The organism is Agromyces sp. NBRC 114283, from assembly GCF_030268405.1.
Lineage (GTDB): Bacteria > Actinomycetota > Actinomycetes > Actinomycetales > Microbacteriaceae > Agromyces > Agromyces mediolanus.
Window position 1 is genome coordinate 392821 of record NZ_BSQP01000001.1, and the last position, 54964, is coordinate 447784.

Annotated in this window: 55 protein-coding genes (2 of these 55 running past the window's edge); 48 read left to right on the forward strand and 7 right to left on the reverse strand. The window is 71.7% G+C overall.

The window, feature by feature from the left end; translation table 11 throughout:
- The 17 genes from QSJ60_RS01845 to QSJ60_RS01925 form a co-directional block, all read left to right on the forward strand.
- Window positions 1-1102, forward strand: the 3' portion of a protein-coding gene (locus QSJ60_RS01845) for a CCA tRNA nucleotidyltransferase (protein ID WP_285462305.1). Its footprint begins 335 nt before the window's first position; the window shows 1102 of its 1437 coding nt (coding positions 336-1437); its start codon lies off the left edge, out of view; the stop codon is at window positions 1100-1102.
- A gap of 162 nt (window positions 1103-1264) precedes the next feature.
- Entirely contained in the window at window positions 1265-1636 is a 372-nt protein-coding gene (gene rpsF / locus QSJ60_RS01850; protein ID WP_189083986.1) for a 30S ribosomal protein S6, read from the forward strand.
- Window positions 1637-1641: 5 nt separating this feature from the next.
- Window positions 1642-2169, forward strand: a complete 528-nt coding sequence (locus tag QSJ60_RS01855; RefSeq protein WP_189083987.1) for a single-stranded DNA-binding protein — start codon at window positions 1642-1644, stop codon at window positions 2167-2169.
- Between the two features lie 97 nt (window positions 2170-2266).
- Window positions 2267-2521 (forward strand): 30S ribosomal protein S18, encoded by a 255-nt coding sequence (rpsR, locus tag QSJ60_RS01860; RefSeq protein ID WP_189083988.1) that lies wholly within the window; start codon window positions 2267-2269, stop codon window positions 2519-2521.
- A gap of 11 nt (window positions 2522-2532) precedes the next feature.
- Window positions 2533-2985 carry a 50S ribosomal protein L9 gene (gene rplI / locus QSJ60_RS01865; RefSeq protein WP_189083989.1) on the forward strand — a complete coding sequence of 151 codons (453 nt, stop codon included), beginning with the start codon at window positions 2533-2535 and terminating at the stop codon, window positions 2983-2985.
- A gap of 471 nt (window positions 2986-3456) precedes the next feature.
- Complete coding sequence (dnaB, locus tag QSJ60_RS01870; RefSeq protein WP_189085062.1) at window positions 3457-4830, forward strand: replicative DNA helicase; 1374 nt, start codon at window positions 3457-3459, stop codon at window positions 4828-4830.
- Window positions 4831-4840: 10 nt separating this feature from the next.
- Complete coding sequence (locus tag QSJ60_RS01875) at window positions 4841-5767, forward strand: methyltransferase family protein (protein WP_285462306.1); 927 nt, start codon at window positions 4841-4843, stop codon at window positions 5765-5767.
- A gap of 153 nt (window positions 5768-5920) precedes the next feature.
- Window positions 5921-7426, forward strand: coding sequence for an MATE family efflux transporter (locus QSJ60_RS01880; RefSeq protein ID WP_285462307.1), 1506 nt, complete (start codon window positions 5921-5923; stop codon window positions 7424-7426).
- Window positions 7427-7573: 147 nt separating this feature from the next.
- Entirely contained in the window at window positions 7574-8386 is an 813-nt protein-coding gene (locus tag QSJ60_RS01885) for a GntR family transcriptional regulator (RefSeq protein WP_285462308.1), read from the forward strand.
- 96 nt (window positions 8387-8482) lie between these two features.
- A complete protein-coding gene (locus QSJ60_RS01890; protein WP_285462309.1) occupies window positions 8483-9502 on the forward strand; it encodes an NAD(P)-dependent oxidoreductase in 1020 nt (339 codons plus the stop codon).
- Window positions 9499-11094 (forward strand): FGGY family carbohydrate kinase, encoded by a 1596-nt coding sequence (locus QSJ60_RS01895; protein WP_285462310.1) that lies wholly within the window; start codon window positions 9499-9501, stop codon window positions 11092-11094. Before QSJ60_RS01890 ends, QSJ60_RS01895 begins: the two co-directional genes overlap by 4 nt.
- Window positions 11087-11977 carry a 3-hydroxy-5-phosphonooxypentane-2,4-dione thiolase gene (gene lsrF, locus QSJ60_RS01900; RefSeq protein WP_189083995.1) on the forward strand — a complete coding sequence of 297 codons (891 nt, stop codon included), beginning with the start codon at window positions 11087-11089 and terminating at the stop codon, window positions 11975-11977. The genes QSJ60_RS01895 and lsrF overlap by 8 nt, the downstream gene beginning before the upstream one ends.
- A complete protein-coding gene (locus QSJ60_RS01905; protein ID WP_285462311.1) occupies window positions 11974-12363 on the forward strand; it encodes a cupin domain-containing protein in 390 nt (129 codons plus the stop codon). Before lsrF ends, QSJ60_RS01905 begins: the two co-directional genes overlap by 4 nt.
- 49 nt (window positions 12364-12412) lie before the next feature.
- Window positions 12413-13723: an ABC transporter substrate-binding protein gene (locus QSJ60_RS01910; RefSeq protein ID WP_285462312.1), complete on the forward strand. Its 1311-nt coding sequence runs from the start codon at window positions 12413-12415 to the stop codon at window positions 13721-13723.
- 94 nt (window positions 13724-13817) lie between these two features.
- Window positions 13818-14732, forward strand: a complete 915-nt coding sequence (locus QSJ60_RS01915) for a carbohydrate ABC transporter permease (protein ID WP_189083998.1) — start codon at window positions 13818-13820, stop codon at window positions 14730-14732.
- Window positions 14733-14734: 2 nt separating this feature from the next.
- A complete protein-coding gene (locus QSJ60_RS01920) occupies window positions 14735-15673 on the forward strand; it encodes a carbohydrate ABC transporter permease (RefSeq protein ID WP_285462313.1) in 939 nt (312 codons plus the stop codon).
- Window positions 15674-15875: 202 nt separating this feature from the next.
- Window positions 15876-17783 carry an FAD-binding monooxygenase gene (locus QSJ60_RS01925; RefSeq protein WP_285462314.1) on the forward strand — a complete coding sequence of 636 codons (1908 nt, stop codon included), beginning with the start codon at window positions 15876-15878 and terminating at the stop codon, window positions 17781-17783.
- Window positions 17784-17938: 155 nt separating this feature from the next.
- On the opposite strand, the gene QSJ60_RS01930 is transcribed toward QSJ60_RS01925, so the two are convergent.
- Window positions 17939-18652, reverse strand: coding sequence for an IclR family transcriptional regulator (locus tag QSJ60_RS01930; protein ID WP_230765188.1), 714 nt, complete (start codon window positions 18650-18652; stop codon window positions 17939-17941).
- Window positions 18653-19041: 389 nt separating this feature from the next.
- On the opposite strand from QSJ60_RS01930, the gene QSJ60_RS01935 reads away from it, so the two are divergent.
- From QSJ60_RS01935 to QSJ60_RS01995, 13 genes are all read left to right on the forward strand, one after another.
- Entirely contained in the window at window positions 19042-20640 is a 1599-nt protein-coding gene (locus tag QSJ60_RS01935) for a Re/Si-specific NAD(P)(+) transhydrogenase subunit alpha (RefSeq protein ID WP_285462315.1), read from the forward strand.
- A gap of 1 nt (window position 20641) precedes the next feature.
- The gene (gene pntB / locus QSJ60_RS01940; RefSeq protein WP_285462316.1) at window positions 20642-22063 is read left to right on the forward strand and encodes a Re/Si-specific NAD(P)(+) transhydrogenase subunit beta; all 1422 of its coding nucleotides are present in this window, start codon (window positions 20642-20644) and stop codon (window positions 22061-22063) included.
- Between the two features lie 146 nt (window positions 22064-22209).
- Window positions 22210-23409, forward strand: a complete 1200-nt coding sequence (locus tag QSJ60_RS01945) for a Fic family protein (RefSeq protein WP_352230678.1) — start codon at window positions 22210-22212, stop codon at window positions 23407-23409.
- Between the two features lie 132 nt (window positions 23410-23541).
- The gene (locus QSJ60_RS01950; protein WP_285462317.1) at window positions 23542-24135 is read left to right on the forward strand and encodes a hypothetical protein; all 594 of its coding nucleotides are present in this window, start codon (window positions 23542-23544) and stop codon (window positions 24133-24135) included.
- The gene (locus QSJ60_RS01955) at window positions 24132-24524 is read left to right on the forward strand and encodes a hypothetical protein (protein WP_285462318.1); all 393 of its coding nucleotides are present in this window, start codon (window positions 24132-24134) and stop codon (window positions 24522-24524) included. Before QSJ60_RS01950 ends, QSJ60_RS01955 begins: the two co-directional genes overlap by 4 nt.
- A gap of 198 nt (window positions 24525-24722) precedes the next feature.
- Window positions 24723-25625 carry an ABC transporter permease gene (locus QSJ60_RS01960; RefSeq protein ID WP_229781517.1) on the forward strand — a complete coding sequence of 301 codons (903 nt, stop codon included), beginning with the start codon at window positions 24723-24725 and terminating at the stop codon, window positions 25623-25625.
- 2 nt (window positions 25626-25627) lie between these two features.
- On the forward strand, window positions 25628-26410 hold the full coding sequence (locus QSJ60_RS01965) for an ABC transporter permease (protein ID WP_189084005.1): 783 nt from the start codon (window positions 25628-25630) through the stop codon (window positions 26408-26410).
- A 105-nt stretch (window positions 26411-26515) separates the two neighbouring features.
- The gene (locus QSJ60_RS01970; protein WP_189084006.1) at window positions 26516-27574 is read left to right on the forward strand and encodes an ABC transporter substrate-binding protein; all 1059 of its coding nucleotides are present in this window, start codon (window positions 26516-26518) and stop codon (window positions 27572-27574) included.
- 43 nt (window positions 27575-27617) lie between these two features.
- Entirely contained in the window at window positions 27618-28745 is a 1128-nt protein-coding gene (locus QSJ60_RS01975) for an ABC transporter ATP-binding protein (RefSeq protein WP_285462319.1), read from the forward strand.
- A gap of 52 nt (window positions 28746-28797) precedes the next feature.
- The gene (locus QSJ60_RS01980; RefSeq protein ID WP_189084008.1) at window positions 28798-29598 is read left to right on the forward strand and encodes a carbon-nitrogen hydrolase family protein; all 801 of its coding nucleotides are present in this window, start codon (window positions 28798-28800) and stop codon (window positions 29596-29598) included.
- Between the two features lie 46 nt (window positions 29599-29644).
- Window positions 29645-30331, forward strand: coding sequence for an RraA family protein (locus tag QSJ60_RS01985; RefSeq protein WP_285462320.1), 687 nt, complete (start codon window positions 29645-29647; stop codon window positions 30329-30331).
- Window positions 30332-30416: 85 nt separating this feature from the next.
- Complete coding sequence (locus tag QSJ60_RS01990) at window positions 30417-31157, forward strand: 3-keto-5-aminohexanoate cleavage protein (protein ID WP_285462322.1); 741 nt, start codon at window positions 30417-30419, stop codon at window positions 31155-31157.
- A 58-nt stretch (window positions 31158-31215) separates the two neighbouring features.
- Complete coding sequence (locus QSJ60_RS01995) at window positions 31216-31692, forward strand: Lrp/AsnC family transcriptional regulator (RefSeq protein WP_189084011.1); 477 nt, start codon at window positions 31216-31218, stop codon at window positions 31690-31692.
- A gap of 27 nt (window positions 31693-31719) precedes the next feature.
- On the opposite strand, the gene QSJ60_RS02000 is transcribed toward QSJ60_RS01995, so the two are convergent.
- The gene (locus tag QSJ60_RS02000; RefSeq protein ID WP_229781518.1) at window positions 31720-32226 is read right to left on the reverse strand and encodes an Lrp/AsnC family transcriptional regulator; all 507 of its coding nucleotides are present in this window, start codon (window positions 32224-32226) and stop codon (window positions 31720-31722) included.
- 151 nt (window positions 32227-32377) lie between these two features.
- Between QSJ60_RS02000 and QSJ60_RS02005 the strand changes: the two genes are divergently transcribed.
- A complete protein-coding gene (locus tag QSJ60_RS02005) occupies window positions 32378-32986 on the forward strand; it encodes a DUF2165 domain-containing protein (RefSeq protein WP_189084012.1) in 609 nt (202 codons plus the stop codon).
- Between the two features lie 42 nt (window positions 32987-33028).
- Here QSJ60_RS02005 and purB read toward each other — a convergent pair whose 3' ends face one another.
- A complete protein-coding gene (purB, locus tag QSJ60_RS02010) occupies window positions 33029-34408 on the reverse strand; it encodes an adenylosuccinate lyase (protein ID WP_285462323.1) in 1380 nt (459 codons plus the stop codon).
- Window positions 34405-34932 (reverse strand): low molecular weight protein-tyrosine-phosphatase, encoded by a 528-nt coding sequence (locus tag QSJ60_RS02015; RefSeq protein WP_285462324.1) that lies wholly within the window; start codon window positions 34930-34932, stop codon window positions 34405-34407. The genes purB and QSJ60_RS02015 overlap by 4 nt, the downstream gene beginning before the upstream one ends.
- Window positions 34933-35059: 127 nt before the next feature.
- Between QSJ60_RS02015 and QSJ60_RS02020 the strand changes: the two genes are divergently transcribed.
- The 3 genes from QSJ60_RS02020 (at window position 35060) to QSJ60_RS02030 (ending at window position 37957) form a co-directional block, all read left to right on the forward strand.
- A complete protein-coding gene (locus QSJ60_RS02020; protein WP_285462325.1) occupies window positions 35060-35944 on the forward strand; it encodes an aminoglycoside phosphotransferase family protein in 885 nt (294 codons plus the stop codon).
- 103 nt (window positions 35945-36047) lie between these two features.
- Window positions 36048-36461, forward strand: coding sequence for a hypothetical protein (locus QSJ60_RS02025; RefSeq protein ID WP_285462326.1), 414 nt, complete (start codon window positions 36048-36050; stop codon window positions 36459-36461).
- A complete protein-coding gene (locus QSJ60_RS02030; RefSeq protein WP_285462327.1) occupies window positions 36458-37957 on the forward strand; it encodes a hypothetical protein in 1500 nt (499 codons plus the stop codon). Before QSJ60_RS02025 ends, QSJ60_RS02030 begins: the two co-directional genes overlap by 4 nt.
- On the opposite strand, the gene QSJ60_RS02035 is transcribed toward QSJ60_RS02030, so the two are convergent.
- A complete protein-coding gene (locus QSJ60_RS02035) occupies window positions 37932-38315 on the reverse strand; it encodes a phage holin family protein (protein WP_230765204.1) in 384 nt (127 codons plus the stop codon). The genes QSJ60_RS02030 and QSJ60_RS02035 overlap by 26 nt on opposite strands.
- 138 nt (window positions 38316-38453) lie before the next feature.
- Between QSJ60_RS02035 and QSJ60_RS02040 the strand changes: the two genes are divergently transcribed.
- The 4 genes from QSJ60_RS02040 (at window position 38454) to QSJ60_RS02055 (ending at window position 43350) form a co-directional block, all read left to right on the forward strand.
- Window positions 38454-39557, forward strand: a complete 1104-nt coding sequence (locus tag QSJ60_RS02040) for a histidinol-phosphate transaminase (protein WP_285462328.1) — start codon at window positions 38454-38456, stop codon at window positions 39555-39557.
- Window positions 39558-39594: 37 nt separating this feature from the next.
- Window positions 39595-40728 (forward strand): thiamine pyrophosphate-dependent dehydrogenase E1 component subunit alpha, encoded by a 1134-nt coding sequence (locus tag QSJ60_RS02045; RefSeq protein WP_230765206.1) that lies wholly within the window; start codon window positions 39595-39597, stop codon window positions 40726-40728.
- 158 nt (window positions 40729-40886) lie between these two features.
- The gene (locus QSJ60_RS02050; protein ID WP_230765377.1) at window positions 40887-41846 is read left to right on the forward strand and encodes an alpha-ketoacid dehydrogenase subunit beta; all 960 of its coding nucleotides are present in this window, start codon (window positions 40887-40889) and stop codon (window positions 41844-41846) included.
- A 91-nt stretch (window positions 41847-41937) separates the two neighbouring features.
- Window positions 41938-43350: a dihydrolipoamide acetyltransferase family protein gene (locus QSJ60_RS02055; RefSeq protein WP_230765207.1), complete on the forward strand. Its 1413-nt coding sequence runs from the start codon at window positions 41938-41940 to the stop codon at window positions 43348-43350.
- A 21-nt stretch (window positions 43351-43371) separates the two neighbouring features.
- Here QSJ60_RS02055 and QSJ60_RS02060 read toward each other — a convergent pair whose 3' ends face one another.
- Together QSJ60_RS02060 and QSJ60_RS02065 are read right to left on the reverse strand one after the other, a co-directional pair.
- A complete protein-coding gene (locus QSJ60_RS02060; protein WP_285462329.1) occupies window positions 43372-44229 on the reverse strand; it encodes a hypothetical protein in 858 nt (285 codons plus the stop codon).
- Between the two features lie 26 nt (window positions 44230-44255).
- Entirely contained in the window at window positions 44256-44744 is a 489-nt protein-coding gene (locus QSJ60_RS02065; RefSeq protein WP_189084024.1) for a GNAT family N-acetyltransferase, read from the reverse strand.
- Window positions 44745-44915: 171 nt separating this feature from the next.
- Here QSJ60_RS02065 and QSJ60_RS02070 point away from each other — a divergent pair, with 171 nt between their 5' ends.
- The 10 genes from QSJ60_RS02070 to gadC all read left to right on the forward strand — a co-directional run.
- Entirely contained in the window at window positions 44916-45998 is a 1083-nt protein-coding gene (locus QSJ60_RS02070) for a metal ABC transporter substrate-binding protein (protein WP_285462330.1), read from the forward strand.
- 5 nt (window positions 45999-46003) lie between these two features.
- The gene (locus tag QSJ60_RS02075; RefSeq protein WP_230765215.1) at window positions 46004-46765 is read left to right on the forward strand and encodes a metal ABC transporter ATP-binding protein; all 762 of its coding nucleotides are present in this window, start codon (window positions 46004-46006) and stop codon (window positions 46763-46765) included.
- Between the two features lie 70 nt (window positions 46766-46835).
- Complete coding sequence (locus tag QSJ60_RS02080; RefSeq protein ID WP_285462331.1) at window positions 46836-47768, forward strand: metal ABC transporter permease; 933 nt, start codon at window positions 46836-46838, stop codon at window positions 47766-47768.
- Window positions 47768-48607: a metal ABC transporter permease gene (locus tag QSJ60_RS02085; protein ID WP_285462332.1), complete on the forward strand. Its 840-nt coding sequence runs from the start codon at window positions 47768-47770 to the stop codon at window positions 48605-48607. Before QSJ60_RS02080 ends, QSJ60_RS02085 begins: the two co-directional genes overlap by 1 nt.
- Entirely contained in the window at window positions 48604-49002 is a 399-nt protein-coding gene (locus tag QSJ60_RS02090; RefSeq protein WP_189084029.1) for a Fur family transcriptional regulator, read from the forward strand. The genes QSJ60_RS02085 and QSJ60_RS02090 overlap by 4 nt, the downstream gene beginning before the upstream one ends.
- A gap of 310 nt (window positions 49003-49312) precedes the next feature.
- Window positions 49313-50803 carry a quaternary amine ABC transporter ATP-binding protein gene (locus QSJ60_RS02095; RefSeq protein WP_285462333.1) on the forward strand — a complete coding sequence of 497 codons (1491 nt, stop codon included), beginning with the start codon at window positions 49313-49315 and terminating at the stop codon, window positions 50801-50803.
- A complete protein-coding gene (locus QSJ60_RS02100) occupies window positions 50800-51756 on the forward strand; it encodes an ABC transporter permease (protein WP_230765223.1) in 957 nt (318 codons plus the stop codon). Before QSJ60_RS02095 ends, QSJ60_RS02100 begins: the two co-directional genes overlap by 4 nt.
- A gap of 121 nt (window positions 51757-51877) precedes the next feature.
- Window positions 51878-52768, forward strand: coding sequence for a glycine betaine ABC transporter substrate-binding protein (locus QSJ60_RS02105; protein ID WP_230765225.1), 891 nt, complete (start codon window positions 51878-51880; stop codon window positions 52766-52768).
- Window positions 52769-52985: 217 nt separating this feature from the next.
- On the forward strand, window positions 52986-54359 hold the full coding sequence (gene gad / locus QSJ60_RS02110; protein ID WP_230765227.1) for a glutamate decarboxylase: 1374 nt from the start codon (window positions 52986-52988) through the stop codon (window positions 54357-54359).
- A gap of 10 nt (window positions 54360-54369) precedes the next feature.
- Window positions 54370-54964, forward strand: the 5' end (the start) of a protein-coding gene (gadC, locus tag QSJ60_RS02115) for a glutamate/gamma-aminobutyrate antiporter GadC (protein WP_285462334.1). The gene runs 887 nt beyond the window's last position; only the first 595 of its 1482 coding nucleotides appear in the window; its start codon is at window positions 54370-54372; its stop codon lies beyond the right edge, outside the window.

The following is a 54964-nucleotide window of genomic DNA, read 5'->3' on the forward strand; positions in this document are numbered from 1 at the left end:
GGTGGTCTTCGGCGATTCGCTCGAGGGCGACCTCGTGCGACGCGACTTCACGGTGAACTCCCTGGCCCTGCGGCTGCCGAGGATCGAGCTCGTCGACCCCTCGGGCGGCGTGGAGGACCTGCTCGCGCGGGTGCTGCGCACGCCCTCCGCCCCGCAGACCTCGTTCGGCGACGACCCGCTGCGGATGATGCGTGCGGCCCGCTTCGCCGCCCAGCTCGGCTTCGAGGTGGAGGAGGCGACGCTCGCCGCGCTCGAGGAGCTCGCGCCGGAGATCGACCGCATCTCCGCCGAGCGGGTGCGCGAGGAGCTCTCGAAACTCCTGCTCGCCGATCACCCGGTGCCGGGACTGCGCATCCTCGTCGACACGGGCCTCGCGCAGCGCGTGCTGCCCGAGCTGCCCGCGCTGCGCCTCGAACGCGACGAGCACCACCGGCACAAGGACGTCTACGAGCACAGCCTGAAGGTGCTCGACCAGGCCATCGACTACGAGCGCGCCCGGGGGCGGCTCGACTCCCCCGACCTCGTGGTGCGCCTCGCGGCGCTCCTGCACGACATCGGCAAGCCCGCCACGCGGCGGCTCGAGCCTGGCGGTGCGGTCAGCTTCTACCACCACGATGTCGTCGGCGCGAAGCTCGCGAAGAAGCGGCTGCGGGAGCTGCGCTACGACAACGACACGATCACGGCGGTCGCGCGACTGATCGAGCTGCACCTGCGCTTCTTCGGGTACAGCGACGGGGCGTGGAGCGACTCCGCGGTGCGGCGCTACGTGCGCGACGCCGGGACGCCCGAGCAGCTCGAACGCCTGCACATCCTCTCCCGGGCGGACGTGACGACGCGGAACAAGCGCAAGGCCGACATGCTCGCCTTCGCCTACGACGACCTCGAGCAGCGCATCGCCGAGCTCGCCGAGCAGGAGGAGCTCGCCGCGGTGCGCCCCGAGCTCGACGGCGAGCAGATCATGGCGGTGCTCGGCATCCGCCCCGGCCGCGAGGTCGGCGAGGCGTACCGCTTCCTGCTGGAGCTGCGGCTCGACGAGGGGCCGATCGGCGAGGATGCCGCGCGCGAGCGCCTGCTCGAGTGGTGGGCGGCCCGCGAGGGCTGAGGCCGGCGGGCCCGGGGCAAATGGCGCGGGGGCGAGGCATCCGTTACACTGTGAAGGTTGCCCGTGCGCCGCATTCGCGGCCTCCACGACGCACAGTATGAACACCCTCCTGCTCCCGAGACACGCTCGGGAGCCGCTGAGTCCGAAGGAGGTGGGTACGTCATGCACCAGTACGAGCTGATGGTCATCCTCGATCCCGAGATCGACGAGCGCACCGTTGCTCCCAGCCTCGACAAGTTCCTCAACGTCATCCGCAACGATGGCGGCACCGTCGACAAGGTCGACATCTGGGGACGTCGCAAGCTGGCCTACGAGATCAAGAAGAAGGCCGAGGGCATCTATGCCGTCGTCGACTTCACCGCTGAGCCCGCGACCACCAAGGAGCTCGACCGCCAGCTGAACCTCAGCGAGGCCGTCATGCGCACCAAGGTGCTCCGCGCCGAAGAGGCCATCGCCCAGGTCGCCGCGTACGCGAAGGCCCAGGAGGCCAAGGCCGCCAAGAAGGCCGCCGCTGCCGCCAAGAAGGACGCCTAGTCCTCATGGCCGGCGAGACCGTCATCACCGTGGTGGGCAACCTCACTGCAGACCCCGAGCTGCGTTACACGCAGAACGGACTCGCGGTTGCCAACTTCACCATCGCGTCCACCCCCCGCACGTACGACCGTCAGTCGAACGAGTGGAAGGACGGTGAAGCACTGTTCCTGCGTGCGAGCTGCTGGCGTGAATTCGCCGAGCACGTCGCCGGTTCACTCACCAAGGGTTCCCGGGTCATCGCATCCGGGCGTCTCAAGCAGCGTTCCTACGAGACCAAGGAAGGCGAGAAGCGCACCACCATCGAGCTGGAGGTCGACGAGATCGGCCCCTCGCTCCGGTACGCGACCGCCCAGGTCACCCGCGCGCAGTCCAACCGCGGCGTCGGCGGAGGCGGCTCCTTCGGGGGCGGCCAGTCCGACGACGCGTGGGCCCCGTCCGCTCCGGCTCAGTCGGGCAACAGCGGCGGCGGCGCGGGCGGCGGCGACGTCTGGAACACGCCGGGCACGAGCTACGGCGACGAGACGCCCTTCTAAGCCCGAGCGCTCCGCACCGGAGCAGGGCCCGCGATCGGATGCCTCGAGCTGAGGCATCCGGCGCAACAGAACGTATTCACTCAGACAGGAAAGATCCATGGCTGGAAAGAGCAGCGGCGACCGCCGCAAGCCGCGGAAGGGCGCGAAGAACGCCGCCCCCGCGAAGTCCGTCAAGGTCGGCGTCATCGACTACAAGGATGTCGCGACCCTTCGCAAGTTCATCTCGGAGCGCGGCAAGATCCGTGCCCGTCGCATCACCGGTGTCTCCGTGCAGGAGCAGCGCCTCATCGCCCGCGCCGTCAAGAACGCGCGCGAGATGGCGCTCCTGCCCTACTCGGGCTCCGGCCGCTAAGGAGCACGAAAATGGCAAAGGTAATCCTCACGCACGAGGTCTCGGGGCTCGGTGCCGCCGGCGACGTCGTCGAGGTCAAGAACGGCTACGCCCGCAACTACCTCGTCCCGCAGGGTTTCGCGACCCCGTGGACCCGTGGTGGCCAGAAGCAGGTCGACCAGATCAAGGCGGCCCGTGCCGCTCGCGCGCTGCACTCCCTCGAGGACGCGCAGGCCCTCAAGGCGAAGCTCGAGGACGGCAAGGTCAAGCTGACCGTCAAGGCCGGCCTCGGCGGCCGCCTGTTCGGTTCGGTCAAGACCTCGGCCGTCGCCGACGCCGTGGCCGCTGCCGGCCTGGGCGAGATCGACAAGCGCAAGGTCGAGTTCCCGACCGCGATCAAGACCGTCGGCGACCACGAGGTCTCCGTCCGTCTGCACGACGACGTGACCGCGACGATCACCCTGCAGGTGATCGCGGCCAAGTAGTCGCACCCGTACGAAGCGGCGGCACCCGATGGGTGCCGCCGCTTCGTCGTTTCCGGACGGTTCACCTCAGATACACCTGAGGAGGGCTCGACACAAGTCCCCCATTCCGGAGATTTCAACATGTTTGTGCACAGGTGAGTGAGACTCATCCGTGCAATCTCAAGAAAGTTTTCCCCCACAGGTGTGAATTGTGAAAATGCCAGGTCAGGCTGGAATTCAACTGGTGTAATTCACACGATTTCCACAGTTGTCCACAGGCGGAGTGCACATGTTGGTCGGCGTTTCGCCCAGATTGTCCCCAGAGTTATCCACAGGCTGGCTTGTATGTGGATGAGTGCTTCCTTATGGTGAAGCAATCGTCTCGCGCGCGTGGGCCGGGGAACCCAGCGCGATCATGTCGGCGGTCCCGAGTAGAACGGAACCGTGGTCGTGCTGCGCCCGCCCGCCGTCCCCGAATCGGAGGTCATCACCGTGTCGATCGCTCACATCGGACTCGCCGAGCCGGTCGACGACGGCGGAGCCCCGCGGGGCGAGCGCACGCCGCCGCACGACCTGCTCGCCGAGCAGAGCGTGCTCGGCGGCATGATGCTCTCGAAGGACGCGGTCGCCGACGTCATCGAGACGATCCGCGGCGTCGACTTCTACGTGCCGAAGCACGAGGTCGTCTTCAACGCCGTGCTCACCCTCTACTCGCACGGCGAGCCCACCGACGTCATCGCGGTCACCGACGAGCTCACCAAGTCGGGTGAGCTGCAGCGCGCCGGCGGCGTCGAGTACCTGCACACCCTCACGAGCCTCGTGCCGACCGCCGCGAACGCCGGCTTCTACGCCGAGATCGTCGCCGAGCGCGCGCTGCTCCGCCGGCTCGTCGAGGCCGGCACCCGCATCGTGCAGATGGGCTACGCCGGCGAGGGCGAGGTCGTCGACCTCGTCAACAACGCGCAGGCCGAGATCTACTCCGTGACGGGCTCGGTCGAGACCGAGGACTACGTGCCGCTCTCCGACGCGGTGACCGTCGCGATCGACGAGATCGAGGCGGCCAAGCACACCGACGGCAAGATGACCGGCGTGCCCACCGGCTTCACCGACCTCGACGACCTCACGAACGGCTTCCACCCCGGCCAGATGATCGTCGTCGCCGCCCGTCCCGCCATGGGAAAGTCGACGCTCGCGCTCGACTTCGCGCGCGCGGCGTCGATCACGAACGGCCTGCCCTCCGTCTTCTTCTCCCTCGAGATGGGCAAGAGCGAGATCGCGATGCGCCTGCTCTCCGCCGAGTCGAACGTGCCGCTGCAGAACATGCGCAAGGGCAGCGTCGACTCGCGCGACTGGACGACCATCGCCTCGACGCGCGGCCGCATCAACGACTCGCCCCTCTACATCGACGACTCCCCCAACATGACGCTCGTCGAGATCCGTGCGAAGTGCCGCCGGCTCAAGCAGCGCGTCGGGCTCAAGCTCGTGGTCATCGACTACCTGCAGCTCATGACGAGCGGCAAGCGCGTCGAGAGCCGCCAGCAGGAGGTCTCGGAGTTCTCGCGTGCGCTGAAGCTGCTCGCGAAGGAGCTGCAGGTGCCCGTCATCGCGCTCTCGCAGCTGAACCGTGGCCCCGAGCAACGTGCCGACAAGATGCCCGCGATCAGCGACCTGCGCGAGTCGGGATCGATCGAGCAGGACGCCGACATGGTCATCCTGCTGCACCGCGAGTCGGCCTACGAGCGCGACAGTCCCCGAGCCGGCGAGGCCGACCTCATCGTGGCGAAGCACCGTAACGGTCCCACCCGCACGGTGACCGTGGCCTTCCAGGGCCACTTCTCCAAGTTCGCCGACATGGCGCCGATGTAGGGGTTCCGCGATGAACGCCGTCTGGGGGCGGAGCTACTTCGCCCTGCAGGCGATCGCGGGAGCCGCCTGGTGGGTGGGCGTCTTCACCCTGCCACTCGTGCGCGAGGCGACTCTGGGCGAGCTCGACCCGCCGCTCGTCGCGTTCTTCGACCTCCCGCTCTTCGTCGTCGCCTCCGGGCTCGCGGCCCTCGGCGTGCGCTGGGCGGCGGTCCTCGCCACGGTGTGGACGGTGCTCGTCGCGCTCGCGCTGACCGGGTACGCGACGATCACCGGGCTCGCCGGCTGGGGAGTGCTCGCGATGATCGCGGCGGCCGCCGGCTCGATGGCGGCCCTCTCGCTCGTGCTGCGCGGGCGACTGCCGAGCGAGCTGCTGCTGCGCGGCCCCTTCGCCTTCCGTCCTGCGGCATCGCGGGCGAGCCCCGCCCGGCATCTCGGGGCGACGGCGGTGCAGGCGGGGCTGTTCTGGGGGCTGCTGCTCGGCGTCGTCCCGCTCGCCATCGCGGCGCTCGAGGAGCGCTGGGGTCTCGCGGTCGCGCTGCCCGAAAGCCTCTCGACGTGGATGCGCGGCGCGGGGCTCGCGCTGCTCGTCCTCGCCACGGCGCTCGGCATCGCCTCGGCCGCCGCGCTCGCGACGAGGGGTGACGGCACCCCGCTCCCATCGGCGATGCCGAACCGGCTGGTCGTCGCCGGGCCGTACCGGGTCGTCCGCAACCCGATGGCGGTCGCCGGGATCGCGCAGGGGGTCGCGGTCGGCCTGCTGCTGAACTCGTGGCTGGTGGCCGTGTACGCGGTGGTCGGTGCGCTCATCTGGCACCTCCTCGTCCGCCCGCCGGAGGAGGCCGACCTCGAGGCCAGGTTCGGGGAGCCGTACCGGCGGTACCGCGGTGCCGTGCGGTGCTGGGTGCCCCGCCTGCGGCCGGTGCCCGCCGTGCGCTGAATGGGTGCGCGCATCCCGTTCCCGCCGATCGAATCGATTCGATAGGATGGCGCGCAGCACCGCCGCGGCCCGGCTCGATCAGCCCGCGCGCCGCATCCGCCCGACCCTTCCTGCTCGACCCTTCCCGTCCGCCCTCCCACCGTCGAGAGCCCCATGGCCAGAACCCTCACGACCGGCGCCCCCTGGCGCGTCATCCTGCTGTTCGCCGTCCCCCTGCTCCTCGGCAACGTGGTGCAGCAGCTCTACCAGGTGGCCGACGCGATCGTCGTCGGCCGGCACCTCGGCATCGCCTCCCTCGCCGCGGTCGGCGCGACGGGGCCGCTGCTCTTCCTGCTGCTCGGCTTCGCGTGGGGCGTGACGAGCGGCTTCGCCATCCCCACCGCTCAGGCCTTCGGCGCCCGCGACCACGAACAGGTGCGCCGCTCGGTCGCGACGGGCACGCTGCTCACCGGCGCGATGAGCGTGCTGCTCACCGCGGGCGCTCCGCTCATCGCGGGGCCGGCCCTGCAGCTGCTGCAGACGCCGCCCGAGCTCTTGCCGGAGGCGACCGCGTTCACGCAGATCAGCTTCCTCGGGGCATCCGCCGTGATGTTCTTCAACTACCTCTCGGCGATCATCCGGGCCATCGGCGACTCGCGCACGCCGCTCGTGTTCCTCACCCTCTCGTGCCTGCTGAACGTGGGACTCGTCGTGCTCATGGTCGGCGTGCTCGGCTGGGGCGTCGGCGGCGCCGCGTTCGCGACGGTGGTGGCGCAGGCCGTGTCGGTCGGGCTCTGCCTCGAGTTCGTGCGTCGCCGGGTGCCGGCGCTGCATGTGCGCCGGGCGGACTGGCGGGTCTCGCGTGCCGAAGTGCTGGAGCACCTGCGCGTCGGCCTGCCGATGGGGTTCCAGGCCTCGATCATCGCGATCGGCACGCTCACCGTGCAGGTCGCGCTGAACGAGCTCGGCGCCGACGCGGTCGCCGCGTACACGACGGCGTCACGGGTCGACTCGCTCGCGGTCGCCTTCCTCGCCTCACTCGGCCTCGCGGCCTCGATGTACACGGCGCAGAACCTCGGCGGGCACCGGCCCGACCGGATCCGCCGCGGCGTCGTGCAGGCCACCTGGCTCGCGGTCGGCACGGCCGTCGCGATCGGCGTGCCGTTCATCCTCTTCGGCGAGCAGCTCGTGCGGCTCTTCGTCGGGGAGGGGTCGGACGGCGTCGTGGCCGATGCCGCACTGATGCTCGCGGTGGACGGCTACACCTACGCCTCGCTGGCGGTGCTCTTCGTGCTGCGCGGGGCGCTGCAAGGGCTCGGGCACACGATGATCCCGACGGCGACGGGCGTGATCGAGCTGGTCATGCGGGTGGGCGCCGCGATCGTGCTCGGCGCCGCGTTCGGCTTCGTCGGGGTGGTCTGGAGCAACCCGCTCGCGTGGATCGGGGCGGTCGTGCTGCTGATCCCGGCGTATGCGCGCGAACACCGGCGGCTCGGACGGATGCCGGTGGAGCCGCGCACCGCGACGCCCACCACGCCCATCCCGGTCGTGGGGCCCGTCGACGGCTCGATGACGGTCGACGCGGTCGTGACGGGGTCGGTGCCGGCGGTGGAGCCGCCGCGCTCGGCCCGATGGCGGCGACTTGTCCGGTCGGAGAGGACAGTTCGGGTCAAGCAATGAGCGGTGCGCCGAGGCATCCGTTCGTGAAATCGCGCTGATCTGCGCTTTCGTCGGAATATCACAGAACGGTAACGTCGCCCACTTGTCTCTGGTCCGGTACAAGTGCGCCCGGTGAGGATTGAGGCACCCCACCGAAGAAGGCGGAACATGACCAACGCAGACGCGCTCGAGACGCTCCCGGCGCTCGACCGGAGCTCGGAGTCACCGATGTGGTTCCAGGTCCTCCGGAGCATCGAGTCCGGGATCTCGACGGGCGTGTGGTCGCACGGCAGCAAGCTGCCGAGCGAGCACGAGCTACGGGAGCACTACCGGGTGTCGCGGACGACGATCCGGGAAGCGCTCGCGCGACTCGAGAAGTCGGGCATCATCTCCCGCCAGCAGGGCCGAGGCGCGTTCGTCGACACCACGCAGGCGCCGTCGTCCTGGACCCTGGAGAGCGCACCGAGCCTGCTCGGCCAGCTCGCCGACGGCGACCGCAGCGCCCTCACCTCGACGGTGCTGCGCTCCGGCGTCGACGTGCTGCCGCCGTGGGCCGCGGCGGTCTTCAAGGGCGACGGGCACGGCTTCGTGCTCGAACGCACCCGCGCGGTCGGCACCCTCACGGCCGTGCACGTCGTGAACTACATGCCGAAGCGCTTCGCCGCCGTGCTGCCGAGCCTGCGCGACCCGCGGGCCAGCCTCTACGTCGCGGCCGAACAGGTGCTGGGCACCCGGATCACCCGGATGCACCGCACCATCGAGGCCCACTCGGCCGACCGTGCGCTCGCCCGATTGCTGGAGATCGAGGAGGGGCATCCGATCGTCGTCGTCGAAGCGGTCGCGTACGACCAGAACGATGAGCCGATCGACTTCTCGCGGGCCTCGGTCCGCACCGACCGCATGCGCGTGACCGTCGACAGCGGTCACAACGCCGCCGGGCTCGACGCGAGATCGACCTCCGGCACCTATCCCAGGCGCTGAGCGCCACCATCCCCCGACTCCCCGAACCCTCCCCCGAACGTCGCGGCACCGCCGGTGCCCCCGTTCCTCGACCCCACGCACCCGCAGGAGACGTCTGTGCCCACTTCGCCCCGAATCCTCGTCATCGGCGACAGCTACATGTCGGCCGAGGTCTTCGCCGATGCGCTCGACGGCCGCGTCGACGCCGTCGAGCTCCGCACGATGACGCCGACGGATGCCCCGAGCTGGTCGCTCGACGCGCTCCGCGAGTACGAGGGCGATCCCGCCGAGGTCGATGCCTTCATCGACGGGCACGAGGTGCTCGTCGTGCACGGCGCGCCGATCACCCGGCGAGTGCTCGAGCAGAACCCCTCGGTGCGGATGATCGGCTGCGCCCGGGGCGGGCCCGTCAACATCGACCTCGAGGCGGCCGCCGAGCTCGGCGTGACCGTCGCGACGACGCCGGGCAAGAACGCCGAGGCGGTCGCCGATCTCACGATCGGTTTCATCATCACCGCGTTCCGGAATCTGCGGCCCGCGCTCCAGGACGTCGATGCCGCGGCCGCCGAGGGCCGCGCGATCGCCGAGTCCGCCTTCGAGGGCGCGCGCTGGTTCGGCAGCGAACTGCGCGGCGCGCGCCTCGGGCTCATCGGCCTCGGGCACGTCGCCCGCTTGGTCGCCGCTCGCGCCCTGGCGCTCGGCATGACCGTCACCGCCTACGACCCGTTCGTCGCCGATGCCGTGGCGGGCGTGACGCTCGCGCCGAGCCTCGAGGCGCTTCTCCCCGAGGTGGACGTGCTGAGCATCCACGCCCGTGCGACCGCCGAGAACCGGCACCTCGTCGGCGAGGCGGCGCTCGCGCTGCTGCCCGAGGGGGCGGTGCTCGTGAACACCGCCCGGGAATCGCTCGTCGATGAGACCGCACTGCTCGCGGCGCTCCGCAGCGGGCGGCTCCGCGCCGCGGCGATGGACGTCTGCGAGCCCGACGGCCCGTGGCGGGAACTCGTCGCGCTGCCCCAGGTGCAGTTGACGCCGCACATCGGCGGGGCGACGTTCGAGACGCTCGCCCGCGGCGCCCGCATGGTCGTCGACCGAGTGGTCGAGCACCTCGAACACGCCGAGGAGCGGGCGTCGTGACCCGCGACCCGGTCGTCCTCGCGATCGACGCCGGCACCGGCTCGGCCCGGGCGCTCGCCGTCGCGCTCGACGGCTCCGTCGTCGCCCGCGCCGGACGCGAGTGGAGCCACCGCGCCGTCGGCGGGCACCCCGGCGGCACCGCCTTCGACACCGCCGCGAACTGGGCGCTCGTCGCCGAGGCCCTGCGCGAGGTCGTCACCGCCCTGGACGGCCGCCCGGTCGCCGCCGTCGCGGCATCGAGCATGCGCGAGGGCTTCGTGCTCTACGACGGCCGCGGCCGCGAGCTCTGGGCCTGCCCGAACACCGACGGACGTGCCCGCGGGCAGGCGCAGCGCCTCGTCGACGAGGGCGCCGCCGACCGCATCTTCGCCCTCGGCGGCGACTGGGTGTCGATCACGGCGCCGGCGCGCCTGCGCTGGATCGCCGAGGAGGCGCCCGAGGTGCTCGCCGAGGCGCGGCACTTCGGCATGCTGAGCGACTGGGTCGTCACCCGGCTCACCGGCGAGTTCACGACCGATCCGACGTGCGGCTCCTCGAGCGCGCTGTTCGACCTGTCGGCGCGCTCCTGGTCGGCCGAGCTGGCCGGCCTCATCGGCATCGACCCTGGCATCCTCCCGCCGGTGCTCGAGGGCGGCGAGATCGCCGGCCGGGTCACCCTCGACGCCGCGGACGCCACCGGGCTGCCGGCGGGCACCCCCGTCGTGATCGGCGGCGCCGACACGCAGCTCGCGCTGCACGGCATCGGCGCGGTGCCGGGCGCGCCCGTCGTCGTCGGCGGAACCTTCTGGCAGACGACCGCGCTCGTCGACCGGCCCGTCATCGACCCCGAGCGTCGGCTGCGCACCCTGTGCCACGTCGAGCCGGGCAGCTGGATGGTCGAGGGCATCAGCTTCCTCTCGGGCCTCGCCATGCGGTGGCTCCGCGACGTGTTCTTCGTCGACGCGGTCGCCGCGCGCGGCCCGTCGGGCGCCTTCGACGTGATGGAGGAGCTCGCCGCCGCCGTCCCGCCGGGCTCGAACGGGCTGGTCGCGGTGCTCGCGAACGCGATGCAGGCCGACGCCTGGCACCACGCGGCGCCGGCGTTCGTCGGCTTCGACATCAACGACCCCGAGCGCTTCGGCCGCGGCACCTTCGTGCGCTCCGTCGAGGAGGCGGCCGCCTGGGTCGTGCGGGCGCACCTCGCCATCCTCGACGAGCTCACGGCTGGCGCGGCCGGCCGCAGCGGCGAGCTCGTCTTCGCCGGCGGCTCGAGCGGCGGGCGGCTCTGGCCCCAGCTCATCGCCGACGCCACGGGCCGCACGGTCGTCACCTCGACGGTCGCCGAGGCCACCGCCTACGGCGCGGCCCGGCTCGCGGCGGCCGCGATCGGCGCCGAGCTGCCGCCGGCCGGCGGCGGCGAACGACGGCTCGCGCCCGAGGCATCCGCCGTCGCCGCCTCCGACGAGGCCTACCGGCGCTGGCTCGCCGTGTACGACGCGCAGGTGCGCGCCACCGGCGCCGCCGGCATCGACCCCCTGTTCACCCCGCCGGGCGGCCTGCACTACCGGCCCGCCCGACCCACCGACCGAGAGAAGAAGGACACCAATGGCTGACCTCGACGGCAACGTCAACGCGAAGGACTTCGCCCCCACCGTCCCCGCCGCGAGCTTCGGGCACGCGATCAAGGGCGCCGCCGCCTACGACTGGGGCATGCAGCACCGCCTCGGCCGCATCTTCGAGGGCGAGACGGGCCGCACGGTCATGCTCGCGTTCGACCACGGCTACTTCCAGGGCCCCACCTCGGGGCTCGAGCGACTCGACCTGAACATCGCGCCCCTCGCCCCCTACGCCGACGCCCTGATGGGCACGCGCGGGGCGCTGCGCACCTCGTTCCCCGCGACCACCCGCTCCGGCCTCGTGCTGCGGGCGTCCGGCGGGCCGTCGATCCTGAAGGACCTCTCCGACGAGCACCCCGCGATGGCGATGCGCGACGCGGTCCGGATCGGCGCCGACGCGGTGGCCGTGCAGGTGTTCATCGGCGGCGAGCACGAGTCGCGGAGCGTGCGGAACCTCACCGGGCTCGTCGACGAGGGCTACGAGGCGGGCATCCCGGTGCTCGGGGTCACCGCCGTCGGCAAGGAGCTCGTGCGCGACGCCCGCTACCTCGGCCTCGCGACCCGCATCATCGCGGAGCTCGGCGCGCAGATCGTGAAGACCTACTACTGCGAGGAGGGCTTCGAGGACGTCGTCGCGGGATGCCCCGTGCCGGTCATCATGGCGGGCGGCAAGAAGCTGCCCGAGCTCGACGCCCTGACCATGGCCGCGAACGCCGTCCGCGCGGGCGCCGCGGGCGTCGACATGGGTCGCAACATCTTCCAGAGCGCCGACCCCGCCGCGATGATCCAGGCCGTGCGCGCCGTCGTGCACGACGATGTCGACCCGGCCGAGGCGCACGAGCGCTACCTCGAGCTCGCGGCAGCACGGCGGGCGGCATGAGCGGCGCAGCGGTGCCCGCGCGACCCGTGCGCCTCGCCGACGCCGAGCTGCGCTTCGGCGACTGGGGACCCGGCTACCTGAGCCAGGCCGAGCACGCCGCCTTCGGCACCATCGTGCTGCGGCCCGGCGACGAGTTCGCCAACCACCTGCACGAGCGGCACGAGGAGTCCTTCCTCGCGGTCGAGGGCGAGGCGGAGCTCTGGATCGACCGCGAGGGGCCCGTGCGGCTCGCGGCCGGCGAGTTCGTCAGCTGCCCGCCGAACGTCGAGCACTTCCTGCGCAACACGGGCGAGGCGCCCTTCCGGGCCCTCTTCATCAAGGCGCCCGGCGTCGCGGCCGACAAGATCGACCGCCCCTGGCATCCGGGCGACCGCCCGAGCGACTGATCCACCCAGCTGCACCTCCCCCGAGAGAACCACGAAAGGAATCCGAGCAATGAGCAAGCAACGGAGCTTCTCGACCCGTCCCGCACGGGCCATCCGCACGGCCGCGATCGCGACCGCGCTCGTCGTGGCCGGCACGCTCGCCGGCTGCGCGGCCGACGGCGGCGACGCCGGTGACGGCGACCGCACCCTGAACGTGCTGATCGCGCAGCCCCAGGAGGGCGCGGGCAAGATCCTCGCCGAGCAGTACGAGGAGGAGACCGGCGTGAAGGTCGAGATCGAGGTCGTGCCCTACGACCAGATCCAGACGAAGGCGATCCTCGACGCGCAGTCGGGCACGAACCACTACGACGCGATCCAGTACTGGTACACCTCGGTCGGCGCGCTCGCCGAGGCCGGCGCCCTCGCCGACCTCACCGACTGGGCCTCGTCGGACGAGGAGATCGACGAGCCCGACTTCATCCAGAGCATCTTCGGGCCGTACACGCAGTTCGAGGGCAAGACGTACGGGCTGCCGATCGACGGCGACACGCACGTGCTCTTCTACAACACCGACATCCTCGAGCGGAACGGCGTCGCCGTGCCGACCACCTGGGACGAGTACGTCGCCGCCGCGAAGACGATCACCGAGGCCGAGAAGGCGGACGGCGTGTACGGCGCCGCACTGCTCGGCTCGAAGAGCGCCTTCAACATCGGCTCGACGTTCTTCAACCGGCTCGCGACGATGTCTCCCGACCCGATCGACCCGGCGATGCCCGATCTCACGACGGATGCCGCGGTCGCGGCGGCGCAGGCGATGCTGGATGCCTCGCCCTACGCCCTGCCGAGCCCGCTCGAGATCGGCTTCGAGCAGGCGCTGCCGCAGTTCCTCGCCGGCAACGTCGGCATGATCGAGTTCTGGACCGACCTCGGCGTCTTCGCGCAGGACCCGGGCCAGTCGAAGATCGTCGACGGCTGGGGCGTCGCCCCGCTGCCGGTCGGGCCGGAGGGCCACGTCTCCGGCGCACTGAACGCCGGCTGGGCGATGGGCGTCAGCCCGAACGCCTCCGACGAGGAGCTCGCGAAGGACTTCGTGCGCTTCTCCTCTTCGAAGGCGATGAACGAGCAGCTCATCACGACGACGGGCAGCGGCGTCGACCCGATCCGCACCTCGACGCTCGAGAGCGAGAAGTACCGCGAGTTCGCCCCGCAGGTCGCCGAGGTGTCGGCGCAGGTGCTGCCGGAGGCGCAGTCGTGGCCGACCTCGCCCGCGGCGCCCGAGATGATCTCGGCGCTGAATGACAACCTCGCGCTCATGCTGCAGGGCAACCTCACCGCCGAGCAGGCCATGGCGCAGACCTGGGACGCCTGGCAGAAGCTCTGACCGGCGCGGCCGGCCGGGACTCCGTGTTCCGGCCGGCCGGCCCCGACCCATCCGCCCGGGCCAGCCCGGGTCGCTCGAGACAAGGAAGTCCCCCATGGCAACGGTGGCCCCGGAGACGGCGGCGCTGCGGAAGCCGCGCGGCCGGCGCATCGGCTGGGCGTTCCTCGCCCCCGCGTTCCTCGCGATCGCGATCGTCGCGATCTACCCGCTGATCTACACGGTCGTGGTGTCGTTCAGCGAGTCGTCGCTGGGTCGGCCGTTCGCCGAGTGGGTGGGCTTCGACAACTTCGTCAAGGTGCTGAGCGACGGGGTGACGGTGCCCTCGCTCGGCCGCTCGCTCGTCTTCGCGATCCCCTCCGCGCTGCTCGCCCTCGTGATCGGCTTCGTCATCGCGCTCTCGCTCGACGTGGCGGTGCGGTCCGGCAAGGTCGTGCGAGTCATCTTCCTGCTGCCCCTGATGACGCCGCCGGTCATGGCGGGCGTGATCTGGAAGCTCATGTTCGCTCCCACCGGCGGGCTCTTCAACAACGTGCTGCAGCTCGTCTCGCCGGGCGCCGACCCGATCCTCTTCCTCGGCAGCTCGCCTGCGGCGATGATCTCGATCGTCGTGGTCGACGTCTGGCAGTGGGTGCCGTTCTGCGTGCTTCTGCTCTTCGCCGCCCTGCAGACGCTGCCCGGCGAGGTCTTCGAGGCGGCGCAGGTCGACGGCGCGGGTGTCTGGCGCACCTTCCGCCACGTGACGTTCCCGCTCGTGCTGCCGACTCTCGTCACGGTGCTGATGCTGAAGCTCATCGTGTCGTTCAAGGTCTTCGACCTCGTGTTCATCATGACCGGCGGCGGGCCCGGCCTCGACACCACCGTGAGCAGTTTCAACATCTACCGCACGGCGCTGCAGCAGTTCGACGTCGGCGCGGCGGCCGCGCAGACGATCGTCTTCCTCGTGCTCGTCACGATCGTGATCGTGCCGCTCTCCTCGTACCGCACCCGACTCCAGAAGGCCGGGGAGTGACCATGTCGACCACCATCGAGCGCGGTCCCGGTGGGCCCGCCGACGCCGCGACCACCCGCGCGATGACCGTGCCGGACGGGCCGCCGCCGCGCGCCCGCCGGGCCAGCTCGGCGAGTCGCATCGGACGAGCGCCCCGCGGCGTCGTCGTGCTGAAGTGGGCGGTGATCGCCATCGCGATCGGCTTCACGCTGCTGCCGATCCTGTACCTCGTGACAATGTCGTTCAAGAGCCCCGACGACATCCTCTCCACCCGCATCCTGCCCTCCCGGATCGCCTGGGAGAACTGGGCCTCGGCCTTCGAGCAGGCCCCCGTGCTCGTCTACCTGCGCAACTCGCTCATCGCCGCCGCCATCGCGGCCGTCGTCGCGCTCGCCGTGGCGATCCCCGCGAACTTCGCGATGGCGCGGCTGCGCACCGGGGGGTCGCGTTCGATGGCGCTCATCGTCTCGGCGTACGTCGCGCCGCCGATCGTCGCGGTCATCCCACTGTTCATGCTCGTGCGGACCGCCGGGCTGATGGACAACGTGATCGGCCTCGGCCTCATCGAGGGCCTGATCGTGACCCCGGTGGCGGTGTGGCTCCTCGACGGCTTCTTCCGCGGCATCCCGGAGGAGATCGACGAGGCGGCGCAGATCGACGGCTGCGGGCCGGTGCGCACTCTCGTGCGCATCGTGCTGCCGCTCGTCGCGCCCGGGGTGGTCGCGGTCGCCATCATCGCGTTCATCCTCGTGTACAACGACTTCCTCATCCCGCTGATGCTCACGCAGAGCACGGCCTCGCAGACGTTGCCGGTCGGCATCGCCCTCATGCAGGGCGGTCGCGAGGTCATGTTCGGGCAGATGGCGGCGGCGTCGCTCACCGGCATGATCCCGGTGTACCTGCTGGCGCTGTTCCTGCAGCGCTGGCTCGTCGGCGGGCTCACCCAGGGCAGCATCAAGTAGCCCCTCGCCGGCCCATCTCCTCGCTTCGACGGCTCCTCATCGCCGCGCCCGCGGTTGTCCCGCGCGCGCGGCGGGCGTATGATCACTGCGCGATAAACGAATGGCACGTTCGATTATCGAACGAGAGCGGATGGCGACACGCGAGCCGCCCTCGGGCGGGACGCCGCAGCGGCGCCCCATCACGACGAGGTGAGGAGCCCCCGTGCAGTTCCACCACAACGGATACGTCTCGGGCGACCCGCGCGTCCAGCCCGCCGCCGGCGTCGGCCTCGACCGGCCCGACGAGCTGCCCGACGAGATGGACGTGCTCATCGTGGGATCCGGCCCGGCCGGCATGCTGCTCTCCGCGCAGCTCTCCCAGTACCCCGGCGTCGTCACGCGCATGATCGAGCGCCGCGACGGCCGCCTCGTGCTCGGACAGGCCGACGGCATCCAGCCCCGCAGCGTCGAGACCTTCCAGGCCTTCGGCTTCGCGGAGCGGATCATCGCCGAGGCCTACAACATCGGCTACATGAACTTCTGGGGACCCGACCCCGAGCACCCCGGGCAGATCACCCGCACCTCCCGCACCGAGGACTACGGCTACAAGATCAGCGAGTTCCCGCACCTCATCGTGAACCAGGCGCGCGTGCTCGACTACTTCGCCGAGGCCGCCGCGAACGGCCCCGGCCGCATGAAGCCCGACTACGGTATCGAGTTCCTCGGCCTCACGGTGCACCCCGACGGCTCGCCCGAGGCCGGCGACCACCCCGTCGAGGTGCGCGTGCGCTACACCGCGGGCGAGCGCGCCGGCGAGGAGCGCACGGTGCGCGCCAAGTACGTCGCGGGCTGCGACGGCGCCCGCAGCGGCGTGCGCGAGGCGATCGGGCGCAAGCACCTCGGCGGCATCTCGGCCCACGCCTGGGGCGTCATGGACGTCGTCGTGAACACCGACTTCCCCGACTGGCGCACGAAGTGCGCGATCAACTCCGCCGCCGGCAACATCCTGCACATCCCGCGCGAGGGCGGCTACCTCTGCCGCATGTACATCGACCTCGGCGAGGTCTCGCCCGACGACAACCACGAGGTGCGCAAGACGCCCATCGAGACGATCATCGCCAAGGCGAACGACATCCTGCAGCCGTACTCGATCGACGTGCGCGAGGTCGCCTGGTTCAGCGTCTACGAGGTCGGCCACCGGGTCACCGACCACTTCGACGACCGCGGGGAGGGGGCGGATGCCTCGCCGCGCGTGTTCCTCACCGGCGACGCCTGCCACACGCACAGCGCGAAGGCCGGCCAGGGCATGAACGTCTCGATGCAGGACGGCTTCAACCTCGGCTGGAAGCTCGGCTCCGTCGTCGCCGGGCTCGCCCCGACCGAGCTGCTCGCCACCTACTCGGCCGAGCGCCAGCCCGTCGCCCAGCAGCTCATCGACTTCGACCGCGAGTGGTCCTCGCTCATGGCGCGCAAGCCGGAGGAGATCTCCGACCCGCAGGAGCTCGCGAACTACTACCTCGGCACGGCGGAGTTCCCCTCGGGGTTCATGACCGAGTACGCCCCCTCGGCGATCGTCGGCGAGGCGACCCACCAGGCGCTCGCGACCGGGTTCCCGATCGGCAAGCGCTTCAAGTCCTCCGAGGTGTCGATGGTCTGCGACGGCAACGTCGTGCACCTCGGCCACCACGCGAAGGCCGACGGCCGCTGGCGCATCTACGCCTTCGCCGACGCGCCCGCCGCCGGCGAGGCATCCGAGCTCGCGGGCTGGGCCGAGTGGATGGCGTCGCCGGCGTCGCCGCTCGCGCGGTTCACGCCGGAGGGCGCCGACGTCGACGCGGTGTTCGACGTGAAGGTGATCTACCAGCAGCCGCACGAGGGCGTCGACATCATGGCGGTGCCCGAGACCTTCCGGCCGAAGACCGGCCCGCTCGGCCTGATGGACTGGGAGAAGGTCTTCGCCGCCGCCCCGAGCGCGTGGTGCAAGACCGATATCTTCGAGGAGCGCGGCATCTCCCGCGACGGCGCGGTCGTCGTCGTGCGCCCCGACCAGTACGTCGCGCACGTGCTGCCGCTCACCGCGACCGCCGAGCTCGCGGCGTTCTTCGAGGGGGCCCTGCGGCCGCAGCGGTAGCGGTGGTTCCCTGAGCTCGTCGAAGGGGGTGGTTCCCTGAGCTTGTCGAAGGGGTTGGTTCCCTGAGCTCGTCGAAGGGAATCCGGAACGAGTTCCCTTCGACAAGCTCAGGGAACGAGGACACGTTCCCTTCGACAAGCTCAGGGAACCGGGCTTCACACCCCGGAGGCGCGTTGCAGCCGGGCGGCCGCCTCCTGCAGTCGCTCGGCGAGCTCGGCCTCCGGCCGCGGAAACGAGACGTGGATGACCGCGATCGACGCCGGCGGCTGGCCGGGCAGGCTGAGCGGCACGGCGACCGAGCGCAGGGAGGGCACGACCTCGTCGTGGCTCACCGTGTAGCCGCGCAGGCGGCTCTCGACGACCTCGGCGCGCAGCTCCTCCGGCACGTCCGCCGGCCAGCTGCGCTCGGGCAGGCCGAGCAGGATCGCCTTGCCGGGTCCGCCGCGGGTGATCGGATGCCGATGCCCCGGCCGGTACGACACCGCCGCCGTGCGCCGCGGCGAGGCGCTGACGAGCGTGACGGCCTCGTCGCCGTCGAGCAGCACCGCGAGCAGGCAGGTCATGCCGAGGTCCTCGGCCACCTCGGCGAGCTCGGGCAGCGCGAGTTGCTGCAGGTCGCGCTGCACCCCGGCGGCGAGGGCCGCGAGGCCGGCGCCGAGCAGCAACCGTCCGGCCGCGTCGCGGGTGACGAGTCCGTGGTCCTCGAGCGTGCGCAGCAAGCGGTAGGCGACGGAGCGGTGCACGCCGAGCGCGGCGGCGACCTCGTCGATGGTCAGCGGGCGCTCCGCGTCCGCCAGCACCTCGAGCACCCGGATGCCTCGGCTCAGCGTCTGCGATCCGGCCGCGTTCGCCGGGGCATCCTTGGCCACCTGGACCGCCTCTCCCGGCGGCGTCCGCCGCGCGTTCTCGTCCGATACTAGAACGCCGTGACCGGAGTGCGGACGACGCCTCCCGAGGGGCCCGCGCCGAAGTTCCGCCTGGAGAAAGAACCGGGAATCCTTCATCTTCGGCGCGCGGAGAATCGCGGCATCCTCAGCTCGGCACCCCATACGCTGACCCCAGTCACCACGATGACCCTCCCCGCTTCCGCATAATGAAATGTAATTTTCACACTGAGGAAGAAGCGTCCTCTAGAGTGGTGCCAGCCCTGCTGCAGTGCCGCCGCCCGCGCGTTCGCTCGGGACCGCGGCGAGTGCTGCAGCCCGCAGTCCGACCGTGCGCGGACGCGTCGACGAAGACGAAGGCAGAGGAGAACCGCATGACCCGAATCGGGGTCGTCACCGAGCAACCGCCGGAGACGAGGGTCGCCGCGACACCGGCGACCGTGAAGCAGTTGATCGCACTGGGCTACGAGGTGGCCGTCGAAGCGGGGGCCGGCGAGGCATCCGCGTTCCTCGACGAGGCCTACCGCGACGCCGGGGCGACGACCGTCACGGGCGCCGAGGCCCTCGCGAGCGAGATCGTGCTCAAGGTCAACGCGCCCACGGACGCCGAAGTCGCCGCGCTGCGCCCGGGCACCACGGTCATCGGCCTGCTCGCGCCGGCCTTCAGCGCCGAGCTGCTCGAGCGGCTCGCCGCCGCGGGCGTCACGGCGATCGCGATGGACGCGGTGCCGCGCATCTCGCGGGCGCAGTCGATGGACGTGCTCAGCTCGATGGCGAACATCGCCGGCTACCGCGCCGTGGTCGAGGCGGCGCACGAGTTCGGCCGCTTCTTCACCGGTCAGGTCACCGCCGCCGGCAAGGTGCCGCCCGCCAAGGTCCTCGTCGCCGGGGCCGGCGTCGCCGGGCTCGCGGCGATCGGCGCGGCATCCAGTCTCGGCGCGATCGTGCGCGCCACGGACCCGCGGCCCGAGGTCGCCGACCAGGTGAAGTCGATCGGCGGCGAGTACCTGAAGGTCGAGGTCGAGGTCGAGCAGTCCACCGACGGCTACGCCAAGGCGACGAGCGAGGCGTACGACCGCCGCGCCGCCGAGATCTATTCCGAGCAGGCCGCCGACGTCGACATCATCATCACGACGGCGCTCATCCCGGGCCGCCCAGCACCGAAGCTCATCACCGAGGCCGACGTCGCGAGCATGCGCTCCGGCAGCGTCATCGTCGACATGGCCGCCGGCATGGGCGGCAACGTCGAGGGCTCGGTCGCCGGCGAGCGGATCGTCACGCCCAACGGCGTCGTCATCCTCGGCTACACCGACCTCGCCTCGCGCCTGCCCACCCAGGCCTCGCAGCTGTACGGCACGAACATCGTCAACCTGCTGAAGCTGCTCACCCCCGGCAAGGACGGCGAGCTCGTGCTCGACTTCGACGACGTCGTGCAGCGCGCCGTCACCGTCGCCCGCGGCGGCGAGGTCACCTGGCCGCCGCCGCCCGTGCAGGTCTCGGCGGCCCCGGCGGCCGGCGCGCCCGTCGCGGCGCCGGCCGAGCCCGCCGCGCCGAAGGCGCCGATGTCCGCCGCGAAGAAGGCGCTCCTCGTCGCGATCGGCGTCGCCGCGCTGTTCCTCGTGAACGCCGTCGCGCCGCCGCCGCTCCCCCAGCACTTCACGGTGCTCATGCTCGCGGTCGTCGTCGGCTTCTACGTCATCGGCAAGGTGGCGCACGCGCTGCACACCCCGCTGATGAGCGTGACGAACGCGATCTCGGGCATCATCATCGTCGGCGCGATGGTGCAGATCACGAGCGACGTGCTCGTCGTGCAGATCCTCGCCGCCGTCGCGGTGCTGCTCGCGAGCATCAACGTCTTCGGCGGCTTCGCGGTGACCCGCCGCATGCTCGCCATGTTCTCGGTCGGCGCGCCGCCTGCGGGCGCCGCCGCCAAGACCGACCGCGCGGGAACCGACGGAAAGGCCGGTGCCTGAGATGACCGAGCTTTCGACCCTCACCGTCGCCGGCTCCGTGGCCGGCGCCGCGTACCTCGTGGCCGCGCTGCTGTTCATCCTCAGCCTCGCGGGCCTCAGCAAGCATGAAACCGCCCGAGCCGGTGTCGGCTACGGCATCGCCGGCATGGTCATCGCGCTCGTCGCGACCGTGTGGGCGACCCTCGCCGGCGCCTGGGGCACGGCCTCCGTCACGACGGGGCTCATCCTGCTCGTCGTCGCCGTGCTCGTCGGCGGCGCCATCGGCCTCTGGCGGGCCCGCGTCGTCGCGATGACCGGCATGCCCGAGCTCATCGCCCTGCTGCACAGCTTCGTCGGTCTCGCGGCCGTGCTCGTCGGCTGGAACGGCGCGCTCGAGGAGTCCGAGATGTCGGGCGCCCTGCTCGACATCCACCACGCCGAGGTCTTCATCGGCGTGTTCATCGGCGCCGTCACCTTCACCGGCTCGATCGTCGCGTTCCTGAAGCTCTCGGCGCGGATGAAGTCGGCCCCGCTCATGCTGCCCGGCAAGAACGCGCTGAACCTCGGGGCGCTCGTCGCCTTCGTGGGCCTCACCGTCTGGTACGTCATCACGCCGGAGCTGTGGCTGCTCGTCGTCGTGACGGTGCTGGCGCTGCTGCTCGGCTGGCACCTCGTCGCCTCGATCGGCGGCGGCGACATGCCCGTTGTCATCTCGATGCTGAACAGCTACTCGGGCTGGGCGGCGGCCGCCGCGGGCTTCCTGCTGAACAACGACCTGCTCATCATCACCGGCGCGCTCGTCGGCTCCTCGGGTGCCTACCTCTCGTACATCATGTGCAAGGCGATGAACCGCTCGTTCATCTCGGTCATCGCTGGCGGCTTCGGCATCGCGGCGCCGAGCTCGAGTGGCGAGGTCGAGGGCGAGGTGCGCGAGCTCGACGCGGAGGCGGCGGCGGCACTGCTGCGGGATGCCTCGAGCGTCGTCATCACCCCCGGCTACGGCATGGCGGTGGCGCAGGCGCAGTACCCCGTGGCCGAGCTCACCAGCCGGCTGCGCGAGCGCGGGGTGAAGGTGCGCTTCGGCATCCACCCGGTCGCCGGTCGCCTGCCCGGGCACATGAACGTGCTGCTCGCGGAGGCGAAAGTGCCGTACGACATCGTCGAGGAGATGGACGAGATCAACGACGACCTCGCCGAGACCGACGTCGTGCTGGTGATCGGCGCGAACGACACCGTGAACCCGGCGGCCGCGCAGGACCCGGGCAGCCCCATCGCGGGGATGCCGGTGCTGCGCGTCTGGGAGGCGGGCAACGTGGTCGTCTTCAAGCGCTCGATGTCGGCGGGCTACGCGGGCGTTGCGAACCCGCTGTTCACGCGGGACAACGCGCAGATGCTGTTCGGCGACGCCAAGCAGCGGGTCGAGGACATCCTCCGGGCGCTGTAGCCCGCGCGTCGCGCGATGCCCCGGGCCGAACGGCCCGGGGCATCGTCGCGCCCGGGTGCGGCCGGCATACTCTTCGCTTGGGTCTCGCCTTAGTGAAGGTTATGTAGCTAAACTTCACTACACCGAGCGAGTGGTGAAGGATGCGAATGTCTCAGCCGACAGGTCCGACCGCGGTGAGCTACGAGGAACGCCCGTGGACGCCGAAGGTCCCGTCGGACGTGCTCCCCGCGACGGTCCGCGCGACCATCACCCGCCCGTACGAGGCCGCGGTCACCCCGAGGATCGCGGATCTCGACATCGTGCTCTCCGAGGAGCTCGCCGAGGCCGTCCAGAACGCGCAGCAGCAGCTCGTCCGCTTCGACGCCGAGGTCGGTGCCGTCACTGCGCCGTTCGCGTCGATCCTGCTGCGCAGCGAGTCGGCGTCGAGCTCGCAGATCGAGAACCTCACGTCCGGCGCACGGGCGATCGCCGAGGCCGAGCTCGGGGAACGAGTCGATGGCAACGCGCCGCTGATCGTGAGCAACGTCCGGGCGATGGAAGCGGCCGTCGAGGCCGCCCACGGCCTCGACCACGAGACGATCATCGCGATGCACCGAGAGCTGCTGAAGGAGTCGGACCCGGGGATCGTCGGCAGGTACCGCACCGATCAGGTCTGGATCGGCGGCGGCGACCGGACGCAGTACTCGCCGCACGGCGCAGACTTCGTGCCACCGCACCACGAGCGGGTGGAGGCCGCGCTGGACGACCTGATCGAGTTCTCGCTGCGGCCGTCGGCGGTCCCGCTCGCGAGCATCGCCGTCGCGCACGCCCAGTTCGAGACGATCCACCCGTTTCCAGACGGCAACGGGCGCACGGGCCGCGCCCTGGTGCAGTCGGCCTTGCGGCGGTCGGGACTGACGAGGTCGGTGACCGTTCCGATCTCGGCCGGTATCCTCCAGCAGCGAGACCGGTACTTCGCGGCGCTCGACCGCTACCGCGAGGGCGACGTCGAGCCGATCGTCGGAGTGTTCGCCGACGGCGCGGTGCTCGCGGTCGTCAACGGCCGGCAGCTCCTCGCCGATATCCAGGCGACGAGGGAGTCGTGGGAAGCGAAGCTGCGGGGGATCCGCTCGGACGCGGTCGCCCGGAGGATCGCCGACCTCGCGCTCGAGCATCCGGTCCTGAACTCGCGTCTCATGCAGGATCGGCTGCCGCGGTCGGGCCGTGCGATCTTCTCCGCGATCGGAACGCTCGTCGATCGCGGCATCCTCACCCAGGCGAACTCGCGTCAGCGCAACCGGATCTGGGTCGCGCGCGACCTCATCGCGAACCTCGACGCGTTCGCGGAGCGGAGCCGGCGCAGTTGACCCGATCCCGCGGACTGCGCATCGTCGCCCGCGGGCCCGCCGACGTACGCCGAATCCCCAGTTCGACGGCGCGTAGGATAGATGCGTACCCCGGCAGCGACGGGGCACCCATCGACAGCGAAAGAGGTCGCCGTGACCGCCGCATCCGCGCGCGCCCAGGACTGGGCGGTGCCCGTCGTCCGCGGTGCGCTCGCCCTCGCCGCCACGGCGGCCATCACCTTCTCGCAGGACCACTCCCCCGCCATGGGCCTGCTCGTCTTCGGGATCTGGGCCGTCGTCGCGGGGGTCGTCGTCGGCGCCCTGAGCCTGCGGTTCGTCGCCGACCGCACCACCCGGACGGTCACGCTCGTCTCGGCGATCGTCACCGCCGTCGCGGGTCTGCTCGCGCTCACCCTTCCCGCCGGTCTGCCCTTCTTCCTCACCCTCGTGAGCGCCTGGGCGGCGATCACCGGGTTTCTCGAGCTCTACCTGGGCCTGCGCGGCCGCGGCAAGGATGCCGGTGCGCGCGACCGCCTCGCGGCGGGCGTCTTCACCGCGGTGCTCGCGGTGCTCTTCGTGCTGCTGCCGCCCGACTCGGTGACGGCGGTCGGCTTCTTCGGCGCCTACCTCGCGATCCTCGGCGTCTACCTCGTCATCGGCGGCCTGTCGCAGAAGTGGGCCGCGGCTCCCGGCCGCGGCGAGTCGCCGGCGGCCGGCGCCGCCACCCCCGGAACGGAGCAGTCGTGACCCAGCAGAACCCGGGCCAGCCGCCCCGTGAGCCGTATCAGCCGAGCCGTCGCGAGCTGCTGCGCCCGGCCGAGTACGTCGGCGGCGCCGCGATCGCCGCGATCTTCGTCGGCGTGGTCGTGCTCGTCGCCACGCGCGACTGGATGCTGACCCTGATCGGCACCGGCGGCGTCTTCATCGTCGTGCTGATGGTGCTCGCGCTGCTGCAGATGGCGCTGAAGCCCGACGCGTTCGAGCAGGCCGAGCTCGCGCAGTCCACCGGCCACGGCGCCGGGCCGGCAACCCCCGGCGCCCCGGCGCCGGGTGCGGGCGACGCCCCCGCCGGCGGCGACGCCCCCGCGGGCGGCTCCGCGTCCGGCGACGATGAGCCCACGCCCCCCGCGAACTAGACGACCCGCGTCCGATCGGGCCGGTCTCCGCGCTGCGGTGGCCGGCCCGTTCTCGTCGGCGGCCGGGCGGCCCATCGCGGACTCCGTCAGGATTGCCGCCGACTTCCACGGATTCCGCGCCGCCGGGCCGAGCGCAGGCACAGCTCGGCGGCTCATGATGGTGAACACCCCATCACCGGCGAGCTGCGAAGGAGCAACGTGACCGCGACCACACGGGCGATCCATCTGGGTCGTCAGGAGAAGCCGAAGCGCGGCTCGCTTCTGCTGCTCATCCCCGGGATCGCCTCGGTGGTGCTCCTCGGCGTCCTGCCGCTGTTCATCGTGGCGCGCAACAGCTTCGCCGTCGCCGACGACTACGGCGGCATCACCGACGGCCTCACGTTCGAGAACTACGCCAAGCTGCTCGACCCCGTGTACTCCAAGACGTTGCTCTTCTCGCTCGGCCTCGGCCTGCTGAACACCGTCGTCTGCCTCGTCATCGGCTACCTGACCTCGTACTACATCGTGTCGCGGCCGACGAACCGGCAGGGCTTCCTGCTGCTGCTCGTCATCATCCCCTTCTGGACCGACTTCCTCGTGCGCACCTTCGCGTGGATCACGATCCTCGGCTCCGGCGGCCCCATCGCCGGCATCCTGGGCATCTTCGGCATCGCCGGCTTCTCGGTGATCCCGAGCAACCTCGCGGTCGTCCTCGGCCTGCTCTACTCCTTCCTGCCGACGGCGATCTTCCCGATCTATGCGTCGATGCGCTCGATCGATCCCTCGCTGAAGGAGGCCGCCACCGACCTCGGCGCGAGCTGGTGGGGCGTGCACCGCCGCGTCATCCTGCCGCTGTCGAGCCCCGGCATCCTCGGCGCCGCGCTGCTGACCTTCATCCCCACGATGGGCGTCTTCGTCATCCCCGTCCTGCTCGGCGGCGGCAAGGACCCCCTCGTCGGCAATCTCATCGTGACCCTCTACACCGAGTTCCGGAACCAGCCCATGGGCGCGGCGGTGTCGATGGTGCTGCTCGTGCTGATGCTCGCCTCGATGGCGCTCGTCGGGCTCGCGCTGAAGCGCTCCTCGACGAAGCGCGCCACGACGAAGAAGACGGAGGCCTGAGCATGGACCGGATCGTGAACGGCATCGCCCGCGGCGTCTTCGTCTTCCTCTACATCCCGATCGTCGCGGTGATCGTCTACTCCTTCAACGCCGCGGGCACGAACACCCGCTTCGACGGGCTCACCCTGCAGTGGTACGTCGAGCTGTTCCAGGATGCCTCGCTGATGCAGACGCTGCGCACGAGCGCCCTCGTGGCGGTCATCACGGCGACGGTCGCGACGATCATCGGCATCATGTTCGCCCTCGGACTCGCGAGGTACCGGGGACGCGGACGCGGCGCGCTGATGGCGCTCATCGCCCTGCCGCTGATCGTGCCCGAGATCGTGCTCGGCGTCGCGCTGCTCAGCGTCTTCAGCACGACGAAGGTGCCGCTCGGCATCCTGACCCTCGTGCTCGGCCACCTCATCGTCTCGCTGCCGCTCGCCACGCTCGTGCTGATGAGCTCGGCCGCGATGCTCGACCCGAGCCTGCCCGAGGCGGCCACCGACCTCGGCTGCACGCCGTGGCAGACCTTCACCCGCGTCTACTTCCCGCTCCTGCGACCCGCCGTGGTCGCCGCCTGGCTGCTGAGCTTCACGACCTCGTTCAGCAACATCGTGATGTCGACCTTCTTGAGCGGCGTGGGCTCCACGACGCTGCCGCTGAAGATCTACTCCAGCCTGAAGACCGGCCTCACACCGAGCATCAACGCCCTCGGCGCGCTGCTCATCCTGCTCACCCTCGTCATCGTGCTCCTCGTCGGCGTCAGCCAGATGCGGCGCATCCTCGTCGAGTCCCGCACCTGACCGGCGCCCGCCGGCCACCAACCGCACCACAAGCACCACCGCAGCACGCACCACCAGCACCACGCAGTCCCCGCAGCACCATCCCCCATCGAAAGGACCCACGTCATGAAGAAGCTGATCGTCGCCAGCGTCGGCGTCGTCGCCGCCCTGGCGCTCTCCTCCTGCAGCGGAACCGGCGGCGACGCCGGCCCCTCGACCGAGCTCAACGTCTACGCCTGGGCCGACGAGATCCCCCAGACCGTGTTCGACGCCTTCACCGAGGAGACGGGCATCGCCGTCAACGTCGACAACTTCGACAGCAACGAGACGATGATCTCGAAGCTCGCCGCCGGCAACTCCGGCTACGACATCGTCGAGCCGAGCCAGTACGCCGTGCAGCAGCTCGTCGGCCAGGAGCTGCTTGAGCCGCTCGACAAGTCGAAGATCGAGGGCATCGACAACCTCGCGCCGAAGTTCGCCGACCCGAGCTACGACCCCGGCCTGCAGTACTCCGTGCCGTGGGTGTGGGGCACGACCGGCCTGCTCTACAACGCCGCGTGCACCGGCGGCGAGGAGATCACGAGCTGGACCTCCCTCTTCGACCCGAAGTGGAAGGGCAAGATCAACATGCTCGACAACATGCTCGCCGCGTACATCGCGGGCCTGCAGGTGAACGGCTACGGCGCCGACAGCACGGACGAGGCCGAGATCGCGAAGGCGACCGAGTCCCTCATCGAGCAGAAGCCGCTGCTTTCCGGCTACAACTCCACGAACTACGGCGAGCTCGTCGCGAGCGGCGACGTCTGCATCTCGGAGGCGTGGGGCGGCACCAGCACGGCGAAGATCGTCGAGCAGAACCCCGACGTGCACTACGTGCTCCCCGAGGAGGGCGGCAGCCTCTGGGTCGACGGCCTCTCGATCGCGAAGGGCGCCCCGCACCAGGACGCGGCCTACGAGTTCATCAACTTCCTGCTCCGTCCCGAGATCGCCGCGATGGCGACGAACGACGGCGGCCTCGCGAGCGCGAACGCCGCGGCGCAGGAGCACGTCACCGACCAGGGCCTGCTCAGCAACGCGGCGGTCTACGCCTCGGACGAGCAGGTCGCGAACGCGGACTTCATCGTCGACCCGGGCAAGGCCATGCGCTTCTACCAGGACGGCTGGACCCGCGTGAAGGCCTCCTGACCCGGGCCCGACCCCTGTCCGCCACGAACAGCAGATCGAGATCATGACGACGCAGACCACCTCAGCCGCGGCCGACACCACCGCGCCGACGACGGCCCCGGCCGTCGAGATCCAGGGGCTCTCGAAGGAGTTCGCCGGGCACCTCGCGGTGCACCCGCTCGACCTCGAGATCCGGGAGAACGAGTTCTTCTCCATCCTCGGACCGTCCGGATGCGGCAAGACGACGCTGATGCGGATGATCACCGGCTTCGAGACGCCGAGCTCGGGCCGGGTGCGGCTCGGCGGCGTCGACGTCACCGATGTGCCGACGCGGAACCGTGATCTCAACATGCTGTTCCAGAGCTACGCGCTGTTCCCCCACCTCACCGTGTTCGAGAACGTCGCGTTCGAGCTCCGGGTGCGGCGGGTCGCCAAAGCAGAGGCGAACCGCCGCACCACGGAGGCGCTCGAGCTCGTGAAGCTCGGTCACCTCGGCGACCGCAAGCCCGACCAGCTGTCGGGCGGGCAGCGGCAGCGCGTCGCCCTCGCCCGCGCCGTGGTGTCGGGGCCGAAGGTCGTGCTCCTCGACGAGCCGCTCGGCGCGCTCGACCAGCAGCTCCGCAAGGAGATGCAGTACGAGCTGAAGCGGATGCAGCGCGAGGTCGGCATCACCTTCATCTACGTGACGCACGACCAGGAGGAGGCGCTCACGATGTCCGACCGCATCGCGGTCATGTCGGAGGGCGTCGTGCAGCAGGTCGCCGGGCCGGAGGACATCTACAACCGCCCCGAGACCCGTTTCGTCGCCGGCTTCATCGGCAGCTGCAACCTGCTCGACGTCCAGGCGCCCGCCGGTGCGGAGGGCGAGGAGGTCGCGGTCGAGGTGCCGGGCGTCGGCGCGCTGCGCGGGGTGCTCGGCGAGACCGTGCCGACGCCGCGGGCGGGCACGCTGCTGCTCCGCCCCGAGCGCATCGAGGTGCGCCGCGCGGGCGAGGGCGACGGCGTCGTCGGCGTCGCGGAGACGCTCACCTTCCTCGGCGAGGAGTGGCACCTGCACCTCCGCGTCGGGGAGCACCTGCTGCGGGCATCCGTCTCCAGTCTCGCCAAGGAGCGCGACCTGCCCGGCCTCGCCGCCGGCGACCGGCTCAGCCTCAGCTGGCGGCCGCAGGACGCCCGCATCGTCGTGCGCTGACGAACGCCCCACCGCCCCCACCATCGACCCTTCACACGAGAGGAGCCGCGCGATGCGAGTCGCCGTCGCCCAGACCTCCCCCGGCATCGACGCCGAGGAGAACTTCGCCACCATCCGCCGCTTCACGGCCGAGGCCGCCGAGCGCGGCGCCCGCCTCGTCGTCTTCCCCGAGGAGGCGATGCTCCTCGCCGAGGACGAGCTGAAGCCCCGCTTCGACGAGATCCTCCCGGCCGTCTGGCCGCGCTTCGAGGCGCTCGTCGCCGAGCTCGCCCGCGAGCACGGCATCGCCGTCATCGCGGCCGGCTACGAGCCGAACCCCGGCGGCCGGCCCTTCAACACGATGATCGCGGTGGATGCCTCGGGCGCCGAGCTCGCGAGGTATCACAAGCTGCACACCTACGACGCCTTCGCCTACCAGGAGTCGGCGTACGTCACGCGCGGCGCCGAGCTGCCGCCCGTGATCGAGATCGACGGCGTGCGCATCGGCCTCGCCAACTGCTACGACGTGCGCTTCCCCGAGCTGTTCCGCAGCCTCGCCGACCGGGGCGTCGACGTTATCGCGCTCTCGGCGGCCTGGGTCTCCGGCAAGGGCAAGGAGGAGCACTGGTCGGTGCTCACTCAGGCCCGCGCGATCGAGAACGTCAGCTGGCTGCTCGCCTCGGCGACCGTCGGCCCCGACTCGGCCGGCCTGAGCCGGGTCATCGACCCGCTCGGCGTCGTCGTCGCCGGGCTCAACGCCCACGACGAGGGCCTCGTCGTCGCCGAGCTCGACCTCGAGCGCTCGGAGCGGGCGCGCGCCATGCTGCCCGCCCTCGACAATCGGCGCATCGAGCTCGCGTACACCCTCGCCTGAGCCGCCTCGCCCGACCCCCTCGCCTGACCCACCCAGAAAGAGGACCATGTTCTTCCACACCGGGACTGCCCCCGCCTCCCTCCCCCAGCCGCTCCGCGAGAAGCTCGAACGGCTGAGCTTCCCCACCCTCGGCCACTACCTCGAGGAGGGCTTCGTCGACCCGGAGGTGCGCCGCATCGTCGCGGCCGGCGGCCGGGTCATCGGCACCGCCTTCACCATGCGCACGACCGCGAGCGACTCGACCGCCCTGCACCACGCCGCGGGGCTCATCGGCGCCGGCCAGGTGCTCGTGCTCGACACCGGCGGCGACCGCCGCCACGCGCCGCTCGGCGAGGTCGTCGCCGCCCAGCTCGTCGCCCGCGGCGCCGCCGGCGCGGTGGTCGACGGCGTCGTGACCGACGTCGACGAGATCGCCGAGCTGGGGCTCACCGTGCATGCCCGCGGCACGAGCATGCTCACCACGAAGCTGCACGGCATCGACGCGGGCGGCGTGAACGTCCCCGTCACCTGCGGCGGCGCGGTCGTGCACCCCGGAGACGTCGTGCTCGCCGACGCGAACGGCGTGCTCGTCGTGCCCGTCGAGGTGCTCGAGCGCCTCGTCGACCTCGCGCTCGAGGACGACGCCGAGGAGCCCGACCTCATCGCCGACCTCCGCCGGGGCGAGCCGCTCGGGTCGCTCACCGGCGCCAGCGACACCGTCGCCGAGCTCCTGGCGCGCACCACGCCCCAGTAGCGCGGCGCTCCCACTCGCGGTCGGCGGCCTTCGGCTCCGTCGGCCGTGCTCCGCCATGCCGAGAAACACCTAGGAAAGGCATCCCATGCTGCTCAAAGCCGCCATCAACGGCGGCCGCCCGGTCACCGAGCACCCGGCGGTCCCCCGCTCCACCGAGGAGATCGTCGCCGCCAGCGTCGCCGCGATCGCGGCGGGCGCGGACGTCGTGCACGCCCACGTCATCGACGAGGACGGCGAGCAGACGATCCGTCCCGAGGCGATCGGGGCGTGGGTGCGCGCGATGCGTGCGGCCGACCCCGCGGTCGTGATCGGCACGACGACGGGGCTCTGGACGGTCGCCTCGCACGCCGAGCGGATGGCCCACCTCGCCGCCTGGCCGGCGGACGCCCTGCCCGACTTCGCCTCGGTCGCCTTCTGCGAGGAGGGCGCCGCCGAGGCCGCCGTGCTCGTGCTCGAGCGCGGCATGGTGCTCGAGTCGGCGGTGTGGTCGATGGACGACGTACCGGCGCTGCTCGCCTCGCCGACGCTGCACCGGAACGTCCGCGTGCTGATCGAGCCGGAGACCGAGGATGCCGAGGCCGCCGTGGCCCAGTGCCGCGAGATCGCCGCGGTGCTGCGGGAGGCCGGCGTCACAGCGCCGATCCTCTACCACGGCTACGACGAGACCGTCTGGCCCGTCGTCGAGGCGGCGATCGCCGACGGCTGCGAGACCCGCATCGGCTTCGAGGACGGCGTGCTGCTCGCCGACGGCAGCACGCCCGCCGACAACGCGGAGCTCGTGCGCGCCGTGCGTGCGCTCGAGCGCGCGACGCCGTCCCGCGTCTGAGTCGACCCGGCCGGCCTCCCGCCCCGCGATACCCTCGTGGAAGGGAGGCCGGTGCCGCATGATCGACGACCTCGACCGCAAGCTGATCGAGTTGCTCGCCCGTGACGGGCGACGCACCTTCGCGGCGCTCGCCGACGACCTCGGCGTCTCGCAATCGACGGTGCGCACGCGCCTCGCGAAGCTCGAGGAGGACGACGTCATCATGATCGTCGCCCTCTGCAACGCGCTGCTGCTCGGGCACCAGGTCGTGCGCCTGCTGTTGCGGGTGCGCAACCTCACGCCGCTCGCCGTCGCCGACGGGCTCGTCGGCATCAGCCAGATCAACCACGTCGCCCTCGTCGCAGGGTCGCACGACCTCTACCTCGAGGCGACGTGCCGCGACCAGCCGCAGCTCATCGACCTGCTCGACGAGATCCGCCGGCACCCGGGCGTCGCCGCCATCCAGCCGATCATCGTCACCTCGCTCGCGAAGGACTACAGCTGGGGCGGCCTGCGCGGCACCGCGGGGCAGAGCATCAGCGATCCCGACGGCTGAGCCGCGCGCCGGCGGGCGCGTGACGACTCAGTCGCCGAGCTGGGCGAGCGGCGAGGGCTCGCGGAAGCCCTGCCAGAGGTAGGTGTCCTTGCGCACCTCGAGCACCGTGAGCGTCTCGAGGTCGGAGATGCCGCGGATGCGCCGCAGGTCCTGCAGCACGATCTTGCCGAGGGCCTGGGCGTCGGGCGCGACCACGTCGAGGATGATGTCGTAGTAGCCGAGCGTGCACGCCACGTACTTGATCTGCGGGTGGTCGGCGAGCTGCTCGGCGACCCGCGCGACGGGCACCTCCGCGACGCGGATGCCGACGTGCGCGGCGATGCCGCCGATCTTCGTCTCGTCGTACATCCCGGCGACGTAGATCACGCCGAGCGAGACGAGCCGGTTGTAGCGCTGGCGGATGGTCGGCTCGGAGAAGCCGATCCGACGCCCGATCTCGGCGAAGGAGCGGCGTCCGTCGACCCGGAGCTGATCGATGATCTCCCGGTCGACGTCGTCGAGGATGGGGTCCCTCGGGTGACGCGCGGCTTCCACGAAGTCAGCGTAGTCCCTGCGCGGCGGCCCGGCACCGCGCGGACGGCACCCGCCCCTGCCGCGGCCGGGCGGGTCGCTCCGCCGACGGTCGCACGCCCCGCGGTACGGTTCGATCGGATCGACGAGGATCCAGTTCGAGTGAGGAGACGCCGTGTCCGACCACCGTTCCGCCCCCGCCGCCGAGCTCGGCGCACCCGACGAACCGACGCGCGGCTGGCTCCGCCTCGGCACGCTGCCGGTCGTCGCGGCCGTGCTCGTCGGGCTCAACGGGCTCTACATCCTGCTGGTCGCGTTCGGGAACATCACCGACTTCGGCACCAATCAGGCCTTCGTGCAGCACGTGCTCGCGATGGACACCACGAACTTCGGCGCCCCCGCCGGCGAGGACCTCGATCCCGACGTGATGTGGCGGGCGATCACCGATCCGGTGCTGCAGAACCTCGGCTACCTCGGCGTCATCGTCTGGGAGTCGGCGACGGCGATCGTGCTGATCGCCGCGGTCGTGTTCTGGATCCGAGAGCGCCACCGCGGCTACCGCGTCGCCCGGGCGCTCTCGACGATCGGCCTGCTGATGCTCCTCGTGCTGTTCATGGGCGGGTTCATCACGATCGGTGGCGAGTGGTTCCAGATGTGGAAGTCGACCTCGTGGAACGGCCTCGACCCGGCGTTCCGGAACTCGGTGCTCGCGCTCATCGCGCTCGTCGTCATCCACCTGCCGAGCGCCCACTGGCGGGCGGCGGAGGTTCGGGCGCGCGCCTAGCGGCGCGCCCCGCGCCGAGGCGCCGCCGCCCGGCCCCGCGCCCTACAGGCGGTCGACGAGCTCGTCGGCGAGGCCGGTGTACGAGGCCGGGGTGAGCGCGAGCAGACGCTGCTTCGCGGCATCCCCGATCTCGAGGCCCTCGACGAACGCCGCGAGCTCGACCGCACCGACCCGCTTGCCGCGGGTGAGCTCCTTGAGCAGCGCGTACGGGTCGCTGATCGTCGACCGCCCCGCCACGACCTCGCCGCGGATGACGGTCTGGATCGCCTCGCCGAGCACCTCCCAGTTGCCGTTGAGGTCGGCGAGCAGCAGCTCCCGGTCGAGGTCGATCTCGGTGAGCCCGCGCTGGATGTTGTCGAGCGCGAGCAGCGAGTGCCCGAAGCCGACGCCGATGTTGCGCTGCGCGCTCGAGTCGGTGAGGTCGCGCTGCAGCCGCGAGGTGACGAGCGTCGCCGCGAGTGAGTCGAGCACGGCGCTCGAGAGCTCGAGGTTCGCCTCGGCGTTCTCGAAGCGGATCGGGTTGACCTTGTGCGGCATCGTCGAGGAGCCGGTGGCGCCGGCCGCCGGGATCTGCCGGAAGTAGCCGAGCGAGATGTACGTCCAGATGTCGGTCGCGAGGTTGTGCAGCACCCGGTTCGCGTGCGAGACCTTGCCGTAGAGCTCGGCCTGCCAGTCGTGCGACTCGATCTGCGTGGTCAGCGGGTTCCAGTCCAGCCCGAGCGAGGTGACGAATTCGCGCGACACCTCGGGCCACGAGGCATCCGGCAGCGCCACGACGTGCGCAGAGAAGGTGCCCGTCGCGCCCGAGAACTTGCCCAGGTACTCGGTCGCCTCGATCTGCTTCGCGATGCGCTCGAGCCGGTGCGCGAAGACCGCCAGCTCCTTGCCCATCGTCGAGGGGGTGGCCGGCTGGCCGTGCGTGCGGGAGAGCATCGAGGCATCCCGGTGCTCGCGCGCGAGCTCGGCGATCGCCGCGACGACCGCGCGGTACTTCGGCAGCCAGACCTGCTGCACCGCGTCGCGCACCGTGATCGCGTAGGAGAGGTTGTTGATGTCCTCGCTCGTGCAGGCGAAGTGGGTGAGCTCGGCGATCGCGTCGAGGCCGAGGTCGGAGAGGCGGCGGCGCACGTAGTACTCGACGGCCTTGACGTCGTGACGGGTGGTCGCCTCGAGCGAGCCGAGCTCGTCGATGTCGGGCTGGCCGAAGTCGGCGACGACCTGGCGCAGCGCCTGCTTCTGGTGCTCGCTGAGCGGGGAGGTGCCGAAGAAGCCGCGGTCGGTCTGGGCGATCAGCCACTCGATCTCGACGTGGACGCGGGCCCGGTTGAGGCCCGCTTCCGACAGGTGCTCGCCGAGGTCTCCGACGGCGGCGCGGTAGCGTCCATCGAGCGGGCTGAGCGGCTGGGGAGGCAGCGAAGTCATCGGATTCCTTGTCTGAGAGCCGGCGCGAGTTGCCGGAAGAGCGCCGTGGTCGACCGCTCTATCATCTCAAGCACACGATCGAACATCGCATCGTCGGAGTAGTAGGGGTCGGGCACGTCGACGAGGCTGGTCGGTTCCGGCTCGAACTCGAGCAGCAGCCGCACCTTGTCGAGCTCGCCGGAGTGGTGCGCCCAGTTGCGCAGGATCCGCGCCTGGCCGCGGTCGAACGCCACCACGAGGTCGAGTTCGCGGAACCACTCCGGCTCGAACTGGCGCGCCCGGTGCCGGGAGCCGTCGTACCCGGCGCGTTCGAGGGCGGCGATCGTGCGGTGGTCGGCGCGCTCGCCCACGTGCCAGTCGCCGGTGCCGGCGGAGTCGACGCGCAGCGCACGTTCGAGGCCGGCCTGGGTGGCGAGGTCGCGCAGCACGACCTCCGCCATCGGCGACCGGCAGATGTTGCCGGTGCACACGAACGAGACCCGGAAGGGCTGCGCGGGCAGGCCGACTGGCTCCGCTCGCGTCATGGCTCCATTCTGCTGGAATCGGCCGGCAGGGAACAGGGGGCATTCGCGGTCGCGCCCGCCGGCGGCCGCGGCGCTACGCTGGGTCGGCGCCGCCGGCACCCCGACCGGCGGGCAGGACCGGGGGATCATGGACGCGCCCACCGCCGACGTCGAGATCGACGAGGCACTCGCCGCGCGGCTCGTCGCCGAGCAGCACCCGGATCTCGCCGCACCGGTGCGGCTCGTGGCGAACGGCTGGGACAACGTGATGCTGCGGCTCGGCGACGACCACCTGATCCGGATGCCTCGTCGCCTCCTCGCCGCCCGGCTCGTCGAGCACGAGCTGCGCTGGCTGCCCGAGCTCGCCCGGCACTCCCCCGTCGCGCTCCCGGTGCCCGTGCGGGCCGGCGCGCCGAGCGCCGCCTACCCCTTCGTGTGGAGCATCGGCCCCTGGTTCGACGGCGTCGCGGCCGTAGAGCTCGAGCCGGCCGCGCGGCGGGAGGCCGCACCCGCACTGGCGGCGTTCGTCGCCTCCCTCCAGCGCGAGGCGCCGGCGGATGCCCCGGCGAATCCCTACCGCGGCGTCCCCCTCGTCGAACGCGACCCGGTGGTCGGGCCGCGGATCGCCTCCGGCGTGCTCGACGGGGTCGCCGACCGGGCCGCGCTCGAGCGCGTCTGGCGGGCGGCCCTCGCTGCCCCCGGCTGGGCGGGACCGCCCGTCTGGCTGCACGGCGACCTGCATCCGGGGAACCTGCTGCTCGAGCGCGCCGGCGGCCCCCTCGCCGCCGTGCTCGACTTCGGCGACGTGACCGCGGGCGATCCCGCGACCGACCTCGCCGCCGCGTGGCTCTGCTTCGACGCGGTCGGGCGGGAGCGCTTCCGCGCGGGGCTGCCCGCGTTCTCCGACGCCGACTGGGGGCGGGCGCGCGGCTGGGCGCTCGCCGTCGGCTCGGCCATCGTCGAGACGGTGGGCGTCACCGGCGCCATGGGGCGGCTCGGGGCGCTCGCACTCGCCGAGCTCGTCTCCGGCTGAGCTCGTCGGACGCTCGTCCTCCCCATGTGCGCGGAGACTCGGCTCCTCCCCCGACCGCACCTCGCACGGCGGACGGATGCCTCGGCCCGGGCACGCTCGAGAGATGCCACCTGCCCCGACCTTCGCTCCCTCACCCGCCGACCAGTTCGCGCCAGAGCTTCTCGGTCTCGACCAGCGCATCGAGGCGATGCGCGCCACCGCTGCCCAGACCCGGGCGCTGCTCGACGAGCTTCCGGCCCTCCAGCACTCGCTCCCGCTGCTCGGGTGCGCGAGCTGGCGATCGGCTGCCGCCGAGCACTACGAGGCGCGCCTCGAAGAGCTCGTCTCCCGGGTCGGCCTCGCCCGCTCGGCGCTCGAACAGGCCGAGCTCGAGCTGAACGCCACACTGATCCGGCTGGAGCGGGAGCGAGACGAGGCCCTGGCTCAGCTCGTGGCCGCGCCGGGGTCCGGCTCCGGTCCGGGCGCGGGCCCAGCCCCCGGCGCACTCGGTGGACCGACCGCGTGGGGGTGGCGATGAGCGGCGAGCTGATCGTCTCGGGCGGAGGCGGCACCGCGGTCGCCGTCGACGAGCTCTTCGCCGAGGCGGCTCGGCTCGCGGTGGCCGAAGCCGGCTGCTCCCGGCTCGCCGAGCTCGCGGCGGGGCTGCTCGCCGCGATCGGCCGCGCCGGCGGTGGAGCCGGGCGCGCCGAGCACGAGCTCGCCCTCGCGACCCACCAGTTCGGGCAGGCCGCCGAGCTCGCCGCGTCGCTCGGGCGCAATCTCGATGAAGCCGCCCAGCGCTACGGCGACGTGGAGCAGCGGCTCGGTGCGCTGGGCGAGGTCGCGGGGCAGTTCGCCGCGTGGACGCTCGGCGCCTCGGCTCGGTTCCTGGCGTGGCCGCTGCTGGCCGCGGCGGGCGGGGCCTTTCTCGGCGACCGCCTCCTCGAGGCGTTCGGGGTGCCGCGCGAGGGCGCGCTCCCGCTCCTTCGACAGTTCCTCGTGCAGGCGGGGGCCGGCGAGGCGCTCGGCGTCGCGCTCGATTCGAGCGACGAGCTGCTCGCCGGCGCGATCGGGGTCCCCCTCCCCACCGCGCTGGCGCTCGGGCGCCACGTCGACGCGCCCGACTCCGCCAACGCGATCGTGCTCGGGGCGTCCCTCCTCGGCGGGCTCGGCGTCGGGCTCCTGGCCGAAGGCTCGGTCGGGGTGCGTCGAGTCGCCGAGCCGACGGGCGCTCCCGGCGGCGCGCGAGGTGCTGCGACGCCCGCGGCCGCCTTGCCGGTGCCACCGCCGGTGGGGGTGGCCGGACTCGCGGCGCGCGTGCCCGCCCCGCGCGAGGGGGCGCCGCAGATCCGCATCGAGCAGTACCCCGCGCCCGACGGTGGGAGTGGCCGCGATGGTGGAGTGCGGCGCTGGGTGGTTTACGTCTCCGGCACGGTCGACTCCTCCGTCGTCCCCGGGCCGCAGCCCTTCGACATGACGAGCAACGTGCACACCGTGGCCGGGCGAGGGGGCGAGCTCGTGCCCGAGAGGGTGCCCGCCGGGGCCGGTGAGCGCGCCGTTCGTCTGGCGCTCGCCGAGGCCGGGGTGCAGCCCGGCGACGAGCTCATCGGCATCGGCTATTCGGGCGGCGGGGCGATCGTCGCCGATCTGATGGGCGATCCCGAGCTCGGATTCACGGCCGGTGCGAACCTCGGCGGGCCGGCGCGGGTCGACCCGGCGGCACCGCTGCTGAACCTCGAGCACCACGACGACCTGGTGCCGGGCTCGGGTGGAGCTGACCGGCCACTCGGGCCGCTGCTCGTGCGGCGCGAGGTGGCGACGCCGCCCGAGCAGCCGGGCCCGATCCTCACGGCGCACGAACTCGAGGCCTATCGGCGCACGGCGGAGCTCGTGGATGCCTCGGCAGACCCGCGCCTCGCGGAGTTCAGCGCGCTCGTCACCGACTTCACGGCCGGGCGCGAGGGCGAGGCGTCCTTCTGGCTCGCGGAGCGCGATCCAGAAGAAGCCGTCAGTCCTTCGAAGGGCGCACGATGAGCCCGATGAGCCAGCTGATCAGGCCGAGCACGAGCGCGCCGAGCACGCCCCACCAGAAGCCGTCGACTTCGAGGCCGAAGCCGATGAGCCCGCTGATCCAGTCCACGAGCAGCAGCAGCAGTCCGTTGACGATGAACGAGATGAGGCCCAGCGTGATGACATAGATCGGGAAGGCCACCACTCTGATGAACCCGCCGACGATGGCATTGACGACGCCGAAGATCGCGGCCACCAGCAGGTAGGTGAGGATCGTGGCGAGTTGCGTGTCCTCGTAGGGCACGACCGAGACGCCCGCCACGATGAACGTGGTCAGCCAGAGCGCGAGCGCGACGACGATGGTTTTGACGATGAAGCGCATACCGCCACTCTCCCAGAGGTGAGGGCGTCTGCGAAGGGGGCTGGCCCCCGAATGTCCGATCCGGTAAGCAAATTGCTGCGCGACGGGGGCGCGGAGCCGAACCGCTCACGGAATATGCGACGGAGTACGGTGGAACGCGTGACCGCAACGGAGTCGACCGCAACGGAGTCTGCCAGCACCGGGGTGCGCCTGCGCCCCGAGATCGCGGCCCTGCCGCCGTACCGCCAGGGGCGCCCCGCGCCCGCCGACGGGTTCAAACTCTCGAGCAACGAGAACCCCTTCGATCCCCTGCCCTCGGTGCAGCAGGCGGTCGCCGAGACCGCCGGCACGATCAACCGCTACCCCGACGCGACCGCGCTGGCCCTGCGCGAGGTGCTGGCCGCCCGCTTCGGGGTCTCCGCTGACGAGGTCATCATCGGCGCGGGCTCGGTGGCGCTCATCGCCCAGTTCATCCTCGCCGCCGCAGCACCCGGCGACGAGGTCGTCTACTCCTGGCGATCCTTCGAGGCCTACCCGGGGCTCGTCACGATCGCCGGCGCCACGAGCGTCGCCGTGCCGAACCGCCCCGACCACGGGCACGACCTCGACGCCATCGCCGACGCCGTGACCGAGCGCACCCGCGTCGTCATCGTCTGCACGCCGAACAACCCGACCGGGGTCACGATCACCCGGGCCGAGCTCGACGCGTTCCTCGCCCGCATCCCCGCCGACCGGCTCGTGCTGCTCGACGAGGCCTACGTCGAGTTCGTGCGCGACACCGACGCCGTCGATGGCCGCGAGCTCATCGGCCGGTATCCGAACCTCGTCGTGCTGCGCACCTTCTCCAAGGCCTACGGCCTCGCCGGGCTGCGCGTCGGCTACGCGATCGGCCCGGTCGGCATCCTCGACGCCGCGCGCGCGACCGCCATCCCGCTGGGCGTCACCGCCGCCGCGAGCGCCGCCGCGGTCGCCTCCCTCGAGCCGGCCGCCGAGGCCGAGCTGCGCGAGCGCGTCGAGGTCATCGCCGAGCGGCGCGACCGCGTGCGCGCCGCGCTGCTCGCCCAGGGCTGGCCGATCCCGGTCAGCCAGGCGAACTTCATCTGGCTCCCGGTGGGCGAGCGCACGAGCGAGATCGCCGAGCGCCTCTTCGACGCGGGACTCGTGACCCGGGCCTTCCCGCCGGAGGGCATCCGCGTCTCGATCGGTGAAGAGGAGTCTGTCGACATCCTCCTCCGGATTCTGAATGAGCTTGTCGAGGGTTGACAAGAACCCCGTCGAAACGAACGGATAGCGTGGAACAGTGGTAGCCCGCGAACGAGACTTCACCGTACCGACGGTCCAGCTGCTGACCCCCGAGGGCCAGCTGCGACCGAGCGCCGAGGCCGAGCCGTACCTGCACCTCGTCGAGGCGCTCGACGACGCGACGCTCGAGCAGTTCTACCGCGACATGGTGACCTCGCGCCGCCTCGACGTCGCCGGCGCGAACCTGCAGCGGCAGGGCCAACTCGCGCTCTGGGTTCCGAGCCACGGCCAGGAGGCCGCGCAGGTGGGCTCGGCGCGCGCGAGCCGCCCGCAGGACCACCTCTTCCCCTCCTACCGCGAGCACATCGTCGGCATCATCCGCGGGCTCGACCCCGTCGCGATCCTCTCGCTGCTCCGCGGAGCGACGCTCGGCGGCTGGGACCCCGCGCAGAACGGCAACTTCCACCTCTACACGCTCGTGCTCGCCTCGCAGACGCTGCACGCGACCGGCTACGCGATGGGCATCCAGTTCGACGGCGCGAGCGGCACCGGCGACCCCGAGACCGACGCCGCCGTGCTCGTCTACTACGGCGACGGCTCCACCTCGCAGGGCGACGCCAGCGAGGCGCTCGTGTTCGCGGCCAGCTACCGCACGCCAGAGGTGTTCTTCGTGCAGAACAACCAGTGGGCGATCTCGGTGCCCGTCTCGCGTCAGTCGCCGAGCCCGCTCGCCCTCCGCGGCACCGGCTTCGGCATGCCGAGCGTGCAGATCGACGGCAACGACGTGCTCGCGAGCTACGCGGTCACGCGGCAGTCCCTCGAGGAGGCGCGCGCCGGCGAGGGGCCGAGCTTCATCGAGGCCGTCACGTACCGCATGGGCGCGCACACCACGGCCGACGACCCCACGAAGTACCGCACGCAGGACGAGGTCGACCTCTGGACGACCCGCGACCCGATCACGCGCTACCGCGCCTGGCTCGAGGGCCGCGGCGCGAGCGCGGCGTTCTTCGACGAGGTCGACGCCCAGGCGCAGGACTTCGCCGCCGACGTGCGCCGCCGCGCCCTCGAGCTGCCCTCCCCCACGCGCGAGACGATCTTCGAGCACGTCTACCACGAGCCGCACCCGCTCATGGCCGAGCAGTACGCCTGGCTCGACCGCTTCGAGCGCTCGCTCGACGGGAGCGACGCATGAGCCTCGCCGGCGACGCCATCCGACGCCTCGACGAGCCCGACACGGCCGAGGCGCAGCACCAGGAGGTCTCCGTGACGAACCACTCGACGGCCGAGGCATCCGCCCGGCCCGCGCAGCAGGATGCCGAGCCCGCCGTGCGCGGCGTGCAGACGCTGTCGATGGCGAAGGCCATCACGGCGGGGCTCCGCGAGGCGCTGCGCGCCGACGAGAAGGTGCTGCTGATGGGCGAGGACATCGGCCCGCTCGGCGGCGTGTTCCGCGTCACCGAGGGCTTGCAGGCCGAGTTCGGCGACCGCCGCGTGCTCGACACCCCGCTCGCCGAGTCCGGCATCGTGGGCACGGCGATCGGCCTCGCGATGCGCGGCTACCGCCCGGTCGTCGAGATCCAGTTCGACGGCTTCATCTTCCCCGCCTTCGACCAGATCACGACGCAGCTCTCCCGCATCAATTTGCGGCACGGCGGCGGCATGCCGATGCCCATCGTGATCCGCGTGCCCTACGGCGGCCACATCGGCTCGATCGAGCACCACCAGGAGAGCCCCGAGGCGTACTTCGCGCACACCCCGGGCCTCCGGGTCGTGAGCCCCTCGAACCCGCACGACGCGTACTGGATGATCCAGGAGGCCATCGCCTCGAACGACCCCGTGCTCTACTTCGAGCCGAAGAGCCGCTACTGGCCGAAGGGCCCGGTCGACCTCGACCACGCCGGCATCCCGCTGCACGAGAGCCGCATCGTCCGGCAGGGCACCGACGTCACCGTCGTCGGCCACGGGGCCATGGTGGCCACGCTCCTGCAGGCCGCCGACATCGCCGCCGGTGAGGGCACGAGCCTCGAGGTCGTCGACCTGCGCAGCCTCTCCCCCATCGACTACGGACCGCTGCTCGAGTCCGTGCACCGCACCGGCCGCCTGGTCGTCGCGCAGGAGGCGTACGGCAACGTCTCCGTCGGTTCCGAGATCGCCGCCACCGTCGCTGAGCGGGCGTTCTACTCGCTCGAGGCCCCGGTGCTCCGCGTCTCCGGCTTCGACACCCCCTTCCCGCCCGCCGCCCTCGAGACCGAGTACCTGCCGAGCCCCGACCGGGTGCTCGAGGCCGTCGACCGGGCCCTGGCCTTCTGATGCATGCCGGGTCCAGCATGCGGCATCGAGCAGGCTGGACCAGGCATCGCGCAACACCGCACGACCCTTCGAACGAGAGGCGCACCCGCCCATGAGCGAGATCCGGTTCCCCCTTCCCGACGTCGGCGAGGGCCTCACCGAGGCTGAGATCGTGCAGTGGAAGGTCTCCCCCGGCGACCGCATCGCGCTCGACCAGGTGTTCGTCGAGATCGAGACGGCGAAGTCGCTCGTGGAGCTGCCGAGCGCCTACGAGGGCGTCGTCGCCGAGCTCCTCGTCGAGGAGGGCTCGACCGTCGACGTGGGCACCCCGATCCTGGTCATCCAGACGGATGCCTCGAACGGCATGAATGCAGGCGCGCCCGTGGCCCCGGCCGGTGCAGCCGCCGCCCCGGCTCCCGCGGCGGACGCGGCCGAGCTCGTCGCCGACACGGCCGCCTCCATCGCGGGCGACGAGGGCGGGGCCGTGCTCGTCGGCCACGGGGCATCCGGCCCCGCGCTCAGCCGTCGCCGCCGCCACCCCGTCGCCGACGGCGCGCACGCCCACCTCGGCGACGCCCACGTGCCGCCCGCTCCCCCGACGGCGCCGGCGGTCGAGGCCGCGCCGGTCGCGGCATCCGCTCCGCGACCCTCGGTCGAGTCGCAGATCCCCGTCATCGCGAAGCCGCCGATCCGCAAGCTCGCGAAGGACCTCGGCGTCGACCTCTCCCGGGTCACCCCGACCGGCCCGATCGGCGACATCACGCGCGACGACGTCATCCGTGAGGCGACGCAGGCGAGCGTCTTCCGCAACATCCAGACCCCGGAACTCCCGGAGGGGCGCGAGACCCGCATCCCGGTGAAGGGCGTGCGTAAGGCGATCGCCTCGGCGATGGTGCAGAGCGCCTTCACGGCGCCGCACGTCTCCGTCTTCGCCGACGTCGACGCGACGCGCACCATGGAGTTCGTGAAGCGGCTCAAGGCCTCCCCCGACTTCGCGGGCGTGAAGGTGTCGCCGCTCCTGATCATGGCGAAGGCGATGATCTGGGCCGTGCGCCGCAACCCGACGGTCAACGCGCAGTGGACCGATGAGGAGATCATCGTCAAGCACTTCGTGAACCTCGGCATCGCCGCGGCGACCCCCCGGGGGCTCATCGTGCCGAACGTCAAGGACGCGCAGAACATGTCGATGGTCGAGCTCGCGGCCGCGCTCGAGCAGCTGACGCTCACTGCGCGCGAGGGCAAGACGCAGCCGGCCGAGATGCAGCACGGCACGATCACGATCACGAACATCGGCGTCTTCGGCATGGACACGGGCACGCCGATCCTGAACCCGGGAGAGGTCGCGATCGTCGCGCTCGGCACCATCAAGCAGAAGCCCTGGGTCGTCGACGGTGAGGTGCGGCCGCGCTACGTGACGACGATCGGCGGATCCTTCGACCACCGCGTCGTCGACGGCGACGTCGCCAGCCGCTTCCTCGCGGACGTGGCCGCGATCATCGAGGAGCCGGCGCTGCTCCTCGAATGAGCAGCGCGGCCGTGGTGGCGATCACTCCCATGGGGCGACCGGTCGCGCAGTGGGCGGGAGCGGCGGCTCCAGCGTGAGCGCGATCCCGGCCTGCTCCGCGAGCGCGATCAGCTCGGCCGACGCGGTCGTGGGAGTGTCGTCGCGCAGCTCGACGGTGACGGCGCCGTCCTTGATCGCGACGGTACCGGTGCCGAGCTCCCGCGCCCGTTCGACGAGCGGCAGGAACGGGGCGAGCTCCGTGTCGGCGGAGAGCAGCGCGGCGAGGTGCACGTGATCGGGCAGATTCGGGTCGCCGTCCTCGTCCCAGGAGCCGCGGAAGTCGAGCGGGACGCCGGGCAGCTCGGTGCGGACGTCGCGAAGGGCCTCGTCCAGGCGGGCGCGGTCGGTCGAGGTGAGCGTGACCAGGAGCGGGTCGTCGCCGCCCGCCTCCGGACCCTGGAGCGAGACGCTGAAGCGACCCTCGAACCCCTCGCCGAGCCGTTGCATCGCGGCGCTCGCCTCGGCGAAGCGGACGAGCCCGGGCTCCGACAGGCAGGTGGTGCCGGACTCGGGCGAGAACACGTCCAGCACGGTGCCCGGCGCGAGCGAGTCCTCCTTCGTCGCGATCGAGATCATGGCCACCTCCACGTCGCCCTCGCAGCTCAGCTGGGCGATGCGGCGGGCGTCGTCCTCGCTCAGTGCGGGGTCGACGACGACCCAGAGCCGGTGCTCCGCCGGGGTGACGACGCCGCCGGCGAGGTCGGCCCGTGCCGAGACCACGCCGGGGAGGCCGTCGAGGCGGGAGGCCAGGCTCTGCAGCTCGGGCGCCTGGCCGAGGCATCCGGCGAGCAGGACGACGGTCGACAGGCCGACGGCGGCGGCGACCGGTCGAATGCGCATCACCCCATCATGCCGTTCGGCGGCGGTCAGGCGAAGCGGCGCTCGTAGACGAGCTGGCCGTCCACCTCTGCGCTGCGCTGCATGCCGGCGTGCTCGAGCGCCCGGCGGGCCGGCAGGTTCTCGACCTCCGCGTGCGCGCGCACGAGCGTGGCGCCGGCCGAGCGGGCCAGCTCGAGGGCCGCGACGACGGTGGGGACCGAGAGCCCCTGCCCGCGCACGGCGGGCACCAGGCCGAACGCGAACTCGACCGCGCCGTGCTCGTCGGGCGGGCCGAAGAGGTTCACTCCCCCGATCGCCGCGCCCTCGGCGCCGCGGTGCACGAGGTACGGGCCGAAGGGCGCCGGGTCGCCGTCCTCGCGGACGGTGCGCACGAACTCGCGCAGCAGCTCGGGCTCCTCGGTGAAGGCGTAGCCGCCCTCCCACCCGGCCGTCGCATCGATCTCGCCGGCGAGCAGGCGCTCGGCTTCGGCGACGGTGAACGGATGCAACGTGATGGGCTCGGTCGTCGTATCCACGTGCTTCACTCTCCCACGTTCCGATGACGCGCAGGTTTCGGATGTGCGTCCGGTGTCACGCGGTGACGTCGCGAGACGGCGGATGACCCCGCTGCGGGCCGCGGCGCCCCGGATCCGGTCGGCGCCATGATGGTTTTGACAATCATTATCAATAAGCGTACCGTCGAGGTCATGACCGCACGACGCCGCATCCGCCGACCCGCCCTCGCCATCGCCTCGCTCGCGATCGGCACCACCGGGGCCCTCGTGCTCGCCGGCTGCGCGGGCGGGGGCGCGGCCGCCGATGGCGGCGACGGCGTCTCGATCGTCGCGACGACCACGCAGGTGGGCGACTTCACCCGTGAGCTCGTGGGCGGCGAGGCGAAGGTCACCCAGCTCCTCGGCCCAGGGCAGAGCGCCCACGGCTTCGACCCTTCGGCGGCGCAGCTCGCCGCGATCGCGAGCGCCGACGCGCTCGTCGTGAACGGCGCCGGCCTCGAGGGCTGGGTCGACGACGCGGTCGCCGCTTCCGGCTTCGACGGCAAGCTCATCGACGCGAGCACGGGCATCGAGCTCTTCGGCACGCACGATCACGATCACGATCACGGCGACGAGACGGCCGACGAGCACGCCGAGCACGGCGACGAGACGGCCGACGAGCACGGGGCGGACGACTCGCACGACGGCCACGACCACAGCGGCGGCAACCCGCATATCTGGACCGATCCCGAGCTCGCCGAGCAGATGGTCGAGAACATCGCGGACGGTCTCGCCGAGGTGCCCGGGCTCGACGCCGCGACGATCGACGCGAACGAGTCGGCCTACACCGCGAAGCTCGCCGCGCTCGACGAGTGGATCGAGCAGAACGTCTCGCAGGTGCCCGTCGCCCAGCGGCTGCTCGTCACCAACCACGATGCCTTCACCTACTTCGTCGAGGCCTACGACCTCACCTTCGTCGGCAGCGTCATCCCGAGCTTCGACGACAACGCCGAGCCCTCGGCCGCCGAGATCGACGAGCTCGTGAAGAAGATCCGCGAGACCGGCGTCAAGGCCGTGTTCTCGGAGGGCTCGATCTCGCCCAAGGCCGCGGAGACGATCGCGACGGAGGCCGGGGTCGCCGTGTACTCCGGCGAGGACGCGCTGTACGGCGACGCGCTCGGCGCCGAGGGCACGGACGGCGCCACCTACCTCGGCAGCCAGGAGCACAACGTGCGGCTGATCCTGGAGTCGTGGGGCGTCGTGCCGACCGAGCTCCCCGCCGTACTGCAAAAATGACGAGCATGACCGATCCCGTCCTGGAGCTGCTGGGGGCCGCGTTCACGCACCCGGGCGGCTCCGGCGTCTCGGGCCTCGACTTCGCGATCGCCCCGGGGGAGGCGGTCGCGCTCGTCGGTCCCAACGGCGCCGGCAAGTCGACCCTGCTCAAGGGGCTGCTCGGCTTGGTGCCGAAGACGGCGGGCCGGGTGCGCATCGCCGGCAGTGAACATGCCGCGAACGGCATGATCGGATTCCTGCCGCAGACCGCCGAGCTCGATCCGGAGTTCCCCATCACGCTCGAGCAGGTCGTGATGCAGGGGCGGTACCGCAAGCTCGGGCTGTTCCGCTGGCCGGGTCGCGCCGATCGCGCAGCGGTGCGACGGGCGCTCGAGTCCGTGGGGCTCGCACCGCTCGCGAAGCGGCGCTACGGCGAGCTCTCCGGCGGCCAGCGCCAGCGCGGCCTGCTCGCCAGGGCGCTCGCCTCGGAGCCGGTGCTGCTCCTGCTCGACGAACCGTTCAACGGCCTCGACCAGCCGAACCGGGACGCCCTGATCGAGACGCTCCGGCGGCTGAAGGCCGAGCGGGTCTCGGTGCTCGTCTCCACCCACGACCTCGAACTCGCGCGCCAGGTCTGCGACGCCGTGCTCTTCGTGAACGGCGAGCAGCTCGCCTTCGGCCCGATCGACGAGGTGCTCACTCTCGCCAACGTGCAGGAGTGCTTCGAGGGCGTCGAGGTCGAAGTCGACGAGCACACCCTCGTCGTTCCTGGGCACGAGGGGCATTGATGCCGCGAACCGCATATCTCGGCACGGGCCGCGCGGCGGGACCGGCGTCGCCGGCGGGGGAGTGGCGCGCATGAGCCTCGGCGACGCGCTCTTCGGTGCGTTCGCGATGCCGTTCATGGGTCGGGCGCTCTTCGTGATGCTCGTGCTCGCCGTGGTCGCGGGCGTGATCGGCGTGCTCGTGAACCTCCGCGGGCTCGAGTTCATCACCGACGGGCTCACGCACGCGGTGTTCCCCGGGCTCGCGATCGGCCTCGCCCTCGGCGGCACGGCCGGACTCATCCCCGGTGCCGCCGTCGCGGCGCTGGCCGCCGCGCTCGTACTCACCTGGCTCGACCGGGCCGGCGTCACCTCCGACGCGGCGATCGCGATCGTGCTCACCGCGACCTTCAGCATCGGCGTGATCGTGGTCTCACGCAGCGACGACTACGCGGGCGAGCTCGAGGCCCTGCTCTTCGGGCGGGTGCTGACCGTGCCCCCCGAGCAGCTCGTACCGCTCGTCGGCGTCTCGCTGCTCGCCCTGCTCGCGATCGGGGTGACGATGAAGCAGCAGCTGCTGCGCGCCTTCGACCCCGCCGGCAGCCGCGCGATGGGCGACTCGGCGCTCGGCCTCGACCTCGTGCTCAACGCCGCCGTCGCGCTCGTCGTGGTCGCGGCCTCGGCCACGATCGGATCGCTCCTCGTGCTCGCGCTGCTCATCGTGCCCGGGGCGCTCGCGCGGCTCGTCACCGTGCGCCTCTGGTGGCTGTTCCCGATCGCCGCGGCGTTCGCGGCGGTCGCGGCGTGGCTCGGCCTCGCGGCGAACTACGCGATCTCGCTCGGCGCGGGCGTCGATCTGCCGGCCGGTTCGACGATCGTGGCGGTCTTCGTGCTGGGCTACGGGCTCGTGCTCGCGATCGCCTTGCTCGTCGGGCGCCTCGCACGGCGTGCGCGCCCCGAGCACTCGGCCGGGCCGGTGACGACGACGACGGCGGCGGGAGCCGCGACGGCGGGGGAGGCGGCCTGATGGGCTACTTCGAGCGCGCGCTCCTCGCGGCCGTCGTGATCGGTGCCGGCGCGGGCTTCGTCGGCGCCCTCGTCGTGCTGCGCCGGCGCACCTTCTTCGCGCAGGCCCTCACGCACGCCACCTATCCGGGCGCGGTCGCGGCGGCGGCGCTCGGCGTCAGCGTGCCCCTCGGCGCGGCGGTCGCCTCGGTCGCGATCGTCGCGATCATGGCGGGCATCGCCCGGGTGCGCCGGCAGGGCGCGCAGGTCGCCGCCGGTGTCGTGCTGACCGCCGGCTTCGCCGCGGGCGCCCTGCTGCAGGCGAGCCTGCCCGGCATGCCGGTGCACGCCGAGTCGTTCCTGGTGGGCTCGATCCTCACCGTCACCGACGGCGACATCCTGCTGGCCGCGGTCGTCGCGGTCGCCGCCGTCGTCCTCGTGGCGGCCTTCGGCACGCGGATCTTCTTCTCGACCTTCGATCCGTCGGGATTCCGGGCGGCCGGCTTCCGCGAGTGGCCCGTCGAGCTCCTGGTGCTCGCGCTCATCGCCGCCTCCGTGGTCTCCTCGCTGCCCGCGGTCGGGGCCATCCTCGCGATCGCGCTCATCGCCGCACCGGCCGCCGCCGCGCGGTTGGTCGTGCCGAGCTATCGGGGGGTGCTGCTCGTCGCCCCCGTCATCGGCGCGGCGTCCGGGATCATCGGCGTGCTCGTCTCGCGCGCCTTCGCGATCGCAGCGGGGCCGTCGATCGCGCTCGCCGCGACGGCGTTCTTCGCCGTCGCCTTGGGTGTTTCCAAGCTTCGACGGCTACCGTGGAGGGAGCAGATCCCGGTCGAGACGGCAGAGGACGCACGCATCGCATGAAACGCAACACCTGGCAGCGCGAGGCCGTTCGCGAGGCCCTCGACGACACCGAGGGCTTCATCAGCGCACAGGCCCTGCACTCGGCGCTGCACGCCAACGGTTCGCCGATCGGATTGGCGACGGTCTACCGGGCGCTCGGCGACCTCGCCTCGAGCGGCGAGGCCGACTCACTGCAGTCCCCGGAGGGCGAGGCGCTCTACCGCGCGTGCTCGACGACGGGGCATCACCACCACCTGATCTGCCGCAACTGCGGACTCACGGTCGAGATCGCGGCCGACGAGGTCGAGGCCTGGGCCAAGGGCGTCGCCGCCGAGCACGGCTTCACCCAGGCCGCCCACGTGGTCGACGTCTTCGGCCTCTGCGCGAACTGCACCAAGCTCGCCGCCGCCGGCTGAGCGGGCGGAGAAGCCCAGATCAGGGCATATTTCCAACCGTTCGGTTTGAGTTCTGCTCCCGAAGGTGGATAGCGTGGACGAGGTCTTCGTGACCGTTTGAACCCAGTCCGCGGCCCCGCGGCACCGCCGTGCCAGGGGACGTATGGTGGGGGCGTGGTGCCCGGTCCCGATGGCCGGTCGCGCTGGATCCCCGGATCGCTGGACCGCGTATCGCGCTCCGCTCCCGGATCCCGGATCGCCCTGACCCGGCCGTGACTCGTGCGCGTCAGCACACAGCACCCTCCGCCGGCGCGCCAGGAGCACCCCGTCTATGCCCGTGCGCCCGCAGCAGCCCGACTCCAGCACCCGACCCGACCCGACCACCGAGCTCCGGACTCCCGGGCTCGAACCGCACCCGGACCCGCTCGCGCTCCGCCCCGTCGCCGCCGAGACGCCCGCCATCGAGGTCGCCGGCCTCACCAAGTTCTTCGGCCGCCGCCCCGGCGAGGCCCTCGAGCGCTTGCGCCGCGGCGCGAGCCGCGAGGAGCTCGCCGGACTCGGCACCGCCGCCGTCATCGACGCCGACTTCCGGGTCGCGCAGGGCGAGATCTTCGTCGTCATGGGCCTCTCCGGCTCCGGCAAGTCGACGCTCATCCGGATGCTGAACGGCCTGCTTCCCGCGACCGCCGGCACCGTCTCGGTGATGGGGGAGCGGATCACCGGCATCGCGCCGAAGCGCCTCCGCGAGGTGCGCCGCCGGCACGTGTCGATGGTGTTCCAGCACTTCGCCCTGCTGCCGCACCGGAACGTGCGCGACAACGCCGCCTACGGGCTCGAGATCCAGGGCGTCGCGCCGGCGGAGCGCCGGGAGCGCGCCGAACGGATCCTCGAGCGCGTCGGCCTGGGCGGCTGGGGCGACAAGCTCCCCTCCGAGCTCTCCGGCGGCATGCAGCAGCGCGTCGGGCTCGCCCGCGCCCTCGCCGCGGACACCGACATCCTGCTGATGGACGAGGCGTTCAGCGCCCTCGACCCGCTCATCCGCCGCGAGATGCAGGAGCAGCTCATCGAGCTGCAACAGGAGCTCGGCAAGACGATCGTCTTCATCACGCACGATCTCAACGAGGCGATGTTCCTCGGCGACCGCATCGCGGTCATGCGGGACGGCCGCATCGTGCAGCTCGGCACGGCCGAGGAGATCCTCACCGATCCCGCCGACGACTACGTCGCCCAGTTCGTGCAAGACGTCGACCGGGCCCGCGTGCTCACCGCCGCGAACGTGATGGAGCCGCCGCGCGCGGTCGTCTCCGCCTCGGCCGGCCCGCGCGGCGCGCTGCGCACCATGCGCGATCTGCAGACCTCGATGGCCTTCGTCGTCACCGGCGGACGCCGGCTGCGCGGCGTCATCCGCGACCGCGACGCGCTCCGCCTCGTGCAGCGCGGCGACCGCTCGCTCGAGAGCGCGATCCGCGACGACCACCCGGTCGTGCACCCCGACGAGCACCTCAGCGAACTCCTCGAGACCTCGGTCGAGAGCCCGCTGCCGCTCGCCGTGGTCGACGACGCCGGGCGCCTGCTCGGCGCCGTCCCGCGCGTCACCCTGCTCGCCGCGCTCGGCAACGTCCCAGCCGTGACCGGCGAGCTCGAGATCGTCGAGCCGCCCGCGACCGTCCCGGTCGACGTCGTGACCGCGACGCTCCGCGAGACCGCGGGTGCGGCGCACGAGGACGTCGAGCCGCGGGCGAGCGAAGCGGAGCCCACCGCGGATGCCGCGCCGGAGCTCGCCCGGCCGGTCGCCGCCGCGACGGAGGGGGGTGCCCGATGAACGGCTTCCGCCTGCCCCTCGGCGAGTGGATCGAAGCGATCTTCCGCACCATCACCGACGTCGCCGGAGGCTTCTTCGCCGCGCTGCGCACGATCTTCCTCGGCGCCTACGACGCGGTGGACTGGCTCTTCTCAGCGCCCCCGTTCTGGGCCGTGATCGTCGCGATCGCGGCGCTCGCCTGGTGGGCGCGCGGCTGGAAGCTCGGGGTCGGCACGGCCCTCGGCCTCCTGGTCATCCTCGGCGTCGACCAGTGGGACAACGCCATGGACTCGCTCGCCCTCGTGCTCGTCGCGAGCGCCATCGCGATCGCGGTCGCGGTGCCGCTCGGCATCCTGGCGGCCCGGAACGACGTCGCGTCCCGCATCATCCGGCCGATCCTCGACTTCATGCAGACGATGCCGGCGATGGTCTACCTCATCCCCGCGCTCGTGCTGTTCCGCGTCGGCGTCGTGCCCGGCATCGTCGCGACGATCGTGTTCGCGATGGCCCCCGGCGTGCGGCTCACCGAGCTCGGCATCCGCGGCGTCGACCGCGAGGTGGTCGAGGCGGGGCAGGCCTTCGGCTCCTCGCCGGGCCGCATCCTGCGGCAGATCCAGCTGCCGCTCGCGATGCCGTCGATCATGGCCGGCGTGAACCAGGTGATCATGCTCTCGCTGTCGATGGTCGTCATCGCCGGCATGGTCGGCGCGGGCGGCCTCGGCGGGCAGGTCGTCGCGAGCCTCACCCGGCTCGACGTCGGCCTCGGATTCGAGGCCGGGCTCTCCGTCGTCATCCTCGCCGTCATCCTCGACCGGATCACCGGCGCGTTCGGCGGCGGCTTCCGCGGCAAGGCGGGCAAGGCCAAGCCGGGCACGGCCAAGGCGACGGCGAAGGCCCAGGCGGCGACGCCGCAGACCGCCGCCGAGCCCGACTCGGAGCCGCAGCCGCCGCGCGTGCCCGCCGCGACCGCCTGAGCGGCGCCCCGACTCGCGGACGCCGGCGCCCAACCGCCGGCGCCCGTCGATCCCGCGCGGCGCCCCCGCGCGGAACATCCCCAACACCCGCGACACAGCACGCGGGAGGAAAGGAAGCACCATGAAGAAGCGACACCTCACCTCGGCCCTCGCCATCGGCGCGGCCGCGACGATCGCCCTGGCCGGCTGCGCGGGCGACGGCGGGGGCAGCGGCGACGCCGCCTCCGACAAGCAGCTTACGATCGCCGTGTTCAACGGCTGGGACGAGGGCATCGCCGCCTCCGAGCTCTGGAAGGCGGTGCTGACCGAGCAGGGCTACGACGTCACGCTCGAGTACGCCGACGTCGCGCCGGTCTTCTCCGGCCTCTCCACCGGCGACTACGACCTCACCCTCGACGTCTGGCTGCCGCAGACGCACGCGAGCTACCTCGAGCAGTTCGGCGCCGACATCACCGACCTCGGCGCCTGGAACGAGGAGGCCTCGCTCACCGTCGCGGTCAACGAGGACGCCCCGATCGACTCGCTCGCCGACCTCGCGAAGCACGCCGACGAGTTCGACAACCGCATCGTCGGCATCGAGCCGGGCGCCGGCCTCACCGAGGCCGTGCAGAACGAGACGATCCCGACGTACGGCCTCGACGGCATGGAGTTCGTGACGTCCTCGACGCCCGCGATGCTCTCCGAGCTGACCGCGGCGACCGACGCCGGCGAGAACATCGTCGTCACCCTCTGGCGCCCGCACTGGGCCTACGACGCCTTCCCGCTGAAGGATCTGAAGGACCCCGAGGGTACGCTCGGCACCGCCGAGGGCATCCACGCGTTCGGCAGCGGCAGCTTCGCCGACGACCACCCCGAGGTCGCCGAGTGGCTGTCCAACTTCACGATGGACAGCGAGCTGCTCTACTCGCTCGAGAACGCCATGTTCAACGAGCACACCGGTGACGACTACGAGCAGGTCGTCGCCGACTGGATCGCCGACAACCGGGAGTGGGTCGACGGTCTGACGAAGTAACCTCCCGCGGCGCACCGAGGGTGCGTCGCCGACGCGGATGCCGCGGGCTGCACCGGCCCGCGGCATCCGTCGTCTTCCGGCGGACGCTGGACGCCGCCGCCGATCTTCCGTAGCATCCGACTCGGATGCAGGTTCGGGGGGACCCATCCGTCGCCGCCCGCGGCATCCGCGCCGGCACCGAACTCCGGTGCCGGAGTTCTCGATGCAGGGGGGCCACATGTCCGATCGACTCGACTCCGATGAGACGCCGAACTTCGCGAGGCCGGGGGAGGCGACGGTCGCCGCGCGGCATCGCATCCCGCAGGCCGAGTCCTTGCCCGATACGGCGTACCAGATCGTTCACGACGAGATCATGCTCGACGGCAACTCGCGGCTGAACCTCGCGACGTTCGTGGGTACGTGGATGGACGACGAGGCCAGGAAGCTGTACGAGGACTCGTTCGACAAGAACATGATCGACAAGGACGAGTACCCGCAGACCGCGGCGATCGAGGACAACTGCTGGCGGATGCTCGCGAACCTCTGGAACGCGCCGGATGCGGCGACGGCGATCGGCACGTCCACGATCGGCTCCTCGGAGGCCTGCATGCTCGGCGGTCTGGCGTTCAAGCGCCGTTGGCAGCAGGCCCGCCGCGCGGCGGGCAAGGACGCGAGCTCGCCGAACCTCGTCATGTCGAGCGCCGTGCAGGTGTGCTGGGAGAAGTTCTGCAACTACTTCGACGTCGAGCCGCGCTTCGTGCCGATCTCCGAGGAGCACAAGACGCTCGACGGGCACGGCCTCGAGCAGTACGTCGACGAGAACACCATCGGCGTGGTGGCGATCATGGGTGTCACGTACACCGGCATGTACGAGCCCGTCGACGAGATCGCGAAGGCGCTCGACGCGATCCAGGCGAAGACGGGCCTCGACATCCCGATCCACGTCGACGGCGCCTCGGGTGCGATGATCGCGCCGTTCCTGCAGCCGGACACGGTGTGGGACTTCCGCCTGGAGCGGGTGCACTCGATCAGCACCTCCGGGCACAAGTACGGGCTCGTCTACCCGGGCCTCGGCTGGGTGGTCTGGCGCGAGGCGCAGTGGCTGCCGGACGACCTCGTGTTCAAGGTGAGCTACCTCGGCGGCGAGATGCCGACGTTCGCGCTCAACTTCTCGCGGCCGGGCGCGCAGGTGCTGCTGCAGTACTACGCGTTCCTGCGGCTCGGCATCGACGGCTACACCGCGGTGCAGCAGGCCTCGCAGGATGTCGCGAAGTACCTCTCGGCGGGCATCGCGAAGATCGGCGCCTTCGAGCTGTGGAACGACGGCAGCGACATCCCCGTCTTCGCGTGGCGGCTGAAGGCCGGGCACACGAAGAACTGGAACCTGTACCACCTGCAGGACCGGCTCAGGATGAAGGGATGGCTCGTCCCCGCCTACCCCATGCCGGACGACCTCGCCGACCTCACCGTGCAGCGCATCGTCGTGCGCAACGGGCTCAGCATGGACCTCGCCGAGGAGCTGCTCGAGGCGATCCAGACCGAGACCGCGTACCTCGACGCCCTCGAGTCGCCGATGCCGGTCGAGGGCCAGCACCCCGGGTTCCACCACTAGGGGGTGCGAGATGGCTCAGCACCGCACCGAGGCCGCGCGCACCTCCAACCATCCGCTCGCGCCCCACAACCCGGCGACCGCCTTCCTCGGCGTCGGCCAGCTGGCTCTGCTCACCCTCGTCGTCGTCGCGAGCCTGCGCTCGTTGCCGGCGATGGCGGTGTTCGGGCTCGGCAGCATCACCCTGTACCTGATCCCGGCGATCTTCTTCCTGATCCCGACCGCGCTCGTCGCCGCCGAGCTCGCGACCGGCTGGAAGGGCGGCGTGTACATCTGGGTGCGCGAGGCGCTCGGCAACCGCTGGGGCTTCACGGCGGTCTGGCTGCAGTGGATCCAGAACGTCGTCTGGTACCCGACGCAGCTGTCGTTCATCGCGGCGGCGCTCGCCTTCGTGTTCTTCGACCCCTCGCTGTCGAACTCCGGCTTCTTCACCGCGGTGGTGATCCTGGTGCTCTACTGGGGATCGACGTTCATCACGCTGCGCGGCGGCAACCTCTTCGCGAAGCTCGGCTCCTGGGGCGGCATCCTCGGCACCCTGCTGCCCGCGGCCCTGCTGATCGTGTTCGGCGCGATCTGGGTGTTCAGCGGCGAGAAGAGCCAGGTGCCGC

What these genes read in the sequence shown, in the direction of transcription:
- rpsF (WP_189083986.1), top strand. Translation starts at nt 1,265, where the DNA reads ATGCACCAGTACGAGCTGATGGTCATCCTCGATCCCGAGATCGACGAG.
- QSJ60_RS01855 (WP_189083987.1), top strand. Translation starts at nt 1,642, where the DNA reads ATGGCCGGCGAGACCGTCATCACCGTGGTGGGCAACCTCACTGCAGAC.
- rpsR (WP_189083988.1), top strand. Translation starts at nt 2,267, where the DNA reads ATGGCTGGAAAGAGCAGCGGCGACCGCCGCAAGCCGCGGAAGGGCGCG.
- rplI (WP_189083989.1), top strand. Translation starts at nt 2,533, where the DNA reads ATGGCAAAGGTAATCCTCACGCACGAGGTCTCGGGGCTCGGTGCCGCC.
- QSJ60_RS01875 (WP_285462306.1), top strand. Translation starts at nt 4,841, where the DNA reads ATGAACGCCGTCTGGGGGCGGAGCTACTTCGCCCTGCAGGCGATCGCG.
- QSJ60_RS01880 (WP_285462307.1), top strand. Translation starts at nt 5,921, where the DNA reads ATGGCCAGAACCCTCACGACCGGCGCCCCCTGGCGCGTCATCCTGCTG.
- QSJ60_RS01885 (WP_285462308.1), top strand. Translation starts at nt 7,574, where the DNA reads ATGACCAACGCAGACGCGCTCGAGACGCTCCCGGCGCTCGACCGGAGC.
- lsrF (WP_189083995.1), top strand. Translation starts at nt 11,087, where the DNA reads ATGGCTGACCTCGACGGCAACGTCAACGCGAAGGACTTCGCCCCCACC.
- QSJ60_RS01905 (WP_285462311.1), top strand. Translation starts at nt 11,974, where the DNA reads ATGAGCGGCGCAGCGGTGCCCGCGCGACCCGTGCGCCTCGCCGACGCC.
- QSJ60_RS01910 (WP_285462312.1), top strand. Translation starts at nt 12,413, where the DNA reads ATGAGCAAGCAACGGAGCTTCTCGACCCGTCCCGCACGGGCCATCCGC.
- QSJ60_RS01915 (WP_189083998.1), top strand. Translation starts at nt 13,818, where the DNA reads ATGGCAACGGTGGCCCCGGAGACGGCGGCGCTGCGGAAGCCGCGCGGC.
- QSJ60_RS01920 (WP_285462313.1), top strand. Translation starts at nt 14,735, where the DNA reads ATGTCGACCACCATCGAGCGCGGTCCCGGTGGGCCCGCCGACGCCGCG.
- QSJ60_RS01935 (WP_285462315.1), top strand. Translation starts at nt 19,042, where the DNA reads ATGACCCGAATCGGGGTCGTCACCGAGCAACCGCCGGAGACGAGGGTC.
- pntB (WP_285462316.1), top strand. Translation starts at nt 20,642, where the DNA reads ATGACCGAGCTTTCGACCCTCACCGTCGCCGGCTCCGTGGCCGGCGCC.
- QSJ60_RS01945 (WP_352230678.1), top strand. Translation starts at nt 22,210, where the DNA reads ATGTCTCAGCCGACAGGTCCGACCGCGGTGAGCTACGAGGAACGCCCG.
- QSJ60_RS01965 (WP_189084005.1), top strand. Translation starts at nt 25,628, where the DNA reads ATGGACCGGATCGTGAACGGCATCGCCCGCGGCGTCTTCGTCTTCCTC.
- QSJ60_RS01970 (WP_189084006.1), top strand. Translation starts at nt 26,516, where the DNA reads ATGAAGAAGCTGATCGTCGCCAGCGTCGGCGTCGTCGCCGCCCTGGCG.
- QSJ60_RS01975 (WP_285462319.1), top strand. Translation starts at nt 27,618, where the DNA reads ATGACGACGCAGACCACCTCAGCCGCGGCCGACACCACCGCGCCGACG.
- QSJ60_RS01980 (WP_189084008.1), top strand. Translation starts at nt 28,798, where the DNA reads ATGCGAGTCGCCGTCGCCCAGACCTCCCCCGGCATCGACGCCGAGGAG.
- QSJ60_RS01985 (WP_285462320.1), top strand. Translation starts at nt 29,645, where the DNA reads ATGTTCTTCCACACCGGGACTGCCCCCGCCTCCCTCCCCCAGCCGCTC.
- QSJ60_RS01990 (WP_285462322.1), top strand. Translation starts at nt 30,417, where the DNA reads ATGCTGCTCAAAGCCGCCATCAACGGCGGCCGCCCGGTCACCGAGCAC.
- QSJ60_RS01995 (WP_189084011.1), top strand. Translation starts at nt 31,216, where the DNA reads ATGATCGACGACCTCGACCGCAAGCTGATCGAGTTGCTCGCCCGTGAC.
- purB (WP_285462323.1), bottom strand. Translation starts at nt 34,408, where the DNA reads ATGACTTCGCTGCCTCCCCAGCCGCTCAGCCCGCTCGATGGACGCTAC.
- QSJ60_RS02015 (WP_285462324.1), bottom strand. Translation starts at nt 34,932, where the DNA reads ATGACGCGAGCGGAGCCAGTCGGCCTGCCCGCGCAGCCCTTCCGGGTC.
- QSJ60_RS02020 (WP_285462325.1), top strand. Translation starts at nt 35,060, where the DNA reads ATGGACGCGCCCACCGCCGACGTCGAGATCGACGAGGCACTCGCCGCG.
- QSJ60_RS02025 (WP_285462326.1), top strand. Translation starts at nt 36,048, where the DNA reads ATGCCACCTGCCCCGACCTTCGCTCCCTCACCCGCCGACCAGTTCGCG.
- QSJ60_RS02030 (WP_285462327.1), top strand. Translation starts at nt 36,458, where the DNA reads ATGAGCGGCGAGCTGATCGTCTCGGGCGGAGGCGGCACCGCGGTCGCC.
- QSJ60_RS02035 (WP_230765204.1), bottom strand. Translation starts at nt 38,315, where the DNA reads ATGCGCTTCATCGTCAAAACCATCGTCGTCGCGCTCGCGCTCTGGCTG.
- QSJ60_RS02050 (WP_230765377.1), top strand. Translation starts at nt 40,887, where the DNA reads ATGGCGAAGGCCATCACGGCGGGGCTCCGCGAGGCGCTGCGCGCCGAC.
- QSJ60_RS02055 (WP_230765207.1), top strand. Translation starts at nt 41,938, where the DNA reads ATGAGCGAGATCCGGTTCCCCCTTCCCGACGTCGGCGAGGGCCTCACC.
- QSJ60_RS02060 (WP_285462329.1), bottom strand. Translation starts at nt 44,229, where the DNA reads ATGCGCATTCGACCGGTCGCCGCCGCCGTCGGCCTGTCGACCGTCGTC.
- QSJ60_RS02070 (WP_285462330.1), top strand. Translation starts at nt 44,916, where the DNA reads ATGACCGCACGACGCCGCATCCGCCGACCCGCCCTCGCCATCGCCTCG.
- QSJ60_RS02075 (WP_230765215.1), top strand. Translation starts at nt 46,004, where the DNA reads ATGACCGATCCCGTCCTGGAGCTGCTGGGGGCCGCGTTCACGCACCCG.
- QSJ60_RS02080 (WP_285462331.1), top strand. Translation starts at nt 46,836, where the DNA reads ATGAGCCTCGGCGACGCGCTCTTCGGTGCGTTCGCGATGCCGTTCATG.
- QSJ60_RS02085 (WP_285462332.1), top strand. Translation starts at nt 47,768, where the DNA reads ATGGGCTACTTCGAGCGCGCGCTCCTCGCGGCCGTCGTGATCGGTGCC.
- QSJ60_RS02090 (WP_189084029.1), top strand. Translation starts at nt 48,604, where the DNA reads ATGAAACGCAACACCTGGCAGCGCGAGGCCGTTCGCGAGGCCCTCGAC.
- QSJ60_RS02095 (WP_285462333.1), top strand. Translation starts at nt 49,313, where the DNA reads ATGCCCGTGCGCCCGCAGCAGCCCGACTCCAGCACCCGACCCGACCCG.
- QSJ60_RS02100 (WP_230765223.1), top strand. Translation starts at nt 50,800, where the DNA reads ATGAACGGCTTCCGCCTGCCCCTCGGCGAGTGGATCGAAGCGATCTTC.
- QSJ60_RS02105 (WP_230765225.1), top strand. Translation starts at nt 51,878, where the DNA reads ATGAAGAAGCGACACCTCACCTCGGCCCTCGCCATCGGCGCGGCCGCG.
- gad (WP_230765227.1), top strand. Translation starts at nt 52,986, where the DNA reads ATGTCCGATCGACTCGACTCCGATGAGACGCCGAACTTCGCGAGGCCG.